This is a genomic window from Mucilaginibacter sp. (genome assembly GCF_039921305.1).
GTDB lineage: Bacteria > Bacteroidota > Bacteroidia > Sphingobacteriales > Sphingobacteriaceae > Mucilaginibacter.
On record NZ_JBDSCA010000010.1, the window covers coordinates 1 to 57,499 of the forward strand.

Below are 57,499 nucleotides of genomic sequence, written 5' to 3' on the forward strand. Positions count from 1 at the left end.
CAGAGCCATCTTAGGCTGGGAGCCCAAAGTTGGCCGCGCCGAAGGTTTGAAGATCACTTACGAATACTTCAAATCCCTTCCCGATAAGGAAATTCAACATAAAGACTTTACTTACTTTAATAAATAAGTAACCTCATTAAGCAATACAAAAGGCTGCCTCAAATTTTGAAGCAGCCTTTTGTAGTTATAAAGGTATCCCCTAAAGGTTGATTAATATCCAATAGTAAACCGTTGCTTAATAAACTTCGGCTCTTCCAGTTCATCAATTAAAGCCACCGCGTAATCATCATAAGTGATCCGACTATTACCATCAGCATCAAATACCGGATTATCCTTACCGATGCGGAACTTGCCAGTTTTTGCGCCCGGTTCAATAATTATTGCGGGGCTAAAGAATGTCCAATCAAGCTCAGTTTCGTTACGGTAAACGTTTAGCGAGTCGCGTTGTTTAAGAGCTGCGGCTTTCCATTGTTCCGGAAACTCTGGTGTATCAACCAACTGTACGCCAGGTGCAACTTCAAGGCTGCCAGCGCCGCCAACGTTGATTAAACGTTTGATGCCCGCCTTTTTAGTAGCATCAATAATTGATTGCGCCACCTGGCTAAACAAAGGGAAGGTTGCCGGGTTGCTCCAGTCAATACCGAATGAGCTGATCACAGCATCTTGTCCTTTAAGGATCTCTGCCAATTCATCTGTATTCAAGGCATCACCTTTAACAAACGTAAGGTTAGGGTGGGTAAAGGCTAACTTTTCAGGATTACGGGCTATGCCGGTCACTACATGGCCACGGTTTAAAGCCTCTTCTACAATGCGCGAACCTATATTTCCGTTCGCGCCAATAATTGCTACTTTCATTTTCTTGTTATTTTAGTTTGTGATGTTTATTGAATTGTAATATATATTGTTACAGTTATGTGTAAAAAAAATTAATCGAACTGGTTTAAAAATTGAGATAAGGTAGTGGCCCGCAATTGCTCAACCATGGCACGCTCAGCATCATCATAAAGGTTAGTCAAATGATTATCCATTTGGCGGCCGATAGGGCATTTAGGATTTGGCGTATTTTTAGCCTGCCCAAGCAATGGTGATTGCCTCACCGCCTCATACACATCCGACAATCGGATATCCTTTGCAGCTTTGCTTAAATAAGCCCCGCCGTTTTTACCTTCCCTGCTATTAATCAGGTTATGCTTACGCAGATTGATCAGTTCTTTACGTACTAAAACCGGGTTAATATTAATACTGCCCGCCAAATAGTCCGATGTCAATACCTCCCCTTTGGCCGAAGCCAAAAGTGTCAATATATGTACCGATATAGAAAAGCGACTGTTATTCATTACTGTAATATTTATTATTACAGTGCAAATGTAATAATGTTTTTTGGGAATACAAGAAATGTGAAAATAAAATTGTTTACTTTATGGAATTGGATACTTTTAAGAATCTTATTAAATATGAAAAGAGTGTTGTTCGTGCCAATATTTTTATTGTTGTGTTCAATTTCAGGATGTAAGTCGGAACAAAAAATAAAGTTTGAGAGAATAATATTTCATACATCGATTTGTTTTGGTACTTGCCCTGTATATCATCTTGAGGTTAATGATCATAAAAGAGTTAAATTATATGCCGAAACTGTTTTTAAAACAGACACCGATTTGTATGATGAAGATCATTCTAAAATGGGATATTTTATTGGAACGGTAAATAATACAACGTTTACTAAACTTTTAAACAATATTGAACAAATGGGGCTTGATAGTATTAAGTTTAATAATGCAAGCTGTTGTGATGGTTCATTAATTACAATTATCGTTTATTACAACGGAAAGCGTAAGTATTTGAGATCTATGTTTCCACCAGAAAAGGCAAATAAACTGATATCGACTTTGTATGAAATATGTGGTACTAATTTGAAACGAAGTGGAACACAATTTAATATTGAATCTGAAAAAAAATAAAAAACTGTACTACATCACCCCTTTCTTCATATACTCCGCAATCACCGCCTCATTCCCATCGCCACTACTTTCAAAAGCTTTAATAATATTACGACGCTCGGTTTCACTCCGGTTCTGGCTCAACTTATTTTTAGCTTCCAGCGATGTTACCTTGATCTCAAATGCCACAATACCGTTCAGCATCCTAAATTTAAACTCATCAGATAAACCATTCCACTGCTCAAGGTAAGCCGCGTCATAGTAAAGGATGCTCTTTTCCATTAATGCTAATTGTTCAGTCTGTTCACTTAAAATAGTAGCCCTACCATAGGCATGCACGGCAATATAATTCCAGGTAGGCACGCTTTGTTCCTTTTCGTAATGTTTTGGTGAGATGTAAGCATGTGGCTCGGTAAAGATCACCAGGATGTTATTATCTAATTCCTTAGCCTGTGGATTGGCTTTCGCGAAATGGGATAGAATATAAACCTCACCATCGCGCTCCTCTATCACAAAAGGGATATGTGTAGCCATCGGTAAATTATCTGACGATGTAATAATAGTTCCAAAGCTGTATTTCTGCATAAAAGCAATTATCTCAGCCTGATTGGTATTCACAAAATGTTTAGGAATGTACATGAGATTCGGTTTAGGTAATTATAAAAACATGTCATTGCTGTGAGGAACGAAGCAATCGCTACGGAGAAAGATGGCTATGCAAGTTCACCATATATCGTATGCGATTGTTTTAAAGAAGGCGAGAAGAAAGATCACATCTTCCATCTTACCTGATCCATCTTCCATCAAACTAAAGCCCTTCCAGCATACTCTTCAGCACCGCCTGCGCGGCCCACACACGGTTTCCCGCTTCATGTAATACTATCGAATTCGGCCCGTCCAATATTTCCGACGAAAGCTCCAGGTCCCGTCTCACAGGTAAGCAATGCATTACTTTGGCATCATTGGTTTCCGCTAACTTAGCTTGAGTCAGCATCCAATCCTCATGTCCGCTCACCACCTTGCCATAAGGCTCGTATGCCGACCAGTTTTTTACATAGATAAAATCCGCATCCTGTAATGCCTCAGCTTGGTTATGCGTAATGGTAGCGCCTTGTGTAAAATCCTCACACAAGTTATATCCTTCCGGATGGGCTATCACAAAATCAACATCAGCCTTGCACATCCACTCGGCAAAAGAGTTTGGTACAGCCTGTGGCAAAGCCTTCACATGTGGTGCCCAGGTTAATACAACCTTAGGCCATGGGCGGGTTTTCAATTCGGTAATGGTAACCAAATCGGCCAAACTTTGCAGCGGGTGCCGCGTAGCCGATTCCAGACTTACCACCGGTATGCCGCAAAACTCAACAAACTTGTTAAATATCTCTTCGCTGTAATCAAGTTCACGATCTTTCAACCCCGGGAAAGAGCGTACACCTAAAATATCCAGGTACTCGCCCATTACACCCGCCGCTTCGCGTATATGCTCAACAGTGGTGCCATTCATTATCACACCATCATTCATTTCAAGCGCCCAGCCTTCTTTGTCAATGTTCATCACCATTACATTCATACCCAAATTCAAGGCAGCTTTTTGAGTGCTGAGGCGGGTACGCAAGCTTGGGTTCAAAAATATCAGGCCCAGGGTTTTGTTCTTACCCAAATTCTGATTAGCATACGGGTTTTGTTTCAAAGCCAGAGCATCGGCAACCAGTTGGTTAATATCAGTAACGTCGTTTACAGAAGAGAATAATTTCATTGTTAGATTATTATTATTTAATCTTGTCATTTCGAAAGAGCCTGCCTGCCGGCAGGCAGGGTACGAGGAGAAATCTTCTGCATCATTCCCATCGGACGGACATGAACCATTCAGAAGATTTCTCCTACCGTCGAAATGACAGTTAGTATATGTATTAGTGGCTAACCACCGTGCTCGCTTTCAAAACCGTATTAAACGCTTCTAAAAATCTATCAGCGTGCGCTTTAGATAAGTTTAAAGCAGGCAACAAACGGATCACGTTCGGTTTAGCCTCACCGGTAAATATCTTGTGCTTAAACAGCAATTCTTTTTTTACATGAGATAACTCCTCTGGAAGATCAATACCGATCATCAACCCACGACCACGCACTTCCTTAACTTCCGGAAACTTGTTTAACTCACTGATCAGGTATGCACCAACTTCGGCAGCGTTCTGCATCAGTTTATCCTGCTCAATCACTTCCAAAACGGCCAAAGCAGCCGCGCAAGCCAAATGGTTACCGCCAAAAGTAGTACCAAGCATAAAGTAAGCAGGTTTAATTTTTGGCGCGATAGAAATGGCCCCTATCGGGAAACCATTGCCCATACCCTTAGCCATGCTGTAGATATCGGCGTCAACGCCCGCAAAATCATGCGAGTAAAACTTACCTGTACGGCCATAACCGCATTGTACGCTATCCGCAATAAATACGGTGTTATTCTCATCGCACAGCGTGCGTATCTTTCTCAAAAAACTTTCGGTAGCAACCTGTATACCACCAACACCCTGAATACCTTCAATAATTACCGATGATATCTGATCTTTATTGTCCGCGAAAGCCTGCTCCAAAGCAGCCTCATCGCACCACGGCAAAAATATAACGTTGTCTGTTTCGTTTATCGGCGCAACTATCTTCGGGTTATCGGTAACAGCCACAGCCAGCGAAGTACGGCCATGAAACGCCTTACGGAAAGCGATCACCTTCTTGCGTCCGTTATAAAACGAAGCCAGTTTCAAAGCGTTCTCGTTAGCCTCTGCACCCGAATTGATCAAAAATAACTGGTAATCTTCCTTACCGGATACATGGCCCAGCTTGGTAGCCAGTTCCTGCTGCAATGGGATCTCGATAGAGTTTGAATAAAAACCCAACTGATGCAACTGATTTTCCAATCGCTCCACATAGTGCGGGTGCGTATGACCGATAGAGATCACCGCATGCCCACCATACAGATCCAGATATTCAGTACCATTGGCATCCCAAACCAGGCTGCCCTGTCCCTTAACAATGTTGATGTTGTTAATTGGATAAACGTCGAATAGTTTCATATTCCGAGTATTATAATGTTTTACTACTTGTCATTGCGAGGAACGAAGCAATCGCACGTAGGCAAGTTCGTCTTGCAAAGTCCGCGATTGCCACGCTAACGCTCGCAATGACATATTTATATATTAAAAAGCTACTGCTTTTAAACGTAAGCCCGCATCTTCAGCAAGGCCAAATAACAAATTCATGTTCTGCACAGCTTGTCCGGAAGCACCTTTTAAAAGGTTATCCATTATAGAAATAATGAAAATCTTATTCCCATGCTTCTTAACCTGCACAAAGCACTTGTTAGTATTCACAATCTGTTTCAGATCAATATTCCTATTTGTCACATGCGTAAACGGATGCCCGGCATAGTATTCTGTATAAAGTTTTGTCGCCTCTTCTTCGGTCAAATCACATTCGGTATATATCGATGCGATAATACCTCTTGTAAAATCACCACGGTAAGGCACAAAGTTCAAGGCACCAACTTCTGTTGACGGTTGTAATTGCTTTAACGATTCGCCTATCTCATTCAAATGCTGATGATCAAAAACCTTATAAACCGACAGGTTATCATTCCTCCACGTAAAGTGCGAAGTAGGGGATAAGCTCTGCCCGGCACCGGTAGAACCCGTTGTAGCCGTAATATGCACTTCGTTGGTCAATAAACCTTTTGATGCAAGCGGCAATAAACCCAATTGCAAACAAGTAGCAAAGCAGCCTGGGTTAGCAATGTTTTTAGCTGTTTTGATGCTTTCGCGATTTAACTCCGGTAAACCATAAACAAACGTTCTAAAGGTAGGCTCCGGATCAGCAGTAATATGTTGATTTTGGAACTTTGAATTTTTACCCAATCTAAAATCCTGACTCAAATCAATGATCTTCACATGAGCCGCTATGGGGTTAGCTTCTAAAAACTTCCTGGCATCGCCATGGCCAACACATAAAAACAACACATCGATCTCGTTCGATAATTCACCACTGAATTTCAGTTCAGTATCACCAAACAAATCGGTATGTACCTCGTAAATATAATTACCGGCATTGCTGTTGCTATGCACAAAGGCAATATCAACATTAGGGTGATTAATCAGTATACGCAATAATTCGCCACCTGTGTAACCAGCCCCACCAACTACGCCTACCTTTACAAGGGGGGAAATAGTAAGATTTTTTTCGATGTTTTGCTCCATATCTATATTATTATTCCCTTTTCGGGGATTTAGGAGTTAACCCTGTCATTTATAGTAGAAGGCGTCGAGTATAAAATAAACTCCAGATCGGTATTGATCTTATTGCTGATAAAATGCTTCTGACCAGCTTTTATCTCAATCCCTTCATTCGGCTTTAAAGTAAACTCCTTGCCATCAATATTAAACGTAGCCCTTCCCGTCAAAATAAAAAAGAACTGGTTGGCTACCTCATGGTAATGCAGCTTTTCGCGCGTATCAGGTGGCATCAGCTCTTGTTTTATCGATAACGCCTCCGTTTCTACAAACGTCCAGCCGTAGCAACCATCACCCCAGGTGTACTGGTTTATACAGTTAGATTTTGAAACAGCACCTATAAATTTCGGCACCGGAGAATCATTATTTTGTTCGTTATCCATATTTTATTTTTATTCCCCCTTTAGGGGGATTAAGGGGGCTAATCGTTAGTTTTATTAACCTTATGATAGATCATCACCTGGTTGCCAAATATTTTAGAAAAGCCCTTCACATCATCACCACTCCACGAATTATTCATCTCGCCATAAGTCCCAAACTTATTCGACATTAAATCATGATCAGATTCGATACCGATGATCTGGAACCTGTATGCGTTCAGTTCAACAAAGACCTTGCCGCTAACCTGTGTTTGCGTATCATTTAAAAACGCCTCGATGTTGCGCATAATCGGGTCGTGAAACTGACCTTCGTGCAACCAGTTACCATAGAAAGTTGATAACTGATCTTTCCATGATAGCTGCCATTTAGTTAACGTATGTTTCTCTAAAGTATGGTGCGCTTTAATAATGATGATAGGCGCAGCAGCTTCAAAACCAACCCGGCCCTTTATACCAATAATGGTATCACCTACGTGTATATCACGGCCAATGCCATAAGGCTGCGCAATAGCTTGTAAAGCCTGGATAGCTTTGGTAGGATGCTCGTATTGCGTACCATCAATAGCTTTTAATTCGCCTTTTTCAAAAGTCAATTCCAGTTTCCTTGGCTCGGTTTGCGATACTTGCGTAGGCCACGCATCCTCTGGCAAGCCCTGGTTTGATGTTAAAGTTTCTTTACCACCAACCGATGTTCCCCAGATACCTTTATTGATAGAATATTTAGCTTTCTCAAAGTTCATCTCCACACCATGTTTCTTCAGGTAGGTAATCTCTTCTTCGCGGCTTAATTTCAAATCACGGATCGGAGTTAAGATCTGCACCTCCGGAACAAGAATGTTGAAGATCATATCAAACCTAACCTGATCGTTACCGGCGCCGGTGCTGCCGTGGGCAACGTACTCAGCGTTAATTTCTTTGGCATAGTTGGCAATAGCGGTAGCCTGGCTAACACGTTCGGCGCTTACCGATAACGGGTAAGTATTGTTTTTTAACACGTTACCGTAGATGAGGTAGCGGATACAGGTATCATAAAAGTTAATGGTTTCGTCAACCACATGGTGCGATGTTACACCCATTTCGTAAGCGCGTTTTTCAACAGCCTTCAGTTCTTCATCGCTAAAACCACCGGTATTTACAATTACCGAATGCACCTCCATATCAAGGTCGCGGGTTAAATAGATACAGCAAAATGAGGTATCTAAACCCCCGCTGTACGCCAATACTACTTTTTTCTTCATCGTGTTAAATTGTCATTAGTCAGTAGTGAATAATCAACTACTATTTATATGTTATGGTAAGCAGCTATAAAACCACTCACCGCTCTCTATTCACTGCTCACCTTAATGATCGTGGCCTATTTTTTTTAATGCATTCTCTATCCGCTCAAGCAAATTGGCCTTGTGCGTTATCTTCTTTACTTTCTCTTCGTATTCCTTTTGTTTTTCGGCAGGGTCAAACAACATGGCGGTACACATGCAGTTTTTGCGGTCCTTACTCATCAAAATATCGTAGTTAACACAGCTTTTACAACCGGCCCAAAAGTTTTCGTCTTGCGAAAGTTCCGAGTAGGTAACGGGCTCATAACCCAGATCGCTGTTTATCTTCATTACAGCCAGCCCCGTTGTTAAACCAAATATTTTTGCTTTTGGATATTTTACTCTCGATAATTCAAAAACTCTTTCTTTAATGGCCTTAGCCAAACCAACTTTCCTGAATGCCGGATTTACGATTAAGCCCGAGTTAGCTACAAAATCGCCATGGCTCCAGGTTTCAATATAGCAAAAGCCGGCCCAGGTGCCATCTTTGTATAAAGCTATCACAGCTTTACCTTCCAGCATCTTATCGGCTACATACTCCGGTGAGCGTTTAGCTATACCCGTACCGCGTGCCTTTGCCGATTCGGCCATCTCATCACATATCTGCTGCGCATATTCAACATGCTGTCCGGTAGCAACCTGAATATCAAAATCTTGTATGGTCATTATTTAAAAATGGAATATTAGTTGGAAAAATTAAATGGCTTTTGCAGGCCATAATTAAAACAAGTAATCAGAAAAAGGTTGAACTTTCTTTTCCTATTGGGAGAGGTTGACTGACTATCAATCAAAGTCTGGTAATATAAAGCCTTCGTCGGGAGGTCGACAATACAAAAACATCCGAAACCAAAGCACGGGTCACCAAAGCATAAACTGCTTTTGGCGATATCGTATTTAAGGTTTGCATACTCATTTTTTACCGTTTTTGTGTGCTTTAAATTTTAGTGCAAAATAGGCTATAATTTTTTGATTATGCAATACCGAATTTTAAAAATGATATTCAGTTTACCACAGTATAATATTGCGATTGGATGCAGGTATTACATCCGTCGCCAAATAAAAAAGCGGATACTGTAGATAGGGTAGAACGCAGAATCAAATAACGGCCTCTATTAAGTAGCTTTTCCCGTTAAGGCTAAACCCGTCGCCTGCTTTTTTACCTTTTATTAATGCCCCAATTGGCGAAGCTATAGATACAGCGAAGTATGCCTGCCCGTCTACCGTTAATGTTCCGGCGCTTATGGCTAAAAAGAATTTGCCGTTTGTGGTAATTACCAGGCTGCCGCTTTCGGCTATGGCTGAGTTGCCGTTAATGTTAATGCGGTTTAGGGCCACCATTAATTTACTGGCTTCGGTTAGTTGGGCAATGTTGCGGTTGGTATCCTGCTGCATCATTTCGCGGCTGGTTTCGTATTTATCTCCGGCGCTGCTCTTGGTATCGTCGTTTGATGCTTGCTGGGCCGATTGGATGGCCTGTTGAGAATTATCGATCCTGTTTTGCACGTAAGCAATGCATAGCTGCAACAGGGTGTTTTTTATTACGCTCATAGTTTTAGCGAAGGTGAATAAATACCTTCAAAATTAAAGCTTAATAATCAATATAATCACTTGATGCATTGCGCGCGGTGGTTACCTTCAATATCACCCAATTATCTGATGAGTAAACAGGGTACAGCCTAATGTCGTTTTTATTTTCCATAATAGCTTTGTACTTGTAGTTAAGCTGGGTAAAGCCCCCAACCGGGTTATCAAAGCTGGTTATCAAAACGTAATCAACATATTTATTGGGGTTTTCTATGGCGCTTAAAAATGAGGATTGATAAGGTAAAGTAAGCGCATGGATATCTTTAACAAAAGAGACTACCGGGTACGCGTTTGCATCGTCAACCAGTACCTGCGAATTATGGGGCAGGTGATTGATGTAGCTTGCTACATCTTTATACTCGTCGTATGAGTCTTCGCTGATGTTGCTGCGGGTAATGGTTGTTACAAAGTTTTTTTCGCTTTCGATGAAGGAGTTTTTCAGGAAGTAATAACCGGTGTAGATCTGTATCACCATCAACATGGATATTAAAGCTTTAAAGCCGATCCGCCGCGAAATGATGTGGCCCTTGAAAACCACCGTCAGGAACGACATGGCCAAAAAGATAAGGTAGTATTCGATGGAGAGAAAGCTGTTATCGTATTTGATCTTGAAAAACTCCAATAACCCGAAAGGAATTAAAATAGTGATTAAGTGTTGTGTGTTCGATCTGAAAAAATAAGCCCCTAATAAAATAAGCGGACAAAAGACAAGTACCCGCACCGACGTTAAAAAACTAACCTCGGGAATGGTGTAATTATCTATAACAGGTGTTATAGAGCTTTCCAATTTATCAACCAGAACATCCCATGTAGCGTAAGGGTTATCGTTAAAATAGTTAAAATCGTTGGCGTGAGTTTGGTTCAATATCTTATAACAAAAGATAGATATGATGGGCAATATGAAAATGATCACATACATGGCAAATGTTTTATTCATCAGTTTACGCCTTAACGATGGGTTGTTAAAACTCATGAACAAACGAAAAACGGATTGCTTTTCGCTCAGGTTAAGGCTCTGTATAGCGATGGAAATTATGAGCGGTATAAAGAATAAGGTGATCCAGATAAAGCGGTAATCGCAAAATACCAAAATTACCAGTATGATACTGGCAATGGAGATATGGAAAGTAGTATTGGAATAATAGAACCTGAAAATGTTATAGAAAAAGAGGAAGAAAAATATGAGTGAGAGGTATATCCCTTTGCCCGAACATGCTGTAAAAAGTATCCCCGGATGGAATACGAACATAATGATGAGCATTAGTACAAAGAAATTCTCGTTAGTTGTTTTAATTACACAAATACCAATAACCAGGAACAATATGGCAGTACCGATACATGATGCGATGATAGGTGCAAGGGCGCTACTAACCCCCAGCGATTTAAGCCCGTAAAAGGGCAACATCCCATAAAATGGAAATATGGGCGATGTTAAACCAATAACCTTTAAGCGATTTCCAGCACCATCAAAAATAATGCTGGCCTTTTCTACATAGAATAACGACTCGTGATTGTGATAGCCCGCGTGCGCCATGTTGATACCTATAATAAGGTAGTACACGGCAAGCGCTATGGTTATCAGTATTAAATATAGTAGTCTGCGTTTCTTCATTGATCAGATAGCGATCCTAAGTGTTTTATGGTTTGGATGATTTATTTGGTTGTAGCGTTATTAACCTTGCTTAAACCATGGTTTGTTTTTTCCCAATAAAAAGGTTTTACAATGAGCTGGTAAAGCCCCTTATATGCCGATATAGAATGCAGCAACCAATAAATAGGGTTGGCCAGGGCGAATAATATCAGCTCATAATAACGGCGTTTAAATACGGCCATCATGTTGATGTAAACCATTAATACGTTACCTACTATGAGGTTAAAAATGGATATGAACAACACCCAGTCGGGAAAAAGGGCTTTGATGAAAGCAAAATCGAACACTACGTAAAAAACAAATACCGATAGTAATACCGGGTAAAGTAAAAAGGTAACCGGGGTTGCTCCAATAAAAAAGTTGAAGCCTAAAAAGCCTTTCAATCCAATTTTTTTGTAAAGCTTGTAAGGGTTACGCATGTGGACCAGGTACGATTGCATGTAGCCTTTTATCCAGCGTGAGCGTTGGCGTATCCAGTTAAAAGGTTCGTTATTGGCTTCTTCGTAAGTGGTGGAGTTGATGATGGATACTTTGTAGCCTTTAGCATAAGCGCGTACACCTAAATCGGCATCCTCGGTAACGTTAAACGGGTCCCAGCCACCTAATTCAATAAGTTTATCCAGTTTAAAGTGGTTGCTTGTTCCACCCAGTGGGATAGGGATATCCAGCGTATCCAAACCTGGCAGCATATAATCAAACCAGTACGAATACTCCAGGGTAAACATACGGGTCAAAAAGTTCTCGTTCCGGTTAAAGTAATTTAACGCGCATTGAATACAGATATAATGCGCGGGCAGTTTATTAAATAAAACAATTACTTTTTTTAACTGATCGGTATCGGGGATATCCTCGGCATCGTAAATAGTGAGGTACTTACCGCGCGAAAAGTGCAAACCATAATTACATGCCTTCGGTTTGGTTTTAGGCATATGGAAGGGTACTACCACCACGTCAAATATGGCAGGGAAGTTCAGATCGCGTACCGCGTTGAGGGTTTTATCGTCATCCTCTTCTATCAGTAGTTTAATATCCAGTTTTTCGCGTGGGTAATCTAAACTTTGCAGGTTCCAGATCAATTTTTTGATCAGCTTATCCTCTTTATACACTGGTAAATGGATGGTGTAAATAGGCATATCATCATCATCAACCTCTTTTACCTCTTCTTTAGTTACGGCCTGGTGCAATTCAAAACGTGATCCCGTTAAGGCTAAAAACAGCTTAAACACAATACTGATCAAAAAGAAAGTGCTAACAATAACGTTAAGCGTAATGGCTGTAATGGTAAACCTTACAAACAACAAAGCTACGGTAAGCCCAATTATACCAAATATAAAATACATCTGGTTATTGGAAAAGGTAATAACCGCCGAAGCGTCGGGGTCACTTTTCATCAACTCAAACACGGCCGATTTTACGTAGGGTTCGCCCAGTAGCTTATGGCTCATCCAGCAAATATCCAGATCGGATGCCAGGATGATCTCGGGTTCCAGCCCGTAGGTATCGTAAACGAAATTGATAAAATCCTGGTCGGTAGGGTCGGCCATTAGGGTCACTACCTTGTTGTCTTCTATCCGGATAGGTAGCGCGAAAACGTTGCTGATGTGTTTAAGATCGAGCCGTTTTAATACTTCACTATCAATAGGCTCATGCCTTACCTCACGGTTAAAGGTGTACCCATGGTGCATTAACGAAGCTTCGTAATTTTTGCGGGATATGTAACCAAAGGTTAGCATGATCTTGATGATCGAGATCCCGGAGCGGTCGGAAAAATCGCGGATAGCTACCAGATCCTGCTCCGTGATGAAGCCGTCCTGGATAAGGATATCGTGAACCGGAATACTTTCATCAATGAAGTTTGACATGTTTGATCGGATAGAATGATATGATGTTTTATCGGTAAAGCAAAGCGATAGTTATTAATGCTATCGCTTTGCTTATTATCTTACCAGTTTAATCGTTAAATGACTCCTGCGATTTTTGCACCCTCGATCGTACGTAAAGGAAGGATATCAAAATGAGCACGAGTATCACGAGGAGTATATACAAGTTATAAGCCTCCCAAAATTGCGCGAAGGAACCTTTGGCATCGGTGTACTCCAGATTATCACTGTCTTTACTGATGTTGAACAGGTATTTGTTAAACTCATCAGAGATACAAATATTACTTGAGAGCGTAGATAGCTGATCGGTAATGGATTTGGCTGCCGACAGGAAAGCCTGATCTAACTTATGCCCCGTACCGGTGATAATTAGCGTGCCGTTGTTACCACGGCCGTAAAATATCTGCGCCAAACCGTTGGATACTGTATCATTCAACTCGTAAACAACCTTGTTATTTTCATTATTGTAGAGCCTGAATGAACGCTCGAAATGGATTGGTGCATCCGGAAATTCTTTCATTATCGGATCATCCTTTTCCAACAGGGCAATAATGTTGTTCTTTTTTAAGATGGATTTATCCAACTGATCTGAGAAAACAAAATCGGGGAAATTATCGGCATGCAGGTTATTGTTTAGTTCGTAAATGATCTCGCCAATAGTAGCTGCTGTAGCGGCGGCGGTTTTACGGCTTAGTACAATAGTTGTTTTACCGGTATTAAAAGCTTCCGGGTATTGGTAAAAGCTTAAGTTATTGGCAATAAACGGAATTTTTGTTTGCAGGTATGATTTGGCTACGTTGATCTCGGCAAAGTAGTTGGTAAAGCTGTTCTCGCAGTTACCGTTACCAGGATAGAGCCTGAACTCGGTTTCGAGCGTGTTGAATTTTTGCAGCTCGTAGCGGTTAATAATAGCGCTGGCGTTAAGCTTGCCCGATGGATCGAGCTTTTCGCTGCTGATCAGGATCCCGTTGAGGTAGATGTTGAAGAAACCACGGTCGTTAACGTTAAGATTGGCGTAGTTACCAACTATCTTAATTTCAATTTCTTTCGGGGTAAAGGCAAAATCACTATTCTTAAAGCTGTAGGTGTTTTTTAACGAACCGATACCTTGCAGAAAGGAGGTTAAACCACCCATATCCTTCAGCGTTAAGCGCGATTTACTTTCGTCGATGGTTTTAACGCCTGTGTTTTCGGCTTTGTTGATGATCAAAAAGTCGCCAAAGCTTGAGTTAATTACGTTACTGTTGGCCAGTGTTGTAATGGCGTTGTTGTAGCCTTCGTCGCTGTAACCGGTAACAAATAGTACCTCCATTGGTACTGGTTGTATGGATACTACTTTTTCGAAGGTGATATCATTATTCTTTTTAAATACCTCGCGCATACCAGTATCGGGGCGCATTACCACATCTTTACGCAGGTATAATAATCCTTGCCCTTCCTGTGGCTTAACCTTTAGCAGTTGCTTCCTGTCTTCGGGTATGCTGCCCATATTACCAACAACAACATAGTTGGTTAAACTATCCGGAACATGGTTAGAAGGGTAAACTTTGATCTGTTTGATCTGCGTTCTTTTTAAACGGGCATAAACCCATCCAACAGCTTTTAAATCTATCAGGCTTGGGTTTGCCGGGTAAATAATAGCCCTTTTTGTATCAAAACAGTTTGATATGTTAACGTTGTTGAAAAAATTAGTGGTGGTTTTTAATAAGGATAAATAAGAAGTTCCCTTTATTTTAACCCACATTGATGGATTGTCAACATCCTTACACTTATCATCGGTAACGTTAAGCAAGGTTCTGATCTGAACTTTTAAGTATTTTTTATCTTCGGTTAAGCTGGCCCTATCCAGTTTAATGGTGTACCTGATAATTGAATCGGGGGCAAGGTGGGTGCTGTATACCGGCTTATCATTGATCATGATGTTGAGGTACGAGTGTGCCCTTAACAATACCTGCGATGGCTCGATAAACATCACCAGCTTACTGCCTTCTATCTGCACGCTTGGATCTATCCTGATAAAATATGCCGATGAGCCGCTTACGCCGCTAATCACATCATCATCATAACCTAACGATTTAAATGTAACTATACTTTGCGCGGATGTAACACCGGCAAGTAGCATCAGGAATAAAAAGAAACTTAAAACTTTGTTCATGTTGTATGTAATGGTAGGTTGTTAGCTAATTACGTTAAATTCTACTCTAAAATAATTTCCGTTCTCGTCGCTGCGGTAACTTAATTCGCCGCCCATATCCTGGGTCATTAGTTTAGCTATTGATAAGCCTAATCCTAAACGGCTTTCAAATGTTTTTGAGGCATCGTTAAGGGTGCGGAGTTTGTTGAACATGGAATCCAGTTCTTCCTGGCCAATGGCTATACCACGGTCAATAATTTCGAATACAAATTTTTGATGTTGCAGGGTGGTAATCACCTTGATCTTGTTATTGGTTTGCGAAAACTTAATAGCGTTTGACAGCAGATTTTGGAATACCTGCCCGGTAAATACTTTATCTAAACGAACATTTAAGGGTAGTTTCAGAATGTTATCCACGATCTGGATATTCTTCATCTGAGCAGTTTCGATCAAGCCGCGAACCACGTGGTTTACTTCGGTATTGATATCAAAGATTTCCAGATTATACTTGATCTCGGGCGATTCAATTTCTTTTACATCCATCAGCTTGCTCAGCATGTAGCTCATTTTATCGGCAGATTGGGCAATATAATCAACAAACTCACGCTGATCTGAGCTTAAGCGGTAATCTTCTTCCTTGATCATGTTGTTACTCATGATGATAGAACCAATGAGGTTTTTCAAATCGTGACCGGCAATATTGATGAAGCTGTTCTTCTGCTCGTCCATTTTACGCAGGCGCTCGTACTGCTCATCAATGATGTTGTTTTTTTGTGTGATATCGCGATACTGGTTCTTTAACTGATCGTTTGATTTTTCGATCAGGATTTGCGAGCGGGCATCGCGCTCCAATACTTTATAGCGCGCATTAGGGATTAAACATGATATAACCGAGATGATGATAAAGAACTGGCCACCATTGGTCACAAAAATATCCAGGCTATATTCGTTAAGTGAGCCAAAAAAGGCTCCCAACAAAATAAGCGATATGATAGCCTGTACTACCGAGTTTAAGGGCTCCCAAAATACCTGTACGTTAAAAAATAGGATAATTGCGGCGTAGGTTAAAAAATATATGTTTAACTGCGCTATATTTACAAGCGTACATAGTATGGAGCAAATTACCGATATGGCTATAAAGGCGATGTGCAGTAATATGCGGTAGTTGTAATTATTGCGCTGAAAAAGATTATATAGCATGTATATTGCCATTACAACAATAATACGGGCTATAAAAAACTGGATCCAAAGGCCGGGTAAATAAATAAAATCAAGGATACTGAATAGGGGAAAAATAAAAATGACTGTCCAAACTATATTATTGGTTAAATACCATGCCTTTTTAGTGATTTCTTTGGATAACTCGTCTTTATCAATCTGGACAAACATTAGAGATATTATTTTTAGTTATTAACTATAATAGTATTGTTGTGCTTAAAAATACAAAAATAACGATGAACTATAGAACAATTCACAGATATAATTGTACAACGCTTTTGCTGCTGCTAGTTGTTAGCCTTGCGGCGTTTTCGCAGACGCATGTTGCAAAAACCAAACCAACAGTAAAAAACAAGGCTAAACAAGCTGCGATATCGAACGTTAAAACGATGTTTAACCGGGCCGAAAGTTTGAATTATGGCATGAACCTATCGTGGTTGGAGCAAACCTGGAACAAGAACATTTTACATGATAGCAGTATAACAGATGACGATTTTGTTCTGCTTAAAAAGCTGGGGTTTAAAAGCATCAGGCTGCCAGTTGCTTTTACCCATTTTGAGAAGAACGATATACCGCTGGATAGTGTTTTGTCCCGCATTAGCGGCATATTGGCAACCTGTAAAAGGTATGGCTTTAACCTGATACTGGATTACCATTATGGCAACCTGACCAACGATAACTACCTCACAGAGACGCCCCATATTATTGAACTATGGCAAAAGGTAGCCCAGGCTTATATCGGCGAAAGCCCAACCCAGCTGTTTTTTGAAATATACAATGAGCCTACCGTAAATGATGAAATATGGAAAGACGCGGCTTATAATATTGTACAAGGCATACGCAAAATTGATAAGAAAAGAACGCTTTTGGTAGGGGCATCAAACTATAACAGTATTTACGAATTGAGCCGTTTTGTGCGGCTTGCCGATGAGAACATTATATATTCTTTCCACTTTTACGAACCTTTCTTTTTTACGCACCAGGGAGCGGCCTGGGTGGGCGATCAGGTATCAACAACCGGGGTAAGTTTTCCTTATAATGAGGAAAGATTTCCACCTTTAAACCCAAAAGCAAAAGGAACCTGGGGCGAAACTAATTATGACAAGTATAAAAACGACGGTAACGAAGGCAGTTTAATGGATAAGCTAAAGGGCTACGTAAAACCCTGGAGCGATAAATACCGTGTACCGGTTATTTGTACCGAATATGGCGCCTATAACAAAGCCGACGAGTATAGCCGCTGCCGTTACATAAAAGCGATGCGCAACACGCTTAAAATTTTAAATATCCCCGGAATGATATGGGAATATAATAGTGGTTTTTCTATTTTTGATGGCAAACCGGGTGTTGATCACCTGTCTGACTGTATGCGGGATGCGATTGGATACACTAATTTAAAACCATTATGAATAGCACATGTTGTGTTTTATGATTAACTTTGCTTATTAATATAATACGATGGATTTTTTTGTAGAGCAGCGTAGAGAAGTAATGCGTCATGTTGAGCCATATATGCTCGAGAAGATGTTTGACTTTTTAAAACCAATTGATGATATATGGCAACCTTCTGATTTTTTGCCAGACTCCACAAAGGATTCTTTTTTTGCGGATATTAAAGAATTACGCCAAAATGCAAGCGGCTTATCATACGATCTGTTAGCGGTGTTAATTGGCGATACCATTACCGAAGAGGCTTTGCCTACCTACGAATCGTGGTTGATGATGGTTGATGCCGTATCAATGGACGAAGAAGGTGGTTGGATGAAATGGACACGCCACTGGACAGGAGAAGAAAACCGCCATGGCGATCTGCTGAACAAATATCTTTACCTGAGCGGCCGTGTTGATATGCGCAAAATGGAAATATCAACCCAATACCTCATTGCCGATGGTTTTGATATTGGTACCGGTACGGATCCTTACCGTAACTTTATTTACACATCCTTCCAGGAATTGGCTACCAATGTGAGCCACCGCCGTGTTGCCAGTTTGGCTAAAAGGGATGGTGATACCTTGTTGTCAAAAATGTGCGGCGTTATTGCGGCCGATGAGGCCCGCCATGCTAAAGCATACAAACACTTTATATCCAAAATATTTGAAGTTGACGCCAACGAAGCTATGCTGGCTTTTGAGGATATGATGCGTAAAAAGATTGTAATGCCAGCTCACTTTTTACGTGAACTGGGTACCAAAATAGGCCAAACCTTTGGCCACTTTACTGATGCCGCCCAACGCCTTGGTGTTTACACCGCGGTAGATTATGTGGATATTTTAAAAGAACTGATTGTAGACTGGCAAATTGATAGCATTACCGACCTTAACGAAAGCGGTGAAAAAGCCCGTGACTACATTATGAAACTACCTGAACGCCTGCTACGCGTTGCCGAGCGGATGAAGAACCCTGGGCTTGAATATAAATTTAGCTGGATAGCGGTTTAAATGATTTATAAAAAGCCTGATGCGAAAGTATCAGGCTTTTCTGTTAGGAAACTATCCTATTTAAAACCTGCGCAAATATTTCATATCGATCAGCTCGCCGTAAGGGATGCCGGCTGGTTTATCTAAACTAAACCATGGCGAACCGCTACCTTGCAGTATCTGGATATTTTGGGCTGGCATGTAACTTTGGGCCAGCATAAATATTTTTTTATGATCGGCATTTTCGGCCATATCCACTATGATGAAGCAATGTCCCGGCGAACCGCCATGAATAAATATATCGCCTATTTTTAGATCTGTAGCTGAGTTTACCTTTTTGAGTTCTTTTTCTAAGGATAAAGTTCCGGCATAGGTAAATACCAGGTCCATGTAATTGAGAAAACTCTGGTAGCCGTTATCTTGTTTGCCGGTAAGTGTCCAACGGTTATTTTGGTACCGGTAACCGCGGGCATAAAGTTCAAACTGGCACTTAAAGCCACTAACAAAATTAAAGCTTATAGCGCTGTAGTTTTGTGTGTGATATAAATACTCTCCGCGCAGGCGCATAACAGCATCGGCGCATTGCTGCAGATCCCGTTTGCCAATGCTTATATCAACAACGGCGGCAGTATAAGCATCAGTTGCTGCAATTTTACCCTGGTAAGTTAGGGTATGAGTTCCGGCAGGTTTTAATGGGAGGTTTTGCAGGTAATCGGCAAACGTTCCTGATTCGGTTTTTACGCGCCGATAACCTTCGGGCGCTTTAAATCTGTTGAAAACATTCTCTGTCTTCGGACTAATTAACCCCAGTAACAGGAATAGCAGTATTTTCATTTGCTTTGGGTTTTAACCAATTGGGTATAACAATTATAAGCAACCGGCAGGTTATTTACTAATTGATACGTAGAAAAATGCAAATGGGTTGGGGAACGTTTTTTAAAAGCGTTAAAACCGGTGCGCCCCATTTCGGCAATTTTATCTCCTTTTTTAACCACATCGCCGGGCGAAACAAATAACTCACGGTTGTGAGCGTAATAAGTTAACAGGTTTTGTTTGGGATGATAGAGCCAGATGTAGCGGCCGCCACGCAGATCGCTTGCCTGGTTCCATTCGTTACAGCAGGCTATCACTACGCCATCGGCAACAGCCAGGATATTGACGTGCTGGTGAGTTTTATCATCAAGGCAATCCTGGTTCCGGTCGATGATAAAGATATCGTGGGCGGGGTGGGCGGCATGTTTGTTCCCATCAAAATAGCTGTAGCCTTTATCGCTGTAACCGTTGCCTTTGTAGCCGCCTATGGCCTTGTAATTGTAGCCCTGTATGGGGAAGATCCAATCGGGGTTGTCTTGTATTTGGATGCTATTGGCTTTAAGTTCGGTAATGAGTTTCTGAAATTGAACCCTCGCTTCCGTTTTTTTGATCTTCAGATCGCGAACGGCGGTATTAAACTGATCAAAACGGATGCAGATCTCTTTTAGCTTATCCTGCGCTTGTAACCCATTAGCAAGGAAAATAAAAGTGATCATATAGATAAGCTTTTTTATCATCGGGGAAGCGTTTTCATTAAGGCGGTGGTTAATTCTATGCCCAATCCATCTCCTGTTGAGGCATTGTTGGTTAACACCACAACCACCAGGCTGCGGTTTAAGTTTACGCATAGCGCGGTACGATAGCCACCGGTGCCGCCAGTGTGCTGCAGTACGGCATCGTGTTCGTTTTGGATATAGTGCCAGCCTAAACCAATCGTATATGCGGCATCTTGAAAGGTAGACTGATGGATCAATTTAAGCTCTTTAGAAAGCGGATTGCTGAACTGCGGCAACTGTAATTTGCCATAACGCAGCATATCTACAGCAGACGATTTAATAGCACCGGCTGCTTTAGTAGCTTGCTGCCTCCATGGTGCAACCGGATTGATAGCTCCATCGTAACCCTGGGCAAGGTGTTTTACATCCTCTTCGGTTAGGCGTACTTTGGTTTCGGGCAGTTGTAAGGGCTGGGTTATGTATAATTTAACCAGTTCTTCGTAAGGTTTGTGGTACACCTTTTCTAATATCACACCTAATAAACCAACGGCAAGGTTGCTATACTCGTAGCTTGAGCCCGGCGCCCTGATGGCTTTAAAGTTTTTGAGGAAGGCAAACAAATGCTTTTCATCGTAATGTTCGTAAGGCTGATTCAGATCGGTTACCGTGGCATCAATATTATCAGGCATGCGGGGCAGGCCCGAAGTGTGATTAGATAGTTGTGTAAGTGTGAGGTCTTTCAAACCGGCATTGGCAGCTACCGAATCGGGCAGGTATTTGGTGACCGGGTCGTCCAGTTTCACCAAGCCGTCAATTGTAGCTTTGGCCAGGAGTGTGGCGGTAAACGTTTTGGTTATTGAACCAATTTCATACAAAGTATGTACATCGGGCAGTTTGTGGTTGCCTTTTACCGTTTCGCCGTAGTTGTAATAATGATCGGCGCCTTTATAATACACCGCGGCGCTCAGGCCTATATTGCCCTTGGTTTGGATGTACCCGGTTAACCATTTATTCACTATGCTATCCAGTTTAGAACGGAGCGGGTTATCGCTAGCTACTTTCTCAATCTTTTTAGCATCTTCATAGTAAGGCTGTATGGCCCAGGTACTAAATTTGTCTGTTTTATCAATACCAACCAGGTATTGCAATTGCCCCATCCGGTATTTATTGACACCATTTCTGCTGTACAGAAAAACCGGCTTAGGTATCGGTAGCATTGGATAAAGCTGCTTTTCTATCACATTATGCCAGGTGGCGGAATCTAAATCGCTTTTAAAGCTTTGCGCGGCAAACCGGTACATTTGATCAGCTTGTTTGGTGTTCAGGTAATCCAGCACCTTCATGGCAACCTCGTCGGTTTTCTTTTCAACATCCGTCATGGGGGCGCTTTTGGCTTCTTCCCGGTAGGGTACAAAAGAAAGGTTTTCTATTTTGCCAAAGCTATCCAAACTGATATTGAAGGTTAGCATAATGGTACCATCAACCTTGTAATTGCTTACATTGTTATAGCTGCTGATAAAGGTGCAGTTTTTTAACGGGAGCAGGGTGATAAGCTGCTTTTCGACAATCTGTTTCCATTGTGACTGTGTTATTTGCTGTCTAAAAACTTGCCCCGTTAAGGCATAAATGCTATCGGCCTGGTGCGCATTAAACAGGCGGATAGCTTTGTGGGCTATCGCGTCTGTTTTAATTTCTTGCGGGTTGGTTTGTGCATGGGTATAAATTACGGCAAAAGTAAGAGCCACGGTGGTTAATACCCTGCTAATGCTTTTAATATACCCGTACATCAGGCCTTCTTTTTGAAGTTCTTTTTATTGCGGTTATTTCTGTTACCACCACCAGCACCACCGGGGCGTGAGGGTCTGTCGTTATAGGTGCCAACCGGGCGGAAAACCGGCGGTTCGCCTAATTCGGCGGGCAACTCCATTACCTTAATTTCTCTGCCTATCATGGTTTCAATATTGAGGTGCTTGCGCTGATCGCGTTCGTTAACAAAGGTGATAGCGGTACCTGTTGTGGCGGCGCGCGCGGTACGGCCAATGCGGTGAATATAATCTTCCGGATCGCCGGGAACATCGTAGTTGATCACCAGGTCAATACCTTCCACATCAATGCCCCGCGAAAGTACATCGGTACCTATTAATACTTGTAGTTTGCGGTTCTTGAATTGGAGGAGTATCTCTTCGCGCTCGGCTTGTTTCAGGTCGGAGTGAAAGGCTTCTACCTTAACCTTGAGTTTGCCCAGGGTTTTGTAAACTTCTTTAACCTTATCTTTTGTACCCGCGAAGATGATCACGCTGGTATAAGCGGCATCTTTTAGCAACATCTCCGTAAGGGCGGTTTTTTGGGTGTCGAAAACTTTATATATCTGCTGATCGATACCAACTGCCGGTTGTGATATGGCGATGTTAACCTGTTGCGGATCGGTGAGTATCGATGCTGCCAATTTACGGATACGACCCGGCATGGTTGCCGAGAATAACAGCGTTTGGCGTTTTTTTGGCAAAAAGCTAATGATGCGCATAATATCATCCATAAAACCCATGTCGAGCATGCGGTCGGCTTCGTCTAATATCAGGTGTTGCAGATCATCTAATTTAACAACGCCCGATGCTAAGTGAGCCAATAACCTGCCCGGTGTAGCGATCAGGATATTGGCATGGTGCACTATCGCCTTGCGTTGCTGCTCGTAAACGGCACCATCGCCGCCACCAAATACGGCTACCGATGTTACACCGGTAAAGTAGGCGAGGCCCTGTATCTGCTGATCTATTTGCTGGGCCAGTTCGCGCGTAGGCGCTAAAATGAGCGTGTTGATCTTCGGTTTGGTTTTGCGGCTGATGTGATCTAACACCGGTAATAAATATGCTGCTGTTTTGCCTGTACCGGTTTGGGCGCAGGCAATCAAATCATGCCCTTCTAATATTATTGGAATTGCCATACCCTGGATGGGTGTAGGCGTGGTGTATCCCATACTTTGGATACCTTCGAATAATGTCTCGTTAAAATTAAAATCCTGGAATGTCAATGTTGTAATTTGTAAATGTGCAAGATACGGATTTTTCATCAGATGTGAATATTTGAGGATATATGCTTAAAATTGCATGACATGGAAACAGTAACCGAAAAACAGATAGAAGAGAAAATTTACGACCTGCAAGCTGTATCGGCCAAAGCCAGACAATGGCAGGCCAATGGCGCTCAAGTGGTTTTTACCAACGGCTGTTTCGATCTGCTGCACCTGGGGCATATTACTTACCTTGCAGAAGCTGCTTCGCTGGGTAATAAGTTGGTTGTTGCCATCAACTCCGATGCTTCGGTTAAACGTTTAAAAGGCACTAACCGCCCTATTAACAACGAAATTAGCCGTGGTGTAATGCTGGCTTGTTTCTTTTTTATTGATGCCATTGTGGTTTTTGATGAAGACACCCCCCTCGAAACCATTAACAGCATTATGCCCGATATTTTAGTGAAGGGCGGCGATTACACCATCCCCCAGATTGTGGGAGCTACCGAGGTTATGGCGAATGGCGGTAAGGTTGAGGTATTGCAATTTGTACCGGGCTATTCATCAACCAATATTATCAATAGGATCAGAAACGGGGCTGAGGCGGGCTAATGATTTAGCATAGTTCCCGCTCAATCGGCGCGGGGCCTTGTTCTTTTGTCTTGATACAAAAGAACCAAAAAATCAAGTCAGCAAAAATGCTTCTTTCGCTCGTAGCCTTTCACGCACAGTGTACAGAACTCACGGGCTGATGCCTTTTCCCCAAAGTGCAACACAGGCCCGCGCTATGAAAAGTCAAAATGCCCCTCCCGCCGCACGATCTTACACGTTCTTCCCGCTTTGGCCGAAGCTCCTTTGCTGACGGGGTAGAAAAACAATCGCGGTTTTAACTATACTTTGAAAGGGTATCGCATAAGGCCAATTCTTTTCTACTCCACAACAATCCCATACTTAAACAACAATCCCGCCAACCCCTGCTGCGAAAACTTAGCCTTGCGGATCTGGTTCTGCTCCGGATCAATACTAAAATTGTAGGATGTGGTAAAATTGGCTCCTGTTAAAATCGTTCGGCCAAATTCTGCCGCTTGCAAATCGCAGTTTTGGAAGATGACTTCGCTCAGGTCGGCTTCGGTGAGGTCGGTGCTTTTCATGGAACAGTTCACAAATTTGGCCTTCTTGTTTTTCTTTTTGTGGAAGGAAGCATAGTCCAATATGCAATCTTCAAAGTTGGCGCTGAACAAAAAATCCTTACAGTTACTCAAATTTACGCCCGATAGTTTACATCCCTTAAAGGTTACATTCTTTAAGCCCGTATCCGAAAACTTAGCCAGACTGAAATTGCAGGTTTCAAAAGAGGTATCGATAAAATCCGTTGCCGAAAAATTGAGTTCCGATAGATCACAACCTTTGAATGTGCAATTTTCAAACACAGCTTCCTGGTGTGCTTTGTGTGGGAAGCTTGTTTTATCGAAAACCTGATCGGCGTAAAATAAAGCGGGCATATATGATTGTTTTATGAACGCAAATTACACAAATTGAATAGCACCGGCAGACTCTGTTTAAAACTATTGTAGCGTTTTAGATTTGGTTTTTGAGGATATACCGATCGGTGAAGATGCATGTTTGATCTGCATAGTTCCCGCTCAATTGCCGCGGGCTGTTACTTTTGGGCCCAAAAGTAACCAAAAGGCTTGTCAGCAAAAGGCTTGTCAGCAAAAATGCTTCTTTCGCTCGTAGCCTTTCACGCACAGTGTACAGAACTCACGGGCTGATGCCTTTTCCCCAAAGTGCAACACCGGCCCGCGCTATGAAAAGTCAAAATGCCCTTCCTGCCGCACTGCCCTACATGTTCTTCCCACTTTGACCGAAGCTTATTTGCTGACGGGAAAGAAAAGAATCGAAATTTAGTGTTCGGCATTCAAGCCGAAAGTCCGTCCCTATCTTAGATCAGGACGGACTCGCATTTATATATATATATGTTGAGGTGGTTATTGCCTTCTTTAAAGATCAACGCGGTTATCGTTGTGGTAGTTCATTCTGCTTTCCCAGCGGTCGTGTCCCCAGTGGTTTTTGCCAGCTAACATTCGAATACCGATCACGATGAGGATTAAGGGCCAGAAGTAGTAGATAGACATGCTAACCACGTGGCCAAGTAAAAATATACCACCGATGGCGATCATTACATACGAGCCGGTGTTCCTCCAGTTGTGTTTGATGCCGCTCAATATGCCTATCACGATCAATATCATTGGCCAGCTAAACAACCAACTTGGGAAAAAGAAAAAATCTAACTGGCGAAGTAAATAGATACCGCCTAATAAAACCAAAAATAATCCGGCGAAGGCCCTGTTATTTTGTCGTTTGCTGCTGATGTTGCTATCGTTGTACATGGTGTTTGTTGTTTGATTATGATGTAAAAGTACAGCGATATTGCACGCGCATCCAGTGCTATTAGGCGGGGTAATGAAAGTACTCGGTAAAGGCAGGAGAATTGTCGGTGAAAAGATGAAGAGCTTTTTTAACCGGAAGATATCTAACCCACTCATCGGTATTTATCGGTATTTTTCAAATCCACATCTTCCCTGTCTGCCGACAGGCAGGCATCTTCCCTATTACATCTTCCATCCCCTATGCCGCCTGCCCAACATCAATCCCTCTCTTACTCATCGCCCTCAAAGCCCTAAACTGCCTGTAAACATCTGCCAATTCAAATCCCCGCATCTCACAACCACATTCAGCCAGTTCGTTCTGCAACCACGATGCCAACTCCAGGCGGATATCCACCCCGCTAAAACTAATCCCATTCACCACAGCTGGCTTAACCTGCTCATAAGTGCTTAACTTATTCAGCATTTCGGCAGGCGAATCCTGCATGTCAAAAACAAAAACTTCAGCCATTGGCCCGTAAGGTATAGGGCCTTCGTACAAAGTATTTCCCTGTTCATCACAAAAGGCAATAGCTTCCTCAAACGGCAATTCCGGCTCATCAACAGTAAGGTCCTCAAAACGGTCATCGGCACAAATCGATTTCCTGTCAACGTAAACATACTCCGTTTTCGGCTCTTTTACTTCTGGCAGGTAAAGCTGCAACAGCTTGGCAATCTTCTCAATCGCTGCAAGCTTATTATGCATCTTATAAACAACAGAACCATCCGCGTTCACCTTCACATACCACAAAGCACTTTTTTCGTCCTCACTCAAAGCATACATCGGCTTGGCGCAACCATCAGCGTCAAAATAACTACCCATATTACCCAAAGCAATTTTGGTTAGCTCATCCAAAAGCAACTCCCGGTTGTGCTGCGCCTTTTCACCCGAAGTTTGTATCCGCTGCTCCAAAAACTGTTTAATTTTCGGCAATCGCATCAGCGATCCATTCAAAGCAGTAGTACTGCTATAACCGGCCCGTAAAGCTGCAGCCGTGGCATTCATATCTACCAAATATTCATCACAAAATAACTGCTGTTTCGCAGTCAAAAAATCTACCTGGTTAGTGTTCATAATATATAATTGAGATTAAAATTTAAAAAAGGAAGGGCCAGAAACAACCAAAATGAATTACCATATGCACAACGCAAGCATTACCGTATTCTCCAAGTTTTTTCAGTTTTAAATCATGTCAGCAGGCAGCTTCGGCCAAAAGTGGAGAGAACGTGTAAGCCTGTGCGGCAGGGAAGGGCTTCCTGTTTGTGCATAGCGCGGGCCTGTGAAGCCTAAGCCGCACAAGCATTCAGCCCGTGTAGTTCTCTTCGCTTGTGCGTGAAACGCATGTGCGAAAAGAAGCCTCTTGCTGATAGCCTTTTTGGGTTACTTTTTGTGGCGACAAAAAGTGACATAGCCACTGCGGCATTGAGCAGACGATGATTTAAACTAACAACTGCTTATTCTCCTAACGGAAAATCCGCAATGCAAAATTACCAACAAGTATTAACCAAACCGGTATCACACTTTTGATAGTAACTACAAAAATACCGAGAGTATTCTGCTAAACCAGTTCCCCAATATCGGCACTATCTGTTCAAATCAATTACAAAAATAAACAACCAATCCCATCAAACCGGTGCACGTGTTTCTGCACTATTAAAATTCCATGCACTAAAATCATTTCCTAACCATTATGTCATTTCGACGATAGGAGAAATCTTCTGCTCTTGCTTGGTATAACGTAGGCAATTCTATAGTATACTCTCGTTAGTCCGGATTTACAATCCCGGACTGAACTACACGGGGATTTGTAATCCCCCGAAACCACACCACAAAAAAGCCCGTCCAAACAGAACGGGGGCTTCAATAGTCTAATTGCTGCGCTAGTCCGAAACCTCAAACATTGCATATAGGTTTGGTGTTCCGTATAGCTCCATTTTTAATTTGGGAAAATAATAGCCCATGCCTCTATTGGCCGTCCAGTCCGTGTACACCTTTATAATGTTATGTGCATATTTTACTTTTTCAGCAATACGCTCAAGTTGTTTATATCGGCTAGTATTATATCGACGATCAAAGTTTTCTTTATGAGTAAAAGTGATCGTGTTTAAACACATCATAATATTAATATGGTCTGTGTCTGAAATTTTGTTCAGCTGTTTTGTTTGAAGAAAATGAATAGCTCTATCAACCCTATTATTGAAGTTATCCTGTGTGATTTTTTTACGTAAGTCAACATCTACTTTGCCTTTTTGAGCGAATGTATTACTACATATGAATAAGAAAGCCGCAATCGCAAATGTAATTGTACTAAGATTTATTCTTCCCACCATAATTTGATAAGTATTGACAAGCTTAAACTACATAATAATTACCATATTGTTAACACCACAAAAAAAGCCCCGTCCAAACGAACGAGGCCTTCAATAATATAAGGAATCAGCTAATTACTTACCTAATTTCTTTTTTAAATTTTCGTCAATAGCTTCTAAAAACTCTTCGGTGTACAGGTAATCAGTACCGTGTTCAACCTTAGGTTTAATGGTGATGGCCAAATCTTTGGTCATTTTACCACTTTCAACAGTTTCTATACAAACTTGTTCCAAAGCTTTACAGAAGTCGATCAGCTCCTGGTTGCCATCTAAAATACCGCGGAACTCTAAACCACGTGTCCACGCGAAGATTGAGGCGATAGGGTTGGTAGATGTTGGGCGACCGGCCTGGTGCTCGCGGTAATGGCGGGTCACAGTTCCGTGTGCAGCTTCAGCTTCCATAACGGTACCATCTGGTGTAACCAATGTAGACGTCATTAAACCCAATGAACCAAACCCTTGAGCTACAGTGTCGCTTTGAACATCACCATCGTAGTTTTTACAAGCCCAAACAAAGTTACCGTTCCATTTTAGGGCAGATGCAACCATGTCGTCAATTAAGCGGTGCTCGTAAGTGATACCGGCTGCTTTAAACTTGGCTATGTAATCAGCTTGATAGATCTCTTCAAAAATATCTTTGAAACGACCATCATATTTTTTCAGGATGGTATTTTTGGTAGATAAGTATAAAGGCCAGCCCTTCATTAAAGCCTGGTTAAAGCAAGCGTGAGCAAAACCACGGATAGATTCGTCGGTATTGTACATCGCCAAAGCAACGCCATCGCTCTTAAAGTTAAATACTTCGAATGATTGCTCAGCGCTGCCATCTTCTGGTGTAAATTTGATAGTCAGTTTACCTTTTCCTTTGGTAACGAAATCTGTAGCACGGTATTGATCACCAAAAGCATGACGGCCTATACAGATAGGAGCGGTCCAGTTTGGCACCAAACGCGGTACATTGTTCATCAAAATTGGCTCACGGAAAACCGTACCATCTAAAATATTACGGATGGTTCCGTTTGGTGATTTCCACATTTGTTTCAAACCAAACTCCTTAACACGCTCTTCATCAGGCGTAATGGTAGCGCATTTAATACCTACACCATATTGTTTAATGGCATTGGCCGAATCAATAGTTACCTGGTCGTTAGTTTCATCGCGGTATTCAATACCCAGATCGTAGTATTTGATATCCAGATCCAAATACGGGATGATCAGTTTGTCTTTGATAAATTTCCAGATGATACGCGTCATTTCGTCGCCATCAAGCTCCACTACCGGGTTAGCTACTTTAATTTTTGACATATACAGGCTTGTTTTCTATTGCTTAAATTTTGAACGCCAAACTTACATAAAAATAATTTTGCCTCGCAACACTATCTAAACTGTAATTGTATTTTTTATATGGTTTTAGTCAACAATTGGCAAGCTTTTTACGTTGTATACATATATTAAACTATAAACCGATGAGTATAGATAAATTTAAACCAGGCATCGACGACGAGAACCTGGAAAATGACGAAAATACGAAAAACGAAACCAGCAGCCAGGATGAGCCGCAAAACCTGAGCTACAACGGCGATTTGGATAGCTTTGAACTGGACGTAAAAAGCGACGACCCTGAATATGATCATCCGGATCCATATAACACCGGCGTAAAGGATGGCGGCGACGCGATCTCGACCTACGATGAATCAAACCCTATGGCTACAGATGAATACATCCCCAACGAAAGTTTAGAAAAGGATGTTGATAATTTGGGCATGCATATAGATACTACCGGCGAAAGCATCGCCGTTGATGATGTAGACAGGGTACTATCGCACACCCCGGAAGATGACCGGGACGATCTGGACGAAGAAGGTTACCCCAAGAATGATACCCCGATGAAGTAGATAAATAAATAATATCGAGTAATGAACATCGAGTTACTTCAAAATTCGGCGTTCTTTATTCGGTGTTCGATATTCAAAGAGGGCTTATTCTATCTCCAAATTAAATCTGCGCTTCAACTCAGCCAGTTCTGGGTTTTTGGTTGCCATGTGCGCGTATTTATCCTGTGCCGAATACAGGCGCTTGGTAGCCTGTATCTCATCAACCCGGGTTTGTATATCCAGGTCAAAGTTTTTGAGTGAGGTACGTAAAAAGTTCAATATAAAAGGCTTCTCATCCCTAAAGGCCATCTCTTGTACCTTGGTGCCAGCAATTACCTCAAAAATATAAGGTTTAAGCATCACCGGCGCGTTGGTAGTAAATATACTGAGCAGGTTTTTTTTACCTTGTTCTTTAATTTTGGCGGCATATAGGTGCCAGTATTTCAAAAAATCGTCGGTAGTAAAGGGTTCTTTATCCGTACCTTTTAAATAAGGGTCTTCTTCCTCATCGGCATCCGTACCTACGCTTCCAATTGGAGCTTTAAGCGATGGTGTTGATAGCGAGCGTACAGGCATCGCAATTGCCGGCCGCTCAGCAGTAGGCTGTTCTACCTTATCAGCCTGAACAACAGGTTTAGCAGTAAGCGATGGCGTTGAGGGCGTTTGCGATAACGAAGGCGTTAAACCTGGCGTTGCCTGTAACGATGGTGTTTGCGAAACCGGTGCCACAACAGGCTTTGGCTGTTCAATCGGAACGGCTTGCTGGGTAGGCGCGGATGGTTCAGGTGCTGCTAATTCAGGTTTTTTTTTTACCTGCCCTTCGGGCTGGTTTGTATTAATGGTTGAGTTAGCAAGGTTAAGCGCGGCCATAATATGGCACATTTTGAGTAGCGCGAGTTCCACTTGCAAGCGCTGGTTTTTACTCAGCTTGTAATTCAGATCGCAAATATTAGCGATGTTCATGGCCGATAGCAGGAACGATACCGTTGATCCCTGCGATTGGCTGATGTACTTTTTACGGATACCCTCGCTAACTTCTAAAAGTTTAAGCGTTTCGGTATCCTTACCAACCAGCAGGTTACGGAAGTGTTCGGTTAAACCGGAGATAAAATGGCTGCCATCAAAACCCTTGGCTAATATTTCATCAAATAGGAGGAGTGTTTTGGCGGTATCCTGCTCAAGCAAACTTTGGGTTACGTTAAAGTAATAATCGTAGTCCAGTATGTTCAGGTTATCAATTACGGAGCGGTAGGTAACGTTGCTGCCCGAAAAGTTAACGATCTGATCAAACATCGACAAGGCATCGCGTAAACCACCATCCGCCTTTTGGGCAATGATGTGCAAACCGTCGGTTTCGTATTTGATGTTTTCCTTATTGGCGATAGATTCCAGGTGCCCGGCCATATCCTCCACACGGATGCGGTTAAAATCGAAGATCTGACACCTTGATAGTATAGTAGGCAGTATCTTATGTTTCTCGGTAGTCGCTAGTATAAATATAGCGTAGGATGGCGGTTCTTCCAGCGTTTTCAAAAAGGCGTTAAAAGCCGCCTGCGATAACATGTGAACCTCATCTATAATATAGATCTTGTATTTGCCGGCTTGTGGTGGTATGCGAACCTGCTCTATCAAACTGCGGATATCCTCGACAGAGTTATTGGATGCCGCATCCAACTCATGAAAATTAAAAGAGTTACCACGCTGAAAAGCAACGCAACTTTCGCACTCGCCGCAAGCTTCGGCATTAGCCTGTAAATTGGTACAGTTTATAGTTTTGGCCAGGATGCGTGCGCAGGTTGTTTTACCCACACCACGCGGCCCGCAGAATAAAAATGCCTGCGCCAGTTGATTATTGCGGATGGCGTTTTTTAACGTGTTTGTTATATGTTGCTGGCCCACAACGGTATCAAAGGTAACCGGGCGGTATTTTCGGGCCGAAACAATAAAATTATCCATCGCAACTAAATTATAAATATTGCGGGGTATGTGCAAGTGCTGTTAATAATTGGATTTTGATCGATTTTGAGAAGAAATTGTAAAAGCCCACGTAAGCCTGTAAATCTTACTTAAATAAGTAATGTTCCAAAATTTAACTAAGGCGATGGTATTTTTCATTTTTAATTCGTCACAGGTAATTTGTTTAAGTAATAGTAGATGTTTAAACCTGTAAAATACGTATTACTACGGATATGAAAATTGATTTTCTCCACCTATATTTGACATGAACAAAGAGTAACCAGTTAAAATTAATTAAGGGGAAAATCAATTAATAACCTGTCTTTGTTTATTAGGTGTGTTTAAAAGTGGTAGGGCTCTTAACCCTATCACTTTTTTTGCTATATGGGCTTATATGGCCTAAAATGGTTTTCTATCCTGTTTTATTTGTCAGGTAAAACCATTATTACCCATATTGAGCCACGCTCTGTTTAAACATTGTTTTAACAAAACAGGTAACTTTACTTTCATGGTTGGCCAGCCATTCACTTAAAAAATTTGAGTAATGGCAACTGTAGATTTTTACATTTGGAAACGTCCATCAAAGGATGGCAAGTTTCCTATTTCGGTACGTATTACGATTAACCGAAAACCATCTTACATCATGACGGGGCAAAAACTTGAAAGCCTTGATCAATGGGATGCGAAAAAACAAAGGGTAAAAGAAAAAACTCACCCCAACGCAACCCGTTTGAATAACTTTCTACGCACCGAATTGGCCAAAGCCAATGATAAAGCGTTGGAAATGGAAACCAAAGGACAAGTCAGCGCAAAGGCCGTAAAGGCCGCTGTTCGGCCTGTGGAAGAAAAACCAATTTATTTTGTCGACATCGCTAATCAATATTTGGAAGAGCAATTTGCGCTCGGTAATTATGATGTCCATAAAACGGATAGAGCGCGGCTAATAAGGTTTTATCAATTCACTAAGGACGGCAAAGTTCCCTTCATCGATATTACGGTGGAATTTTTGCGGGCATATATTATCTTTTTGCGCCGGGAAAAACGTTTTAAAGGGAGTGAGAACGGTAAGGTTAAGCCGTTGAGTGAACGCACCATTATGAATCACTTGTTAATCATTCGCACAATATACAACCGGGCGATCACGGCAAAAGTGACAACCAAAAATAACTATCCCTTCGGAAGTGATGGGATAGTTATAAAATTCGGTAAATCATCAAAAATTGGTTTAGACGTAAATGAAATAATAGCATTGGAGCAAATCGATTTATCCAAATTGCTGCCAATTTACAATGATGCTCGAAACGCATGGTTAATTGAATACTACTTTGCAGGGATGAGGGTTACTGATTGCCTATTGTTGAAATGGACAGACTTTCAAAATGAAAGGCTTTATTACCAGATGTCAAAGAATGGAGAACATGGTTCGCTTAAAACCCCGGCAAAAGCCCTATTAATCCTGCAACAATACCGGGGTGGGGGAAATGATCTTACTGATAATAAGCATGGTCTTGTATTTCCATTTCTGAAACATTTAGAGAACCTTAATGATCGGTTAGAATTGCGCCGACAAATAAGCTTTGTTGTTACCCGGCTCGATAGAACTATGGGCAAGATTATGAAGATGATAAATAGTACAAAAAATGCATCACAGCATAAAGCAAGGCATTCTTTTGCGCAACGAGCAGAAGAAAAAGAGATACACCCGAAAGTATTACAAAAAATGTATCGGCATGAATCCATCGAAACAACAATGAAATATCAATCTAATTTCTCATTTGAAAAAATGGATAATGCCATAGATGCCGTTGTAGGCTTCTGATGCAATGTTATTGAAGACTTATAAATCAACTAATTGTGCTGATTTATAAGTCTTACGATATTTTCCCTAAAAACAAAAACGTGCCGAAGGACGTAAGCCACAAAAACGGGTTGGGGAAATGGAAATTGATTTTGATTAAGTAGAATTTTTTAATTAGCGTTATTATTATTAAGACAAGGTTTATAATAATTTTACGCGATGAATATTTATGAAATATTATTATATTGCATGTAATAATAAACTAAAGAAACAATGACATTAGACGATAAATTCAATACAATTTCCACAATAATATTAACAAATTATCAAGGGCGGTCAAGTCAAGGAACTGGTTTCTTTTTTCATGAACAAGAAAAAAAAGACCCCTCGGTACAGGGTGGACAGTGGGTGGCTCTAACGAAATTATGGCTGATTACTAACAGACATGTATTACTTTCTAAAGATAAAGATGGCACAGAACAAGTACCAGACAGTTTTATATTCCATTTGAGAAAAATCAATGGAAGTAGAATCGAATGGTTTCCAATAGTTTTAACCAGTGAAGAAATAAGAAAAAGAGCAAAAGTCCATTCAAATTCAATCGTTGATATAGGGGCAATTGAGATATTGGACTTAATGACCGAATTAATAAAAGACTCTAATAACAACCTTATTCAATGGAGTTCTGTAACTGAAGAAAATCTTCCCGGAAAAAATAAAATTGAAGTTGAAGTATCAGACGAAGCTATTACGATTGGCTATCCAAAAGGATTTTATGATCAGCTTAATCTTTTTCCAATCGTAAAATCTGGGATTATCGCTTCAAGATGGAATGCGCATTTCAATGGCAATCCTTATTTTCTTATTGACGTTAAGCTATTTCCCGGCTAATCTGGGAGTTTAGTCATTACACGCCCTGTAAATCAAGTATTTCACGGTGGCCAGGCGTTTACATCAAAAGATAAGCAGTTCGCGTTTTTAGGTGTGTATTCAGGGGAACCATTTAGACAAAATGCGCCTATTGAATTTGAAGACATGACCATTATTAGGAAAGACGGTTTTAATATTGGTATTGTTTGGTATTCTTATTTGGTAATTGAAATTATCAATGCCGGCATAAATGTGTAGTAGTTAGAATAAATAATTACAGCATTAAATTACACCCTCAATTATTTTTAACCGCTCATTTGCCTGTAATTCGTAGTATTTAGGAATGAAACGATGATAAAGGCTACATTGCGGATCTTTACCATCAACACGATAAACCGGACATCCGCTGGTACAAACCGAACGATAGCGGCATTTTTTGCAATCATCTGATTTTGCATCTTCATGGTGTTCGCCGGATGCGATCATATCCACCAAGTCTAAATCTTCATTAAATATCGTTGGTGCCGATGAATTACCATCACCGAACTGCACATGGCAGTATTTAAATGTACCATCAACATAGATCGCCCCACCGGAAAACCCCGATGCACAAGTTTGGAAACCTAACTCATTCGGTTTAAGGTCGCAAAACTGGTAGAGTTTGGAAAACGCCCATCCGTTTGCTATCGCATCCGCCATGATGGTATAGGATGCAGATAGATATTCATCCAGTAGTGCCGCATCAATATGTGCGCCTTTCACAATAGAATAACGAAAAGGAACATCTAATGCGATCAGGTAGCGGGTCAATTCAGGCAAACCAACTAAATTTAAATTAGTTACAACGGTATTGACGGACACTGCAATCCCTGCCGTTATTAATTTCCGCAAATTGGTATCAACAATACCGAATGAGCCACAACCGGAACGAAAACTTCGCGTTGCATCATGGATGCTATCAATACCATCCAGCGATACGCCATAACTTATATTGTATTTATTTGAAAACGCAATTATCTCGTCATTCAATAAGGTAAGATTGGTTACAAAACCAACATCGAATTTGCACCCGGCATTTGCCAATGCCTGTTTTGCTTCCGGGATAAATTGCTTCCATACATTGAATTGCCCCATCGGCTCCCCGCCAGCCAGTCGCAACTTAATATGCCGGATGCCTTTTGCATTTACGGCTTCCAATAATTTATAAAGCAATTGTTGCCTTACTGCATCTGTCATTCCCTTACCAGTATTGAGCGTAGAGATATAACAATAACTGCAACCAAGGTTACAGGCATTGGTCGCATGAATCCAAAAATTAAGGGCTTTGGGTGTGGATGGTTTTACAGGAACGGTAAATCCATTAAAGCTAATGATTTGCGTTTTGCTCAACAAAGCCAAAAACTGTTCCAGTGTATCGCACGGGATATCAAGCGTTGTCGCCAATCTTTCAACAGTATCCCGCCCGTTGACCGCCTGCACAATTTGATACTGGCGGCGGTTCAACAAGCGGAATGAATTAGGATAGGAACAATTCACGGCGTAAGCATAGCCGTCATTAATTGAATTAAGTAGTAATTCAGGCGATCTTTGCGGTATCAAATTCTTCATCTTCTCCATCGGACGTATAGTTTGAGCAATCAAAATCAGGGCCGGATAAACGTCCTGTTCTTGTTTCTGTTCCGTTTGATAGATTTCCTAAAATGGTGGCATCATCAAATAGGATGTCATTTTCTGTCGTGTTCATAATTTATAGAATTTATGGTTATCAATTAAGTTGTTTATTCAATCTGTTCATCAGCGTATAAACTGTGCTTGGATGCCATCTTCCGCCCGTGCGGAAAGTCGGTACACCTTTTTTGTTCAATGCTTCTGAAACGGCACGGGTCGAAACAATGCCCCGGTTTTTCAGCCGCCGTAATACTGGGGATAGCTTATTGGCAAAATCTTCCGCCGCCTGTTTATTTGCGGCTGATAATGCTTTGCCGTTTTTGCCAAGCTCAACCCCACGCTTCTTTGCTGCACCAAGGGCCTCTCTGGTCGTTTCGCTGATCCTTTGCCGCTGTTCTTCCGCAACTGCCGCCAGAATATGGATGGTGAAACGGTTCGCATGGGGATTATCGGTTACGATAATATCCACATCCGATTTTACGATCCCTGCGATCTCTTCCACGTCCCGGCCTAAACGGTCAAGCCGCGCCACGATCAATGCCGCTCTATGTAGCCTGCACAGGTCAAGTGCTTGATATAAACCTGTGCGATGCTTGCGGGTGGATTGAACTTCTATCACATGCGTAAGCAATGTGTAGTCCTGCCCATTGCAATATTGTTCAACCGTATTTTGTTGTGCTTCAAGTCCTAAACCGCTTTTCCCCTGTTTACTGGTCGATACGCGATAATATGCGATTGCCTGCTTCATTGACGGCTCCTTGTTGTGTTCATGAGTAAACCATCGTTTATATTTGAGCAGATATTTATTAAAAATCGCTTACCTGAAAATAGAAGCGACTGAAATACAATAATTTGATTTTGAGGAATTTTAAAAAAGCGGCTTTTTTCGTTTGAGGGTAAACGATGGTTTACTTACGTACAAATTTTTCTGTGGAATTTGTATGATTTTTCTCACATGGTGGTGGTAATTGGCTCTCGCACTTTCAATACTGGCTTTGCTGGCAACATTTTATCAATTGTACTTACAACGCAGTCATGACGAAAAATCGGTCAAGCCACTGGCGCAAATTGACCTGATGGATTGTGACGGAACATTATATATCCATGTTCAAAATAACGGTGTAGGCCCTTTGATCGTTGATAAACTGATATTTATAAAAGAGCAACAAAGTTACGCGCGTATTGAGGATGGTCTGACTATTGATCCGAGAACTTATAACCATATAGAAATTACAGATACGAACAAAAAAGTTGTTATCCCCGGCGGGTTTTTGGAAGTGTTTTCTAAAACATTTGACGGAAAAGATGATAAAGCAAATATTGATCTGTTCCGGCAACAACTTTCAGGATTACACCTGAAAGTTGAGGGGCGCGATATTTATAATAATAAAATCGCGATTGAAAAAAGCCTGCATTGGTTTGCACGGCACAATTAATTAATTTCAGATTTCCGGCTGTTTATCGGGATCATGCTGTGTTTGTTGCCCCCTTGTTGCTTTTACCTGTGCAAGGAACGCCGCCCGTTGTTGCTCTTGGCTTTGTTCCCCGGTACCGGATGATTGTTGTTCCATATCCTTAAAATCAACCTTTGGTTTTTCTTGGCTGTAAGGGTGCTGGGCTTTTAATGTTTCGATATTTTTCTTTTCATGGCTTTGTTCGGTTGTCTGTTTTTGTTCCCGCTCTGCCGCCTGTTCCTGTTGGTGTTGTTTTGCATTGTCAATCATGCTTTGGAACTTTTCGCCTTGTTTGGTAAATTCCTTATCGCTGGGCTGGTTCGGATCGGGGCCTTTAAACCCGTGTTGTTTAGCGGTCGCGTAGGCGAGTTGTTTGTAACGGGTATCAATACTTTTTAAACCATCTTCATAATTCAATTGATGGTTTTTCCCGGTAGTGCGGTTGAAGTTATTGAGATATGCCGATTGCGTGGCATACTTGCCGGGATATTCTTCACGTTCCTTGTGGTATTCACGGGTTAATTTCACAAAATCGGAATAACCTTCATATTCCATCTTGTTCAAGTAATCCTGAACAAAAGGCGGGATTTTTTCTTCATCGGTCGTCATAATATTTGAATTTAATATTTTTTAATGATACAATAAGAATAAATATGGGAGATATTTAATGTATAAATATGAATCATCTTTTTGGAATACGGTAAGGGATAAAAATGGCGTATTGGAATGCTCCAAATATTTTTACGGCTGTGCTTCTTCCGACGATTTTTTATTTAACGATCCTAAAAGCCTGCCGCGCTTCGGCCAACTTGCCCGTAAAACATTGATGCATTATTTAGGTGACCATTATAATCCACATAAAGATGCAACCATCCATGAGCCATTTTTAAGATTGCTGATAAAAGGCTTTATTGAATACCGCATCGAACACAAAACCATCGGCCATGACAAAGAATATATCGACAACTTTTTAAAAAAGGCCATTGGTGACCTGTACGGCGTTCCCCTTGAATACGACCAAATCCGTATTGATAAGGGTATCTTGCCACCGTACAGGGGTGTTCTTCATGATGTCGGGCCGCAATAAATTATAACTCATATTCCATGTTGCGGCTTGGCTGTTGCTGGCGTACTTGTTGCACTTTGTGTAAAAACGCTTCCTTTTGTTCACTTTTTTCTTTTGATGGCAATTGTTCTGTGGTGCCAGTCAATTTTACGGTTGGGTTTGGCTCGTTTACGCCAAAACGCTTTTGCTGTTCTTCGCCGTTTTCGCCCCATTTGGCTTTATGGGCGGCATAGTCCTGTTTTAGAATTTCTTTCACGCCATCCGGCATTTGCTTGTAGCTGCCGAATGTGTCCACCATTTTAGCATAGCGGCGGTTTACGTCTTGTTTAGCTTCCTGTGCATCAGCGTGGAAATTCAGCCATGCGTTTTGGTGCATCTCATTCATTTGTGCCTCGGTTGGTTGTTCTGTGCTGTTTCCATTAGTTTCCTTTTTCATGATTAAAAATTTAAAGGGTGAATAAAAATTATGTTGGTTTATAAAATTGTGCGGCTTCCATAAAGCCAAGTATTTTTGCCGATGCTTTCAGTTCCTGCCGTGCGGTTGTTTCATGTGTACAGGCGATAAACTGCTCCTTGATCGTATTGCGCTGTTGCACCAGATTGTTCCTGAATGAAAACATCACCTTCAAGGCGATTACAAACGATAAAGTAATCTCACGCGTTAGTGAGCGGTTGCGCTCTCTAACATCCTTTATGTTCTGCAAAAACTTCTGCCGCGCCTGGTCTTGCGCGGTGGCATCAGGGGCAGGTGTTTTTTCAGGGCTGCTTTCGGTTGGAATGGATTGTTGATTTTGCCGTTCCTGCTTGGCAGATTGCATGACCCGAATGGCTTCTTTTTCCGGCATCAATTCCGTTTCGCCAAACCGCGCTTTTACATCACTGGTTTTGATGCCGTCAAGCTTGCGCACCAGATCGAAGCCGATACCATCTGAATCTACTACACGATACGGTCTGTCCGTACCTTTGGCGATCTTGTAACCATTGGCTTCCGCTTCCTGCATAAATTGCGCTGCCGTATTTGTCCGCTGCCATATCTTGGTCAGTGTTTGTTTATGATGGTCGCGGTTTTTGTTCTTAACCGGGGTGCGCTTATGAACAAATTTCTTTTCCATCTGCTCGCGCGCCCGGTCGTGCGCCTCATAATTATGCTCGTAAGTCGCCATTACCCCGCGCTCATGGTTGTAACGCTCATACACAACATGGGCATGAACACGATTGCCGGGTTTCTCATGCAGCACCACCACCTTGCGCTGGTCTTGGTAGCCTAACTGATCGGTCAATAGATCAACCGATTGCTGCCATTCCTCCATCGTCATCGCCCGGTCGGTCGTATCATCCGGGTTAGGATTGATGTAGGCATGGTAAACGCTGTTTTTACTGCGGGTCAATTCGCTGTTCAGTTCCATGCTGTACAACATCGCTTTTAACTGCCGCTCATCGGCATCGCTGTTACCGTCCACATCCATAATCATAATGCGTTCGTTCTCGCCAGTTGCCAGCAAATAATCGGCAAGCTGCGGTGCGTTACTCCTTATTTTTCCTCCGATGACCATGTTTGATAACCTCCAATAATTCGTTTGTAAGACGGGTGATTTCTTGCAATGTGCGATTGATAATGCCGGGGTCGATCTTTGCCGCTTCCCCTGTTTTGATTTCAATGTTCAAAGCTCTGGCTATTTGGTTCAGGTTACTCCCTTGCTTCCCGGTCTCGGCTAATAAACGGATCAATGTATGACGGTCAATACCGGGTGATGTTTCATCTGCTCTTTTACGGATGTAATCGCTAATGCTCAATCCTTCACTTGCAGCGTTTTGTCGAATGATTTCTTTTTCGGCAGGCGTGACGCGAAAACGGAAAACCGCATCGCGTTTCACGCCGCCATTCTCTGGCGTACGTTTCATTTTGTTCCTTTTGTTTATTTCAAAAAGCGTTATATTTTTAAAGAGGGTCAAGGGAGAATCTCTCCCTTGCAAGACGGTTTTGTGGTAACAAAACCATGTCTTGCATTCTTATCTAAGCTATCACGGGCAATGCGAAAAGTCAATGATCTGCACTGTTTCAATATGTGTCATGATGGTTCATTCTGATATTTATTTAAAAAATATCACTTACTCAATCTTCCTGACCATCAAATATTTTGGATAAATATTATTTAGTATTATCTTGTGACAACCTTAAACCGTCACGATGTCGATCGATCCAATTAAAAAAGGGCTGGACGTATCCGGCGAAGAAATTAGCGAGCTATTCCGCACCGATCCGAACCCGGAGGGTTTGCCAAAAATCGGTTTGTTTCTTCTCGGTATGCTGCTTACGCCTATTACCCTTGCCGGGGCATTACTCGGCTATGGCCGGGCTTACAAACGCTTCTTAAAACCACGGGATATTTACCCGCGACTATACAGCCTGCCGCCCATCGTCCGGGTTGCGATGCTGATCGGTGCCGCCCTGATATGGCTTACCATTATTGTTGTGGTGGTGTTTTTCCTAACGGTTTCGCAAATGGTTCGTTCCGTTAACAGTGCCGCGATTATTGGGTACTTATTAGTCAACCTGATTTTCACTTTTATCGTTTACGGTGTATTCGCAAATTGGCGGCGAGGGAAGGATGCTATTGCCGTTGAGTCCGAAAAATTCGGTACGGCACGTTTTGCTCGGTATGATGAAATAAGAGAATTTGACGGGCCAAAAGGTTTTTATATTGGTGGCGGTTTTACGTTTCCCGATAAAGGCCATATCCTCACAGTCGCCGGAACGCGCGGCGGTAAAGGCACAAATTTAATCGTACCGAATTTGCTTGGCGTGGGCGGTTATGAAGGTTCGTATGTCGTAATTGACCCGAAAGCGGAGCTGGCGGCAATAACTGGCCGATACCAACGCGAAAGCGGTAAAAATGTTGTTATCCTAAATCCGTGGGATTTGTTATCGGAACATGTCGGCCAGTCCAGCACATATAATCCACTTGATATTTTATCGGATAAAAGCAGCCCGCATTTAATTGACGATGCGGATATTATCGCCGAAATGATCGTTCCTGTTGAGAAAGACGATAAAAATAAATTCTTTACCGATAATGCGCGCGGCATTTTATCAGGCTTGGTGTTGCATTTGGCAACAACCCATGAAAAAGAAAGCCGGATATTAGATAAGCTTTGGAAATGGGTACGCCTGTCGGGCGATGATTGGGATAATTTATTGGCGGATATGGCCATTAACCTTGACCCTGTTAATGGTGAAGCGGTGCGCGTTGCAGCCAATGCCATCTTACAATTGATGCAGGCAGGCGAAAAAACCTTTGGCAGCATCATGGCAACATTGATCCAGTGTACCGATTTTTTGAAAAGCCCATCATTGCAAAAATCGCTAAAATCCGGTTTTGATCCGGCGGTATTAAGCGAGGGAAATACTATTGTGTATGTGGTGATCCCAGTGGATAAACTGCAATCACATTCGCGCTGGCTCCGGTTGGTCGTGACCACCTGTATGCGCTCTGTGGTAAGGAAACCTAAAAACAAGGTTTGCTTCCTGCTTGATGAATTTGCGGCCCTCGGATACCTTCCCGAAATAGAAAATGCGTTATCAACCTATGCGGGCTTTAACTTGACCGTTTGGCCGATATTGCAATCGTTAATTCAGTTAAAGGGCATTTATGGCGATAAGTGGGAAGTTTTTGTCGGCAATACCGCTGTAAAGCAGTATTTTTCAATCAACGATAATTTTACGGCGGATTATATTAGTAGTGCTATAGGGCAAACGTCCCATGTTACCGGGATCGGCTCATGGATGGGCCTAAAAGACCCAAAAGCCAATGCCCGGCCATTGGTTTCGCCGGACGAAGTGCGGCGCGGATCGGGTGATAATATGTTTGTGTTTATTGGCGCGAAGCCGCCGACTTTGCTCGCCAAGTTACCTTATTATAAGATGAGAGAATTGATAGGGAATGATGAAAAGGCAAGATTTGATGATAACCCCTATTTATAAGAAGCCTTTTTTTGCAATGCCTGCATTCATAATTCAACTACAATACTTAATTATAAATAAAATTCCTGATTTCCATCGCTGTCCTTATAGTCAAAGCAGTTATCATGTCGTCTATCTGTGTCTACGATATATGCATCATTTGTTTTACGTGATTTGATTGATCGCTTGTCATTGAAATATTCGTGCGACTGATCATATTGATAATCAGAATTGGTGTCATTTAAAAAAGGATCCATAAAAATGTTTTTATAAGAATGTTCTAATGTAAGCCGCCATGCGCAACGCCTTATACGATATGCGGCTGAGGCTTTTTGTTACTAACAAAAAAAATATTACTTGGCCTTTGTTCGATATCACTATCATCCATATTCTTAAATTTTTGAATGCCTTTTTTAATCCTTTAAGAGGTAACGGTTCTCCCCGAAAAACTTTTTGACTATCTTCAATGAATTTTTGAAATGGGGTTTCATGATATTGTTTCACCTGTGACCAAACTTTATTAGGAATTGGGAAAGAAATAAATTTCCCAATATCTTTCATGTGTGCTACTTTTCGGCGCTTATTACCAAGTATCCCGCGAGCTATCCCATAATACATATTCTTTACATTATGTATGACGAAATTCGTGTATATATATTCTAATTCTTCAATTTCATTTGGATCGGCTGTAGCATCTTTTATTCGGTTTAACTTTAATTCTCCGATCTTCTGCCACGTCTCTCTATGTGAAAGGGTTATCTGAAGCTCGTAATTTGCCTTAGCAACTTTATTAGAAGACTTTAAAGAAAGTAGAGCTATAAGGATTGCTGTAAAAGATAACACACTACCAAAAAGCGGTATAATTATATCCTTAGCAATTTCGTACAAATCATGGTTGGGATTCATCGGAAATTGAGTTAATAAATTGAATATTTAAAAGTGATAAGTATTCGTTCAATGATTTACTCATGGTCTTCAAACTATTCGATAATTGAATGTATGGCGCGATTTCATCAACTTGATCTGAGTAATACGCTCCCCCTGTCATTATTCCACCAGGGTTATCAAATTTGAAAAGATGCTTTTCGTCGAACAATACAAAATCACTGAATAGATGTCGTAGTTTTTCATCAATCTTTGGAAGGTCACTATCTTCAATAACTTCGATATTCACTCCTATTGATTGCGAAGTCATGTAACTGCTAAGCTCAATCAAAAGATATTTTGACAATGGAAAAGGGATATAACGAATTCGATTGAAATGCACACCATCGTTAAATATTCGACTATGGAATTTCTCTTTTGAAGAATAAATGCTTTTTTGAACTTTGCAAATTAATTCGTTCGTTTTTCTTGCGTCTACTGTTGACCAATCCGATATATCGAATTCTTCATAAACTGGAAGTACTTCAAGCTTGAAAAACTCGTCTCTACAAGTCTCCCAAAGCTTAAAATATTTCTCTTTGTAATCTGGACGGTTTAGATATTGCATGTCAATTGCTCCACAGTTTTAATAATAACCTCCCTTGGTAATATAACAAGTAGTTCATCGTCTGCGATGCAGGCGAATGACTGTAAATCTTCATTTCCAGTTGGCTTTTTACCAATAACCATAAAATTACCATCCTCAGCTTCGATAATTGCTGGGCAATCATTATCTGAACATCCCGGATTTTCACCTACAAATTTTGCTAATAGTCGTTTTGCTTTCATATCTTTATTGTTTTATGATGTAAATTTCAATTAAAAATTTATCCCAAAAACGGGTGAATTATAACTACCGTATCGCAATGAGAATTAATCCTTATTTATTTTTGCTTTTAAAGCGAATGATCGAATTTGAAGCAGAAGAAACCCTACGAACTGTTTCAACAAGAGAGAGCGTTTATAAATTTGTAGTTAGCACTGATAAAAACTACTATTCGAATAGTAATGTTGTAACAGCTAAAACATTAGCAGACTATATAAGAAGGTACGTATGGTCAAAAGATGACTTTGATTTCCCGGTACATATCTTGGACAAGATGTCACAAATACCGTCTAAGTTAGGTGTTTACAATTGCTGGGCGGATTTTCTTGTAAGTCATAGTACCAGTCCTGCTGCCAAAAATGGCTTGCTATATTTAGCAAGACCATTTTCATCCTACTCAAAGGATATTCAGCAGGAAATCATTTCATCAGTAGAAATGCGACTATCGAAAATGTATGATAGATACAAGGCAAATATTATAAGAACAAAAAATAAGGCTCCAATTGATATAGATGAAGACGATAATAAAACCATCAGATTTGCCACAGTAGCGGACATCAAATTAATTGCGGACTTGGCTAAACGCGTTTACCCATGTCCAATAAATGATTTTGAAGTTAAAAGTCCGTGGCATGAAAAAAACAACTATATTTTTGTTGTCTGTTTGGACGAATTTGGTGAACTACTGGCTAATATAAATCTTTTGCCACTTAGCGAGAGCTTTTATAACAACCTTAAATCTGGAATAGTTTATGAAGACAAAATATCGTCAGATGATATTTACACACCAACTGATAAAAAAAACGTCAAACATCTATATATCGAAGGATTTGCTTGTATTTCCACTGATGTTCAACGGGAGTTTCGCAGACGTTTTGAGAACATAATATCTAAATTAGCTGATATCAAAAATAAAGATTTAGTTATTTGTGCGATTGGGGGCTCCAAAGAAGGTGATCTCTTAATGAAGAAATATAAATTTACACAAACAGGTTGGGCAATAGACCCCAAAAGTAATATTCGATACCCATTTTTGGAAACTAACTGGTCAACTCTCAAAAAAACGATTATGGCGCAAATAATCAAATCGGAAATTATTAAGGAGTAACCAATAGAAGTGAGTAGCAACACTGAAAGCAATGCCCCGATTTTAGGCTCCGGTATAGTGTGGATCGGTTGAGACCGTTGAACGGTCAGGTTAACGCTGTTCATCGGTGAATAGGCAGATTGACGAACTACTGGGGATTTGGGCTTTTGGAGACAGGTCAGAGGGGGGGATGACGATAAAATTTATTGAATTAACCTCGAAGTTCATGCTACGCTTTTATAGTCTGCTGAAAAGCAGATTTAGGGTAATTGTTAGGGTAAAGGACAAGCTTTAAAATAAAGCTTTTTTGTTTTACAAAGATTTAAAAAGATGTATTCAACCCCGGTCGGGGCTACCAAATTTTAATTCACAAGATGCCATAAGGCATCAAATATTTGTTTTGAAACAAATAAATAGTGGGTTGACATTTAGGAATATATCCCTATACTTCATAATATATCACGCAAAAGCGGGTAAAAAATGGGGTAAAAAATCAGCGTAAGCATCCCCGACAGTTTCCAGTCTGTAACATTCTGTACTGAAAGGAGAGCGTTATGCTCCTTAATGATTCGTCCTGTAAAAATGCGAGGGCAAAACTTAAAACCTATAAACTTAACGATGGCGAGGGACTATGGCTGTTCATACAACCGAATGGTAAAAAATATTGGAAGTTAAAATATAACTGCAACAATAAGGAGAACACACTTTCCTTTGGTGCTTATCCTGAAGTTTCTTTACGAGATGCAAGGGACAAGCGTGATAAAGCTAAAACTGATTTAAAAAATGGCGATGATCCATCAATTTTGCGAAAAGAGGCAAAGCAATTAGCATTATATAACAGTTCTCAAACCTTTGAAGCGATATCAAGAGAATGGCATGATCGTTATATTAATAATTGGTCACCGAAGCAAGCTGCGCGGATTTTACGAAGATTAGAAAATGAGTTGTTTGATAATTTAGGACGTTACCCTATCAACAAGTTGCCTCGTAAAATACTTTTGGTTTGTTTGCAAAAGGCGGCAGAAAGATCGCCGGAACTTGGAAAAAGATTGCTTGGCTATTGTAAACAAATTTTTGAATTCGCCGGGCTAACAGATCGGCTTGATAAAGATTTGACGTTGGGCGTTAAAGCGGCATTACCTAAATATATTTCAGGTCATTTCGCTTGTATTGAATTAGAACAACTTCCAGATTTTATAAAAGCCATCTATTCCCCGCCTCCTACACAACATAAATTAGCTAATCAGGCAGCAAGATTAGCTATGTTGTTTGGTTGCCGAACGATGGAAATGCTAAAATCAGAACGGTCAAAATTCAATCTTGATGCAGCTACTTGGATTATTATATCTGACAATGTGAAAAAATCAGCCGAACAAAGAAGAATAAAGAGAGATCATCTTGTTCCGTTATCTAAGCAAGCTATCACGATAATTTTAGAACTTGATAGGGAATATGGTGAAAACAGAAAATATCTTCTACCAAGCCCTGTAAAAGAAAATCAGCCAGTTTGTAAGAACATTATACTCGGAGAACTTGACCGATTAGGGTACAAATCAGTAATGACGACTCACGGTTTTAGATCGTTATTTATGAGCGTTAGTACTGAAAAGCTCAAATACAGAATGCGTATAGTAGATCGTCAATTGGGGCATGTACCCAAAGGCGAAGTGCTACGCACATATGATAGAGCCAAATATTTAGATGATCGTATAAAACTCATGCAGGATTATGCAGATTATCTTGATAGTCTATTTAAACCACAACAAACAGAAAGGAACAATCATGGAAATTCATCAAGGTGCAGCCCAACCATTTCGAATTACTACAGCAATAGTACTTCGGCAGTTAAATTTGAGTCTTTCAACACTCAACAGGCGTATCAAATCCGGGACGTTTCCTAAGCCACACAAAGATGATGGCGGTCGCCTCAATTACTGGAATGTAGATGAAATAAAAGAATATCTAAGAAGTCGCAATAAAGATTTCTAACTATAAATAAACATGGCCCTGATTTTTGCGGGGCCATGTTTATACATGGGCATCATTCCAAGTAGTACAGTTTGGTTTTAAGTCTTTCTGAAAATTTGCAGGTTGAGCTTCCAAGAGAAACTTCATACTCCCGATAGTTCCTAATCTGCATGGTTTCAGATTAGGCATCACAAAATAATTACTATGTTATTGCAAAACTTCCACTGACCAAATTTATATGAGGATTAAAAAATTTGGTTTTTAAATAATAAATAATCATATTTATTACCTAATATCATTGCTTTCGTTCCCCACATGAGGCAATACCGTTTCACTTTATCTACATCAGCACAATGAAAGCTATTCAAGCCCGGTATCTGTTTTTTATTATTTCCTGTGGGTTGTTTTTTTATAGCTCTTTAGACGTATCTGCTCAATTGATCTTAAACCAACCTAACACAACTGGAACATATACTGCACCGCATACAATAACATTAGATGTAGGATTTTCCTCAGATAATTTTAGTGGCAGCATTGTTAGCAGTCCTATTTGTACTCCATTAAATGCAGCTCCAAGTTCCAATCAAAACTATATTGTCACTTATGTTCCCCGCCAGCCATTCAATGATGCATCGTCTTTAGCGGGCAAGAACACATGTGAGGTGATGGAAACAATTCAATATTTTGATGGATTAGGAAGACCAATGCAAACTGTGCAGGTTAAGGCAAGTCCAAATCTAAGAGATATCGTTACACCAATTGCCTACGACCAATTTGGCCGAGAAACAACTAAATATAATATTTACACGGCACTACCTGGCGTAAGTGATGGAAGCTACAAAACTAATGCAATCGCAGATCAGAGTTCATTTTATAACAATCCAATTGGTTGGAATGCACCAGGTATTAAAAATACTAACTTTCCGTTTTCACAAACACAATTCGAAGCATCTCCGCTAAATCGTCCTTTGGAACTGGGAGCAACAGGGGACAGTTGGCAATTGTCAGCAAATACAACTGCTACAAATCCCGGGCACACAGTGAAATTAGATTACCATACCAACGATGCAACATCGCTAACAAGCGGTAGTGGTCGTTGGGCCAAATTGTATAGTGTTAATTTAGATGCGAATGGGAAACCTTCGTTGGTAGATAGGGGTAGTTATAATGTAAATACACTTGTGGTAACAGTCTACAGTAATGAAAATTGGTTAGCCACTGACGGTAAAGCGGGTACAACAGAGGAATATAAAGATAATGAAGGACATACCGTATTAAAACGCGCCTATAATCTAACTTTTACCGGGCTGGAAACACTATCTACATATTACGTTTATGATGATTTCGGCGATTTGTCTTTTGTGCTACCACCTAAAGCCGAGCCGGATAATGGCGGCATAACCCAAACAGTATTAGAAAATCTTTGCTTTCAATATAGATATGATGAAAGGCGACGAATAGTTGAATCTAAAATACCGTCAAAAGGAGTGGAATATAAGGTTTACAATGTCCTAGATAAAATGATTGCCAGCCAAGATTCAATGCAACGTGTACAAAATAAATGGACTTTTATTAAATATGATGCATTAGGTAGGGCCCTCATTACAGGTACATGGAACAATGGGGGAACTTCCATTAGTAGAACCAACTTACAAAGCCAGATTAATTCTCAATCCATACAATGGGAACGTAGAGATAATGCCAATTCATCCGGTAAATATTATACCGCTGCCTCATTCCCCGTTAATAATATTGTCGATTATTTATCGGTAACATATTTTGATGATTATAATATCCCAAGTTTGCCGTCAACATATGATAAGCATGTGTCATATAGTCAAATGACAAGAGGCTTAACAACGGCAAGTTTGTCAAATGTATTGGGAACCTCTGATATGCTTTGGACTGTTCAATATTATGATGACAAGGGCAGAACAATAAATGCAATTGTACAACATTATTTGAACGGTTCCGCAAATACGGCCAACTACGATGAGGTGAATAGTACTTATGATTTCACCAATAATTTAATCACAAAAACAAGAAATCATCATGCTGCAACTAATCTAGATTTAGCCATTGTCGATAGCTTGGTTTACGATCATATGGGTAGGAAAACGCAATCCTGGAATCAGATTGCGGGAGGAACAAAGGTGCTTTTATCTAAATTGGACTATAATGAAGTGGGGCAGTTAACAGCAAAACATCTACATAGTACTGATAGTGGAAATTCATTCTTGCAGGATATAAGCTACCAATATAACGAACGTGGTTGGATGACTAAAGACAGTTCCGGTTTGTTTGTAATTAAATTAAAATATGATGATGGCACAACACCTCTCTACAACGGTAACATTGCAAATCAATATTGGGGGACAGGTAGCAATTTAAATAAAAGCTATACTTATTCATATGATAACTTAAATCGCTTGGTAAGCGGGGTGTCGAATGAAAGCTATACAGAGCAAGCTATAGATTACGACAAAGTTGGAAACATACAACATTTAACCCGTATAGATCCACGTACTTCGTCTACAGCCAATTATACCTATAATTATAATGGAAATCAATTAACCAGTGTTACTGGCCTGACCGGCACCAATACATATTTATATGATGGTAATGGTAACACAGTTTTTGATGCGCACAACAACGTTTCTATTGCTTATAATATACTCAATCTGCCGCAATTTGTTACTGGCGGGAAAACCGTTACTTATACTTATGAGGCTGATGGCCAGAAACTACGGCGTGTAAGTGCGAGCAGCACCTTTGGAAGTGAAGATTACATTAAAGGTATCCAATATTATAATTCAGCTATTGAATTTGTAACAAATGAGGAAGGCATAGCCAGACGTAATCCAGTGACAGGCGCCTACAGATACGAATATACGCTAACTGATCACTTGGGAAACAATCGTATATGCTTTGATGATAGTAGTAATGTTGCAAGGGTTATTCAAAGAGATGATTATTACCCTTTTGGTGTAAATTATAACCGATACACTTTTGGACAAAAAAATAATTATTTATACAATAAAAAAGAATATCAAGATGAGTTGGGTACGTCCGACTATGGCGCAAGATATTATGATGCGACAATAGGAAGATGGGGAACTGTCGATCCTTTAGCAGAAAAATATTATACGGATGGTGCTTACAACTACGTTAGTAACAATCCAGTATCAAGGATTGATCCAGATGGTCGAGATTGGAGAAATGATGATGATAAGGCTTATGCAGAAAAAGTAAAATCAGATGCGAAGGATGTCAATAAAGGTTTGGAAGGGAAAGCAAAACGAATACAGAGCAGGATAGATAAGGCCAATTCAGGCGACAAAAAATTCAAAGACGATAAGGCAAAATCAGCGTATATTGCGAGTGAAACTAAGGATTTAAACGAAACAAAAGCGTCTATCGAAATTAACAACTCAACGATTAATAAAATAGATGAAATGACGAAATCAACCGATTTTACCTACGGGTTCAATATGACTCCCGGTAATTCGGTTGGTGGAACGACCAAGGAAACTCAAACGGTTAATGGCAAAGAAAAGACAATTTACATGATGAGCATTAACGGTGAAGCAAATGGTGTTCATGAAATGACCCATGCTTATGCTGCGACTATAGCCGATGACTATAGGTTTAGTAGTAGTGGAAATATTTTATGGGGGTATGGAGCGGCTGCGTACCAGAACAATGCTGACGGAGAGATTGAAGCATATAAGGCTCAGTTCGCATTTGACTCGACTGGATTTCCTGCATCAACCTTACTTGGCAAAAGCCAATCAGCAGGTTCGCTAAATGATATAAATACTTCCTATGTAGGAGGTATAAAAAATCCGAATGATAATAAGGCTTTATACCCTAATGTATTATTAAAGGCGGTGATAATGCGTTTATTTGGAAATGGAGGACAATAACTAAATGAAATACTACCTGTATATTCCACTATTAATGTTATTAGGGCTGCTAAGTTGTGGCCCTCAAAGAATAACACAAGGTAAATACATTGGAAGGATTGGTGATAATATAAAGTTTATTAACGATTCCTTGTATTCTTTCAATATTAATACTGATGCGGGCATGACTGCATATTCTAAAGGGACATATATTACTAAGCATGGATATGTTTTTTTAAGAAGTGATTTCAATGCCGACCTCAAAAAAATTTGTATATCGGTTAAATCGGAGAGAGGAAAAGGTCAATCAATAATTACAAACAGAGAAAAATCAAAAGATAAAGAGGTCGTGTATGAGATACTTATCAATCACAATAAATGGTATCCGCTCTATCAGCCTTTAAAGGTTGATAGAAGAATTACGAGTTTTAGGTTGAGGGCATATCTACAACCAGGAATAGTTTACGGAACAGTACCACTAATTGATACCTTATCCTCGGAAGAATTTATCGTTAAAACCGACATTCCTACCAGTTTTGAAATTACCTCCAATATTGATTCAAGAGATTTTTTTAGGATAAAACAAATAGACACACTTAAGATTGTAAATAAACAAAAAATCAAATGGATCAAAAATAACTCAAAACTTGATTTAAAACTATAATCTTGCGTGATGTCTTTGTATTATAGTTTGGGAATTTATCGGTTTGTTTAAATACTGCAAGACAAATTTAAAGTTACTAGTAGAATTGATTTTATAATATTTAGATAAATATTATGCGTTTTATTCGAATTTTTTATTCAACATTATAATTTCTTCTTGAATATTTGGAGGCAATTCGGCAAGAATTGTTTTTCTAAAATCTTCAACAATAGTTCCCTTATCTGTCAAGTAAAGGAAAAAATAATTTTGATAGCTGGTAAAGAAATAATAATCCCTAACTCTCGTAACATGTGCCGTTGAAAAAAATGATCGCACTTCTTTCATGTTCAAATTGAGATATTCCGTTGCGATATGAGATAGGGTATCTCCTTTAATAATATAATGAACGCAATAATTGGCGGACTTCTGAAATTCCGGTATTAACACATTTTCTTTGTATAATATCACTTCGCTTACACATCCGTTCGCATGCTTGATTTGCGCTCGGGTTTTTGTAAGCCAATCTTTTGCGTTATAATGTGTTTGAACCTCGTTACCGACTATTGTTTGAATTTCTGTTGCTTTTTGACCAATATAAACTTTTAAACGTTCAATTGATTGTCCGCTGGCTATTTCTTGGCTAAGTAGAAACAACATTAAAAGTAAACAGTGCCGTTTAGACATGGTATCTGTAAGTTATCTTTCAGGTTCGCGTGATTGTTCGCGGCCTTTTTGCGAAACTTCCCGGATGCGTTCAAGTTCGTGTTGCCTCGCCCCGGCAACCATGCCTTTGAAACGGTCGCCATCAGCTTTAGCCGATAACATTTGCTGCGCAACTTCGGGCATCCCTTGTTTCAGCTTATACATTTGATTAAAGCCCCTGATATATTCCGGCGATGGGTCTTGTTCTTCTTCCATAATCAAAAAGTTTCGTAAGTAAAGTCTTCAATATAATCGCGGATGCTGTCGGCATCATAAAGGATGAGTTTTTTCTCCGGTTGGCTGTAACGAATTTTTCCTTCATCGCGAAACTTCTGCAATGTGGTTTTGCTGGTAATGCGTAACATCCTCATGGCCTCCTCGCCGGAAACCCATTTGTCGCCTTGTGATTGCTTAGGTTTTTTACTGTCTATATAAGCTTCAAGCTTATCAATCATTGCAAAGAAGGCGCGATCTTCAAAGCAGATAACTTCCATACAGCAAGGTATGTATTTTTAAGATTAGTAACAAAAAATGTGGGATATTTTAGGATATGACGGCGATATTTCTTATCTTTAAGTAATAAATCATTGCACGATGCGATGATAAGGCTGGATGCCCATTGTGGTTTGAGTGCCTTGTTTAAACATTGTTTTAACAGAAAAATACAGCCTGCGAAAATTCCATCAAAAGCTGTTAATAGGGTAGTAGTTATAAAATTTCGATTTACTACCATAGGGCTCTTAACCCTATCACTTTTTTTGTTTATAAAGGTTTTGAATTATAGGTATTTATATCTACATTTGCATCCCGCTTTAAAAGGCGGTAAAACATTAAAAAACAAAGTTTAAATGCAACAGTACGAAACCGTGATCATTCTTACCCCGTTGTTGTCAGTTGAAACTGCTAAAGAGGTTACAGCCAAATTTAGCAAGTTATTAACAGACAATGGAGCCGAAATTGTCCAAGAGGACAATTGGGGTTTGAGAAAACTAGCGTACCCTATCGAAAAAAAGACAACAGGGTACTACCACCTAACTGAATACAAGGCTCCGGGTGATTTAATTAACAAACTGGAAGTTGAATTGAGAAGGGATGAGCGTGTTATGCGTTTCCTCACTATCGCGCTTGACAAACATGCAACTGCTTACAACGACAAAAAACGTAGCGGTGCATTCCAGAAAAAACCTAAAACCGAGGAGGCAGCTAAGTAATGGCAAAAGATCAAATCCAATACGTTACCGCTCCAAAAGTGGAGGATAACCGTAAAAAATACTGCCGTTTCAAAAAGAACGGAATCAAGTATATCGACTACAAAGACGCTAACTTTTTATTGAAGTTTATTAACGATCAGGGTAAGTTATTACCACGCCGTTTAACAGGTACTTCTTTAAAATTCCAGCGCAAGGTGGCACAAGCCGTTAAACGCGCCCGCCACATTGGTTTATTACCTTATGTTACTGATTCGTTAAAATAATAGGGGGATAAGAAAATGGAAGTTATTTTAAAACAAGATATCAAAAACCTCGGCGAAAAAGACGATGTAGTAAGTGTAAAGGCTGGTTATGGCCGTAATTTCCTGATTCCTCAGGGATTTGCACAATTGGCTACCGTATCTGCACGCAAGGTATTAGCTGAGAACTTGAAACAAGCTCAGTTTAAACAAGAGAAAATACGCAAAGATGCCGACGCTATCGCGGCCCGTTTAGAAGGTGTTACACTTTCTATCGGCGCTAAAGCTGGCGAAACCGGTAAAATTTTCGGATCGATCAACACTATTCAAATTGCTGATGCATTGAAGAAAGAAGGATTTGAAGTTGACCGTCGCCGTATCACATTTGATGCTGAACCTAAATTTGTTGGTGATTACACCGCAAACTTAAACTTACACAAAGAAGTGAAAGTTAAGGTTCCGTTCACTGTAGTTGCTGAATAATATTATTCTCAAATACAAATTATTTAAAGGTATTTAGCTTAGGCTAAATACCTTTTTTTATTTTTGGTCAATGGCTAAAGCAAAATTAAAACGAGGCGGTGTTATGCGTCTCATTCTCCGCATACTTAAACTAACGGTTATCCTTTTTGTAGGGATAAGCCTGTTCATGGTGATCCTGTATCGCTTTGTAAACCCACCCGTAACCTGGCTGATGATAACCCGTGGCTTCGAGCGCAAAAGTGATGGAAAGGATTGGAAGATAGACAAAAAGTGGATTAACTTTGACGACATTGCCGACCCTATGAAACGCGCCGCCGTTGCCGCCGAAGACGCTACCTTTTTAGAGAATCACGGCTTTGATTTTAAAGCCATAGAAAAAGCCATCGATAATAACAATAAAAAAAACAGCCACAAACTGGTAGGTGGCAGTACCATAACCCAGCAAACCGCCAAAAATGTATTCCTATGGCCGGGCCGCTCCTACATCCGCAAAGGTTTTGAAGCTTGGTTTACTTTGCTCATCAATATTTTTTGGAGCAAGCAACGCGTGCTGGAGGTCTACCTGAACGAGATTGAAATGGGCGACGGTATTTACGGTGTAGAAGCCGCCTCGCAAGCTTACTTCCACATCTCGGCAGCTAACTTAAACAAAAGCCAGGCCGCCCTCATTGCAGCCTGCTGGCCCAATCCCATCAAATGGACACCCGATAATCCGGATAATCATATTATGCATAAGAAGTATCTGATCATTAAGAATATGCGCAGAATGGGGCCTTTGGATTTTTAGCCCCCTAACCTCCTTAAAGCGGATAAGAATAAAATTCCGTACTTTGTTGGTGTGCCACCGGCAAAACCGCTAAACTAAAATATATGAAATTGGAGTTGAGTATTATACCTGTTGATTTGTATGAGCAATATGTTCATCAGGTAAACAGCGACTTGCAATTTTTATTTAACGGGTTAACCGATGCGGAATTATCCACACATACTTTCAGCTTCTATACTTCAGTAGCTTCGGTTTTTTCGAGCAAGATAGAAGGTGAGGAGATGGAGCTTGATTCGTACATCAAGCATAAAAAATTCGGAGTTGAATTTTTAGCCGATTACACTAAAAAGATAGATGATCTGTACGATGCTTACACTTTCGCTAAAGCAAATATTTTAAACCAAAGCAACGTAGAGCAAGTGCATCAGTTATTAACCAGGCATATTTTGGCTAAGCATCAGCGGGGTAAATCACGTACACAAAACATGTATGTAACAACTCCCGATGGTAAAATGGAATATGTAGCAGCAGCGCCCACCTCCGTAACAGCCGAAATGAATAAGTTATACGCTGATATCGATTTGTTACTTGCAAGCGAACTAAGCATTCAACAAGTGTTCTTCTTCGCAAGCCTGATCCATTTGGTTTTTGTCAAGATCCATCCTTTTAATGATGGCAATGGTCGTACAGCACGGTTATTAGAAAAATGGTTTCTGGCACAAAAACTGGGAGCTAAATCATGGTTTATCCAATCCGAAAAAAAATATTACCAGCAGTATCAATCTTACTATAATAATTTAAGAGCATTAGGCTTAGAGTACCCGGAATTAAACTACAATAATGCGCTTTCATTTTTATTAATGTTACCATCGTCATTAAGTTTGTCTTAAGATCTATCCCCGAATCCCTACTGGTATTTCCAATTCCTGCTCTTCCCCTCACTAATCCACTCCATAGCCTGCTGTATTCGTTTTAAACGGGTAGCATCCGTTTTAGCTTCGGCAAACCAGGCTAAATATTCGTTTTGTTTTGATGGACTGAATTTGTTGAAATACCCTTCGGCAACCGGGTTCGCGTCAAGCAAATTGATAAACTCTTCGGGCACTTCTATTTCCTTTTTTTGTGCTGATGGTTTGTCCTTTATTTTCATGGTACCTTTTTCACCACTTTCGTTGAGTTTAATGGCTTCGCGGATGTATTCGATCAGGATCTCGTCCGAAGGCAAATCGGAAAGGCTGGTGAGGCGGCCTATACTCCCGGCAGACGATTCTTCGCCTTTATTGAGTACATTGTATGGGTCGGTAAGTAAGGTTGCCCTCCAGAAACCAAAAGCGGCATGCTGTTTAAAAGCGGCCATCTGGCAAACCGGGCCTTTGTAGTCAAAAAACGGCATGCTCCATTTCATAGTCTCAACAATACCCGGCTGTGCCGTATGCACCAATTGGCGCAGGTGGCTCAAAATAGGTTTAGCAAAATCGGCGGCTTTGGCAATGAAGGCATCAACGCGTGGGTCAAGGTTTTCCATATACTAATTTAAAAAAAATGCGATTTAAATGTAGCATTTTTTTCAATTGCTTCGTATTAACTATAAATCAAATATTTATGAAAGCTGTTTACCGAACCATTTTTTTAGCCACTGTTATTTTGGCGGTTGCATGCCATAAGGATAATGTTACCGAAACATCCATCACAGGCAAATGGAAACTGACCGAAGTTTTGGCCGATCCTGGTGATGGCTCGGGAAAGTTTAACCCCGTTGCACCAAAGGCTGATTATGATTATGTGAAATTTGAATTGAATGGAAAACTGGAAGGCACCGTATTGTCGGATTATGTAAGATATTCTATAAAGGATAGTGTGATCACCGTATTTAAAACAGATAATACTTTGCAAAACTATCAATACAAAATTCACGATGGTGTGATGGATATGTCCCCGGCCGGGCCACTGTTTTGTATCGAAGGTTGTGCAAACCGC

General features: G+C 40.7%; 58 protein-coding genes and 1 pseudogene (1 of these 59 cut by a window edge). 21 read left to right on the plus strand and 38 right to left on the minus strand.

Translation table 11 applies throughout. The features are described from left to right. Positions 1 to 127, plus strand: a pseudogene (locus ABIN91_RS01365) (SDR family NAD-dependent epimerase/dehydratase); the annotation flags it as partial. A gap of 83 nt (positions 128 to 210) precedes the next feature. Here the strand turns inward: ABIN91_RS01365 and ABIN91_RS01370 are convergent. Both ABIN91_RS01370 and ABIN91_RS01375 read right to left on the minus strand, forming a co-directional pair. Then, complete coding sequence (locus tag ABIN91_RS01370; protein ID WP_348047652.1) at positions 211 to 855, minus strand: NAD(P)-dependent oxidoreductase; 645 nt, start codon at positions 853 to 855, stop codon at positions 211 to 213. Between the two features lie 71 nt (positions 856 to 926). Continuing rightward, positions 927 to 1,337: an Rrf2 family transcriptional regulator gene (locus tag ABIN91_RS01375; protein ID WP_348047654.1), complete on the minus strand. Its 411-nt coding sequence runs from the start codon at positions 1,335 to 1,337 to the stop codon at positions 927 to 929. Positions 1,338 to 1,454: 117 nt separating this feature from the next. On the opposite strand from ABIN91_RS01375, the gene ABIN91_RS01380 reads away from it, so the two are divergent. Then, a complete protein-coding gene (locus ABIN91_RS01380; RefSeq protein WP_348047656.1) occupies positions 1,455 to 1,958 on the plus strand; it encodes a DUF6438 domain-containing protein in 504 nt (167 codons plus the stop codon). Positions 1,959 to 1,967: 9 nt separating this feature from the next. Here ABIN91_RS01380 and ABIN91_RS01385 read toward each other — a convergent pair whose 3' ends face one another. From ABIN91_RS01385 to ABIN91_RS01440, 12 genes are all read right to left on the minus strand, one after another. Further along, a complete protein-coding gene (locus tag ABIN91_RS01385; RefSeq protein WP_348047657.1) occupies positions 1,968 to 2,576 on the minus strand; it encodes an FMN-binding negative transcriptional regulator in 609 nt (202 codons plus the stop codon). Between the two features lie 169 nt (positions 2,577 to 2,745). Then, positions 2,746 to 3,693, minus strand: a complete 948-nt coding sequence (locus ABIN91_RS01390) for an acetylornithine carbamoyltransferase (protein WP_348047659.1) — start codon at positions 3,691 to 3,693, stop codon at positions 2,746 to 2,748. A 154-nt stretch (positions 3,694 to 3,847) separates the two neighbouring features. Next, positions 3,848 to 4,999 carry an aminotransferase class III-fold pyridoxal phosphate-dependent enzyme gene (locus ABIN91_RS01395; RefSeq protein ID WP_348047661.1) on the minus strand — a complete coding sequence of 384 codons (1,152 nt, stop codon included), beginning with the start codon at positions 4,997 to 4,999 and terminating at the stop codon, positions 3,848 to 3,850. Positions 5,000 to 5,122: 123 nt separating this feature from the next. After that, positions 5,123 to 6,175: an N-acetyl-gamma-glutamyl-phosphate reductase gene (argC, locus tag ABIN91_RS01400; RefSeq protein ID WP_348047663.1), complete on the minus strand. Its 1,053-nt coding sequence runs from the start codon at positions 6,173 to 6,175 to the stop codon at positions 5,123 to 5,125. A 29-nt stretch (positions 6,176 to 6,204) separates the two neighbouring features. Then, positions 6,205 to 6,591 carry a cupin domain-containing protein gene (locus tag ABIN91_RS01405; protein WP_348047665.1) on the minus strand — a complete coding sequence of 129 codons (387 nt, stop codon included), beginning with the start codon at positions 6,589 to 6,591 and terminating at the stop codon, positions 6,205 to 6,207. 38 nt (positions 6,592 to 6,629) lie between these two features. Beyond that, positions 6,630 to 7,826 (minus strand): argininosuccinate synthase, encoded by a 1,197-nt coding sequence (gene argG / locus ABIN91_RS01410; protein ID WP_348047667.1) that lies wholly within the window; start codon positions 7,824 to 7,826, stop codon positions 6,630 to 6,632. 102 nt (positions 7,827 to 7,928) lie between these two features. Further along, entirely contained in the window at positions 7,929 to 8,570 is a 642-nt protein-coding gene (locus tag ABIN91_RS01415) for a GNAT family N-acetyltransferase (protein ID WP_348047669.1), read from the minus strand. A 429-nt stretch (positions 8,571 to 8,999) separates the two neighbouring features. Beyond that, positions 9,000 to 9,452, minus strand: a complete 453-nt coding sequence (locus ABIN91_RS01420; protein ID WP_348047671.1) for a 3-oxoacyl-ACP synthase — start codon at positions 9,450 to 9,452, stop codon at positions 9,000 to 9,002. A gap of 40 nt (positions 9,453 to 9,492) precedes the next feature. Further along, the gene (locus ABIN91_RS01425; RefSeq protein ID WP_348047673.1) at positions 9,493 to 11,100 is read right to left on the minus strand and encodes a hypothetical protein; all 1,608 of its coding nucleotides are present in this window, start codon (positions 11,098 to 11,100) and stop codon (positions 9,493 to 9,495) included. 41 nt (positions 11,101 to 11,141) lie between these two features. Further along, positions 11,142 to 13,001, minus strand: coding sequence for a glycosyltransferase family 2 protein (locus ABIN91_RS01430; RefSeq protein ID WP_348047675.1), 1,860 nt, complete (start codon positions 12,999 to 13,001; stop codon positions 11,142 to 11,144). 88 nt (positions 13,002 to 13,089) lie between these two features. Then, positions 13,090 to 15,174, minus strand: a complete 2,085-nt coding sequence (locus tag ABIN91_RS01435; RefSeq protein WP_348047677.1) for a cellulose biosynthesis cyclic di-GMP-binding regulatory protein BcsB — start codon at positions 15,172 to 15,174, stop codon at positions 13,090 to 13,092. A 21-nt stretch (positions 15,175 to 15,195) separates the two neighbouring features. After that, the gene (locus tag ABIN91_RS01440) at positions 15,196 to 16,542 is read right to left on the minus strand and encodes a HAMP domain-containing sensor histidine kinase (RefSeq protein WP_348047679.1); all 1,347 of its coding nucleotides are present in this window, start codon (positions 16,540 to 16,542) and stop codon (positions 15,196 to 15,198) included. A gap of 65 nt (positions 16,543 to 16,607) precedes the next feature. Between ABIN91_RS01440 and ABIN91_RS01445 the strand changes: the two genes are divergently transcribed. Next, complete coding sequence (locus tag ABIN91_RS01445) at positions 16,608 to 17,780, plus strand: cellulase family glycosylhydrolase (RefSeq protein ID WP_348047681.1); 1,173 nt, start codon at positions 16,608 to 16,610, stop codon at positions 17,778 to 17,780. Between the two features lie 49 nt (positions 17,781 to 17,829). Continuing rightward, positions 17,830 to 18,810, plus strand: coding sequence for an acyl-ACP desaturase (locus ABIN91_RS01450; RefSeq protein ID WP_348047683.1), 981 nt, complete (start codon positions 17,830 to 17,832; stop codon positions 18,808 to 18,810). Between the two features lie 60 nt (positions 18,811 to 18,870). On the opposite strand, the gene ABIN91_RS01455 is transcribed toward ABIN91_RS01450, so the two are convergent. Genes ABIN91_RS01455 through ABIN91_RS01470 form a run of 4 tightly spaced genes read right to left on the minus strand, consistent with a single transcriptional unit; the run spans position 18,871 to position 23,346 of the window. Beyond that, a complete protein-coding gene (locus tag ABIN91_RS01455) occupies positions 18,871 to 19,623 on the minus strand; it encodes a DUF4846 domain-containing protein (protein ID WP_348047685.1) in 753 nt (250 codons plus the stop codon). Beyond that, a complete protein-coding gene (locus tag ABIN91_RS01460) occupies positions 19,620 to 20,318 on the minus strand; it encodes a M23 family metallopeptidase (protein WP_348047687.1) in 699 nt (232 codons plus the stop codon). Before ABIN91_RS01460 ends, ABIN91_RS01455 begins: the two co-directional genes overlap by 4 nt. 17 nt (positions 20,319 to 20,335) lie before the next feature. Beyond that, positions 20,336 to 22,105, minus strand: coding sequence for a serine hydrolase domain-containing protein (locus ABIN91_RS01465; protein ID WP_348047689.1), 1,770 nt, complete (start codon positions 22,103 to 22,105; stop codon positions 20,336 to 20,338). Beyond that, complete coding sequence (locus ABIN91_RS01470; RefSeq protein WP_348047787.1) at positions 22,105 to 23,346, minus strand: DEAD/DEAH box helicase; 1,242 nt, start codon at positions 23,344 to 23,346, stop codon at positions 22,105 to 22,107. Before ABIN91_RS01470 ends, ABIN91_RS01465 begins: the two co-directional genes overlap by 1 nt. Before the next feature lie 81 nt (positions 23,347 to 23,427). On the opposite strand from ABIN91_RS01470, the gene rfaE2 reads away from it, so the two are divergent. Beyond that, complete coding sequence (gene rfaE2, locus ABIN91_RS01475; RefSeq protein WP_348047691.1) at positions 23,428 to 23,937, plus strand: D-glycero-beta-D-manno-heptose 1-phosphate adenylyltransferase; 510 nt, start codon at positions 23,428 to 23,430, stop codon at positions 23,935 to 23,937. Between the two features lie 317 nt (positions 23,938 to 24,254). Here the strand turns inward: rfaE2 and ABIN91_RS01480 are convergent, their stop codons facing one another. The 5 genes from ABIN91_RS01480 to ABIN91_RS01500 all read right to left on the minus strand — a co-directional run bounded on the left by ABIN91_RS01480 (position 24,255) and on the right by ABIN91_RS01500 (position 29,426). Then, the gene (locus ABIN91_RS01480; protein ID WP_348047693.1) at positions 24,255 to 24,827 is read right to left on the minus strand and encodes a pentapeptide repeat-containing protein; all 573 of its coding nucleotides are present in this window, start codon (positions 24,825 to 24,827) and stop codon (positions 24,255 to 24,257) included. Positions 24,828 to 25,325: 498 nt separating this feature from the next. Then, on the minus strand, positions 25,326 to 25,715 hold the full coding sequence (locus tag ABIN91_RS01485; protein WP_348047695.1) for a DUF5668 domain-containing protein: 390 nt from the start codon (positions 25,713 to 25,715) through the stop codon (positions 25,326 to 25,328). Positions 25,716 to 25,953: 238 nt separating this feature from the next. After that, complete coding sequence (locus ABIN91_RS01490) at positions 25,954 to 26,826, minus strand: terminase small subunit (protein WP_348047697.1); 873 nt, start codon at positions 26,824 to 26,826, stop codon at positions 25,954 to 25,956. Between the two features lie 806 nt (positions 26,827 to 27,632). Further along, entirely contained in the window at positions 27,633 to 28,082 is a 450-nt protein-coding gene (locus ABIN91_RS01495) for a hypothetical protein (protein ID WP_348047699.1), read from the minus strand. Positions 28,083 to 28,196: 114 nt separating this feature from the next. Beyond that, a complete protein-coding gene (locus tag ABIN91_RS01500) occupies positions 28,197 to 29,426 on the minus strand; it encodes an NADP-dependent isocitrate dehydrogenase (RefSeq protein WP_348047701.1) in 1,230 nt (409 codons plus the stop codon). A gap of 161 nt (positions 29,427 to 29,587) precedes the next feature. Here ABIN91_RS01500 and ABIN91_RS01505 point away from each other — a divergent pair, with 161 nt between their 5' ends. After that, on the plus strand, positions 29,588 to 30,016 hold the full coding sequence (locus ABIN91_RS01505) for a hypothetical protein (protein ID WP_348047703.1): 429 nt from the start codon (positions 29,588 to 29,590) through the stop codon (positions 30,014 to 30,016). 84 nt (positions 30,017 to 30,100) lie between these two features. On the opposite strand, the gene ABIN91_RS01510 is transcribed toward ABIN91_RS01505, so the two are convergent. Next, positions 30,101 to 31,951, minus strand: a complete 1,851-nt coding sequence (locus tag ABIN91_RS01510; protein WP_348047705.1) for a DNA polymerase III subunit gamma/tau — start codon at positions 31,949 to 31,951, stop codon at positions 30,101 to 30,103. A 544-nt stretch (positions 31,952 to 32,495) separates the two neighbouring features. On the opposite strand from ABIN91_RS01510, the gene ABIN91_RS01515 reads away from it, so the two are divergent. Both ABIN91_RS01515 and ABIN91_RS01520 read left to right on the plus strand, forming a co-directional pair. After that, positions 32,496 to 33,770 (plus strand): site-specific integrase, encoded by a 1,275-nt coding sequence (locus ABIN91_RS01515; protein WP_348047707.1) that lies wholly within the window; start codon positions 32,496 to 32,498, stop codon positions 33,768 to 33,770. A gap of 252 nt (positions 33,771 to 34,022) precedes the next feature. Beyond that, entirely contained in the window at positions 34,023 to 34,640 is a 618-nt protein-coding gene (locus ABIN91_RS01520; protein WP_348047709.1) for a hypothetical protein, read from the plus strand. Positions 34,641 to 34,901: 261 nt separating this feature from the next. On the opposite strand, the gene ABIN91_RS01525 is transcribed toward ABIN91_RS01520, so the two are convergent. From ABIN91_RS01525 to ABIN91_RS01535, 3 genes are read right to left on the minus strand one after another with little or no spacing between them, the layout of a single operon-like run. After that, a complete protein-coding gene (locus ABIN91_RS01525; protein ID WP_348047711.1) occupies positions 34,902 to 36,227 on the minus strand; it encodes a radical SAM protein in 1,326 nt (441 codons plus the stop codon). Next, the gene (locus tag ABIN91_RS01530; RefSeq protein WP_348047713.1) at positions 36,196 to 36,363 is read right to left on the minus strand and encodes a hypothetical protein; all 168 of its coding nucleotides are present in this window, start codon (positions 36,361 to 36,363) and stop codon (positions 36,196 to 36,198) included. The genes ABIN91_RS01525 and ABIN91_RS01530 overlap by 32 nt, the downstream gene beginning before the upstream one ends. A 21-nt stretch (positions 36,364 to 36,384) precedes the next feature. Then, positions 36,385 to 37,035, minus strand: coding sequence for a recombinase family protein (locus ABIN91_RS01535; RefSeq protein ID WP_348047715.1), 651 nt, complete (start codon positions 37,033 to 37,035; stop codon positions 36,385 to 36,387). A 220-nt stretch (positions 37,036 to 37,255) separates the two neighbouring features. Between ABIN91_RS01535 and ABIN91_RS01540 the strand changes: the two genes are divergently transcribed. Next, the gene (locus ABIN91_RS01540) at positions 37,256 to 37,723 is read left to right on the plus strand and encodes a hypothetical protein (RefSeq protein ID WP_348047717.1); all 468 of its coding nucleotides are present in this window, start codon (positions 37,256 to 37,258) and stop codon (positions 37,721 to 37,723) included. A 6-nt stretch (positions 37,724 to 37,729) separates the two neighbouring features. On the opposite strand, the gene ABIN91_RS01545 is transcribed toward ABIN91_RS01540, so the two are convergent. Next, positions 37,730 to 38,350, minus strand: coding sequence for a hypothetical protein (locus ABIN91_RS01545; RefSeq protein WP_348047719.1), 621 nt, complete (start codon positions 38,348 to 38,350; stop codon positions 37,730 to 37,732). Between the two features lie 58 nt (positions 38,351 to 38,408). Between ABIN91_RS01545 and ABIN91_RS01550 the strand changes: the two genes are divergently transcribed. Continuing rightward, the gene (locus tag ABIN91_RS01550; protein ID WP_348047721.1) at positions 38,409 to 38,828 is read left to right on the plus strand and encodes a hypothetical protein; all 420 of its coding nucleotides are present in this window, start codon (positions 38,409 to 38,411) and stop codon (positions 38,826 to 38,828) included. A 1-nt stretch (position 38,829) separates the two neighbouring features. Here the strand turns inward: ABIN91_RS01550 and ABIN91_RS01555 are convergent, their stop codons facing one another. Genes ABIN91_RS01555 through ABIN91_RS01565 form a run of 3 tightly spaced genes read right to left on the minus strand, consistent with a single transcriptional unit; the run spans position 38,830 to position 40,709 of the window. After that, positions 38,830 to 39,243 (minus strand): hypothetical protein, encoded by a 414-nt coding sequence (locus ABIN91_RS01555; protein WP_348047723.1) that lies wholly within the window; start codon positions 39,241 to 39,243, stop codon positions 38,830 to 38,832. Between the two features lie 28 nt (positions 39,244 to 39,271). Continuing rightward, complete coding sequence (locus tag ABIN91_RS01560) at positions 39,272 to 40,360, minus strand: hypothetical protein (RefSeq protein ID WP_348047725.1); 1,089 nt, start codon at positions 40,358 to 40,360, stop codon at positions 39,272 to 39,274. Then, positions 40,332 to 40,709 (minus strand): hypothetical protein, encoded by a 378-nt coding sequence (locus tag ABIN91_RS01565; RefSeq protein ID WP_348047728.1) that lies wholly within the window; start codon positions 40,707 to 40,709, stop codon positions 40,332 to 40,334. Before ABIN91_RS01565 ends, ABIN91_RS01560 begins: the two co-directional genes overlap by 29 nt. A gap of 286 nt (positions 40,710 to 40,995) precedes the next feature. Here ABIN91_RS01565 and ABIN91_RS01570 point away from each other — a divergent pair, with 286 nt between their 5' ends. Beyond that, on the plus strand, positions 40,996 to 42,789 hold the full coding sequence (locus tag ABIN91_RS01570) for a type IV secretory system conjugative DNA transfer family protein (RefSeq protein ID WP_348047730.1): 1,794 nt from the start codon (positions 40,996 to 40,998) through the stop codon (positions 42,787 to 42,789). A 246-nt stretch (positions 42,790 to 43,035) separates the two neighbouring features. Here the strand turns inward: ABIN91_RS01570 and ABIN91_RS01575 are convergent, their stop codons facing one another. From ABIN91_RS01575 to ABIN91_RS01585, 3 genes are read right to left on the minus strand one after another with little or no spacing between them, the layout of a single operon-like run. Further along, the gene (locus ABIN91_RS01575) at positions 43,036 to 43,674 is read right to left on the minus strand and encodes a hypothetical protein (RefSeq protein WP_348047732.1); all 639 of its coding nucleotides are present in this window, start codon (positions 43,672 to 43,674) and stop codon (positions 43,036 to 43,038) included. Continuing rightward, positions 43,658 to 44,260, minus strand: a complete 603-nt coding sequence (locus ABIN91_RS01580) for a DUF6879 family protein (RefSeq protein WP_348047734.1) — start codon at positions 44,258 to 44,260, stop codon at positions 43,658 to 43,660. Before ABIN91_RS01580 ends, ABIN91_RS01575 begins: the two co-directional genes overlap by 17 nt. Then, positions 44,248 to 44,481 carry a hypothetical protein gene (locus ABIN91_RS01585; RefSeq protein ID WP_348047736.1) on the minus strand — a complete coding sequence of 78 codons (234 nt, stop codon included), beginning with the start codon at positions 44,479 to 44,481 and terminating at the stop codon, positions 44,248 to 44,250. Before ABIN91_RS01585 ends, ABIN91_RS01580 begins: the two co-directional genes overlap by 13 nt. 116 nt (positions 44,482 to 44,597) lie before the next feature. On the opposite strand from ABIN91_RS01585, the gene ABIN91_RS01590 reads away from it, so the two are divergent. The 4 genes from ABIN91_RS01590 to ABIN91_RS01605 all read left to right on the plus strand — a co-directional run bounded on the left by ABIN91_RS01590 (position 44,598) and on the right by ABIN91_RS01605 (position 52,142). Then, positions 44,598 to 45,626: a hypothetical protein gene (locus ABIN91_RS01590; RefSeq protein ID WP_348047738.1), complete on the plus strand. Its 1,029-nt coding sequence runs from the start codon at positions 44,598 to 44,600 to the stop codon at positions 45,624 to 45,626. A 533-nt stretch (positions 45,627 to 46,159) separates the two neighbouring features. Further along, positions 46,160 to 47,506: an integrase arm-type DNA-binding domain-containing protein gene (locus ABIN91_RS01595; protein WP_348047740.1), complete on the plus strand. Its 1,347-nt coding sequence runs from the start codon at positions 46,160 to 46,162 to the stop codon at positions 47,504 to 47,506. A gap of 420 nt (positions 47,507 to 47,926) precedes the next feature. Then, the gene (locus tag ABIN91_RS01600; protein ID WP_348047742.1) at positions 47,927 to 51,499 is read left to right on the plus strand and encodes a DUF6443 domain-containing protein; all 3,573 of its coding nucleotides are present in this window, start codon (positions 47,927 to 47,929) and stop codon (positions 51,497 to 51,499) included. Between the two features lie 4 nt (positions 51,500 to 51,503). Beyond that, positions 51,504 to 52,142 (plus strand): hypothetical protein, encoded by a 639-nt coding sequence (locus tag ABIN91_RS01605; RefSeq protein WP_348047744.1) that lies wholly within the window; start codon positions 51,504 to 51,506, stop codon positions 52,140 to 52,142. A gap of 120 nt (positions 52,143 to 52,262) precedes the next feature. Here the strand turns inward: ABIN91_RS01605 and ABIN91_RS01610 are convergent, their stop codons facing one another. Genes ABIN91_RS01610 through ABIN91_RS01620 form a run of 3 tightly spaced genes read right to left on the minus strand, consistent with a single transcriptional unit; the run spans position 52,263 to position 53,317 of the window. Next, positions 52,263 to 52,805, minus strand: coding sequence for a hypothetical protein (locus tag ABIN91_RS01610; RefSeq protein ID WP_348047746.1), 543 nt, complete (start codon positions 52,803 to 52,805; stop codon positions 52,263 to 52,265). Positions 52,806 to 52,817: 12 nt separating this feature from the next. Continuing rightward, positions 52,818 to 53,039 (minus strand): hypothetical protein, encoded by a 222-nt coding sequence (locus tag ABIN91_RS01615; RefSeq protein WP_348047748.1) that lies wholly within the window; start codon positions 53,037 to 53,039, stop codon positions 52,818 to 52,820. 2 nt (positions 53,040 to 53,041) lie between these two features. Further along, entirely contained in the window at positions 53,042 to 53,317 is a 276-nt protein-coding gene (locus ABIN91_RS01620; RefSeq protein ID WP_348047750.1) for a helix-turn-helix domain-containing protein, read from the minus strand. A gap of 354 nt (positions 53,318 to 53,671) precedes the next feature. Between ABIN91_RS01620 and rpsF the strand changes: the two genes are divergently transcribed. The 5 genes from rpsF to ABIN91_RS01645 all read left to right on the plus strand — a co-directional run bounded on the left by rpsF (position 53,672) and on the right by ABIN91_RS01645 (position 56,412). Further along, on the plus strand, positions 53,672 to 54,034 hold the full coding sequence (rpsF, locus tag ABIN91_RS01625; RefSeq protein WP_348047752.1) for a 30S ribosomal protein S6: 363 nt from the start codon (positions 53,672 to 53,674) through the stop codon (positions 54,032 to 54,034). Further along, a complete protein-coding gene (rpsR, locus tag ABIN91_RS01630) occupies positions 54,034 to 54,297 on the plus strand; it encodes a 30S ribosomal protein S18 (RefSeq protein ID WP_348047754.1) in 264 nt (87 codons plus the stop codon). The genes rpsF and rpsR overlap by 1 nt, the downstream gene beginning before the upstream one ends. 15 nt (positions 54,298 to 54,312) lie before the next feature. Next, on the plus strand, positions 54,313 to 54,756 hold the full coding sequence (gene rplI / locus ABIN91_RS01635) for a 50S ribosomal protein L9 (protein WP_348047756.1): 444 nt from the start codon (positions 54,313 to 54,315) through the stop codon (positions 54,754 to 54,756). Positions 54,757 to 54,859: 103 nt separating this feature from the next. Next, positions 54,860 to 55,543: a monofunctional biosynthetic peptidoglycan transglycosylase gene (gene mtgA, locus ABIN91_RS01640; RefSeq protein ID WP_348047789.1), complete on the plus strand. Its 684-nt coding sequence runs from the start codon at positions 54,860 to 54,862 to the stop codon at positions 55,541 to 55,543. Between the two features lie 83 nt (positions 55,544 to 55,626). Next, positions 55,627 to 56,412, plus strand: a complete 786-nt coding sequence (locus ABIN91_RS01645; RefSeq protein ID WP_348047758.1) for a Fic family protein — start codon at positions 55,627 to 55,629, stop codon at positions 56,410 to 56,412. A 17-nt stretch (positions 56,413 to 56,429) separates the two neighbouring features. On the opposite strand, the gene ABIN91_RS01650 is transcribed toward ABIN91_RS01645, so the two are convergent. Then, positions 56,430 to 57,047 (minus strand): YdeI/OmpD-associated family protein, encoded by a 618-nt coding sequence (locus ABIN91_RS01650; RefSeq protein WP_348047760.1) that lies wholly within the window; start codon positions 57,045 to 57,047, stop codon positions 56,430 to 56,432. 77 nt (positions 57,048 to 57,124) lie between these two features. Between ABIN91_RS01650 and ABIN91_RS01655 the strand changes: the two genes are divergently transcribed. After that, positions 57,125 to 57,499, plus strand: partial view of a hypothetical protein gene (locus tag ABIN91_RS01655; RefSeq protein ID WP_348047762.1) — the 5' portion only. Its footprint extends 21 nt past the window's final position; the window shows 375 of its 396 coding nt (coding positions 1-375); its start codon is at positions 57,125 to 57,127; the stop codon falls past the right edge of the window.

Coding starts and splice junctions, on each gene's coding strand:
- ABIN91_RS01370 (WP_348047652.1), bottom strand. CDS start 855: ATGAAAGTAGCAATTATTGGCGCGAACGGAAATATAGGTTCGCGCATT.
- ABIN91_RS01375 (WP_348047654.1), bottom strand. CDS start 1,337: ATGAATAACAGTCGCTTTTCTATATCGGTACATATATTGACACTTTTG.
- ABIN91_RS01380 (WP_348047656.1), top strand. CDS start 1,455: ATGAAAAGAGTGTTGTTCGTGCCAATATTTTTATTGTTGTGTTCAATT.
- ABIN91_RS01385 (WP_348047657.1), bottom strand. CDS start 2,576: ATGTACATTCCTAAACATTTTGTGAATACCAATCAGGCTGAGATAATT.
- ABIN91_RS01390 (WP_348047659.1), bottom strand. CDS start 3,693: ATGAAATTATTCTCTTCTGTAAACGACGTTACTGATATTAACCAACTG.
- ABIN91_RS01395 (WP_348047661.1), bottom strand. CDS start 4,999: ATGAAACTATTCGACGTTTATCCAATTAACAACATCAACATTGTTAAG.
- argC (WP_348047663.1), bottom strand. CDS start 6,175: ATGGAGCAAAACATCGAAAAAAATCTTACTATTTCCCCCCTTGTAAAG.
- ABIN91_RS01405 (WP_348047665.1), bottom strand. CDS start 6,591: ATGGATAACGAACAAAATAATGATTCTCCGGTGCCGAAATTTATAGGT.
- argG (WP_348047667.1), bottom strand. CDS start 7,826: ATGAAGAAAAAAGTAGTATTGGCGTACAGCGGGGGTTTAGATACCTCA.
- ABIN91_RS01415 (WP_348047669.1), bottom strand. CDS start 8,570: ATGACCATACAAGATTTTGATATTCAGGTTGCTACCGGACAGCATGTT.
- ABIN91_RS01420 (WP_348047671.1), bottom strand. CDS start 9,452: ATGAGCGTAATAAAAAACACCCTGTTGCAGCTATGCATTGCTTACGTG.
- ABIN91_RS01425 (WP_348047673.1), bottom strand. CDS start 11,100: ATGAAGAAACGCAGACTACTATATTTAATACTGATAACCATAGCGCTT.
- ABIN91_RS01430 (WP_348047675.1), bottom strand. CDS start 13,001: ATGTCAAACTTCATTGATGAAAGTATTCCGGTTCACGATATCCTTATC.
- ABIN91_RS01435 (WP_348047677.1), bottom strand. CDS start 15,174: ATGAACAAAGTTTTAAGTTTCTTTTTATTCCTGATGCTACTTGCCGGT.
- ABIN91_RS01440 (WP_348047679.1), bottom strand. CDS start 16,542: ATGTTTGTCCAGATTGATAAAGACGAGTTATCCAAAGAAATCACTAAA.
- ABIN91_RS01445 (WP_348047681.1), top strand. CDS start 16,608: ATGAACTATAGAACAATTCACAGATATAATTGTACAACGCTTTTGCTG.
- ABIN91_RS01450 (WP_348047683.1), top strand. CDS start 17,830: ATGGATTTTTTTGTAGAGCAGCGTAGAGAAGTAATGCGTCATGTTGAG.
- ABIN91_RS01455 (WP_348047685.1), bottom strand. CDS start 19,623: ATGAAAATACTGCTATTCCTGTTACTGGGGTTAATTAGTCCGAAGACA.
- ABIN91_RS01460 (WP_348047687.1), bottom strand. CDS start 20,318: ATGATCACTTTTATTTTCCTTGCTAATGGGTTACAAGCGCAGGATAAG.
- ABIN91_RS01465 (WP_348047689.1), bottom strand. CDS start 22,105: ATGTACGGGTATATTAAAAGCATTAGCAGGGTATTAACCACCGTGGCT.
- rfaE2 (WP_348047691.1), top strand. CDS start 23,428: ATGGAAACAGTAACCGAAAAACAGATAGAAGAGAAAATTTACGACCTG.
- ABIN91_RS01480 (WP_348047693.1), bottom strand. CDS start 24,827: ATGCCCGCTTTATTTTACGCCGATCAGGTTTTCGATAAAACAAGCTTC.
- ABIN91_RS01485 (WP_348047695.1), bottom strand. CDS start 25,715: ATGTACAACGATAGCAACATCAGCAGCAAACGACAAAATAACAGGGCC.
- ABIN91_RS01490 (WP_348047697.1), bottom strand. CDS start 26,826: ATGAACACTAACCAGGTAGATTTTTTGACTGCGAAACAGCAGTTATTT.
- ABIN91_RS01495 (WP_348047699.1), bottom strand. CDS start 28,082: ATGGTGGGAAGAATAAATCTTAGTACAATTACATTTGCGATTGCGGCT.
- ABIN91_RS01500 (WP_348047701.1), bottom strand. CDS start 29,426: ATGTCAAAAATTAAAGTAGCTAACCCGGTAGTGGAGCTTGATGGCGAC.
- ABIN91_RS01505 (WP_348047703.1), top strand. CDS start 29,588: ATGAGTATAGATAAATTTAAACCAGGCATCGACGACGAGAACCTGGAA.
- ABIN91_RS01510 (WP_348047705.1), bottom strand. CDS start 31,951: ATGGATAATTTTATTGTTTCGGCCCGAAAATACCGCCCGGTTACCTTT.
- ABIN91_RS01515 (WP_348047707.1), top strand. CDS start 32,496: ATGGCAACTGTAGATTTTTACATTTGGAAACGTCCATCAAAGGATGGC.
- ABIN91_RS01520 (WP_348047709.1), top strand. CDS start 34,023: ATGACATTAGACGATAAATTCAATACAATTTCCACAATAATATTAACA.
- ABIN91_RS01525 (WP_348047711.1), bottom strand. CDS start 36,227: ATGAAGAATTTGATACCGCAAAGATCGCCTGAATTACTACTTAATTCA.
- ABIN91_RS01530 (WP_348047713.1), bottom strand. CDS start 36,363: ATGAACACGACAGAAAATGACATCCTATTTGATGATGCCACCATTTTA.
- ABIN91_RS01535 (WP_348047715.1), bottom strand. CDS start 37,035: ATGAAGCAGGCAATCGCATATTATCGCGTATCGACCAGTAAACAGGGG.
- ABIN91_RS01545 (WP_348047719.1), bottom strand. CDS start 38,350: ATGACGACCGATGAAGAAAAAATCCCGCCTTTTGTTCAGGATTACTTG.
- ABIN91_RS01550 (WP_348047721.1), top strand. CDS start 38,409: ATGTATAAATATGAATCATCTTTTTGGAATACGGTAAGGGATAAAAAT.
- ABIN91_RS01555 (WP_348047723.1), bottom strand. CDS start 39,243: ATGAAAAAGGAAACTAATGGAAACAGCACAGAACAACCAACCGAGGCA.
- ABIN91_RS01560 (WP_348047725.1), bottom strand. CDS start 40,360: ATGGTCATCGGAGGAAAAATAAGGAGTAACGCACCGCAGCTTGCCGAT.
- ABIN91_RS01565 (WP_348047728.1), bottom strand. CDS start 40,709: ATGAAACGTACGCCAGAGAATGGCGGCGTGAAACGCGATGCGGTTTTC.
- ABIN91_RS01570 (WP_348047730.1), top strand. CDS start 40,996: ATGTCGATCGATCCAATTAAAAAAGGGCTGGACGTATCCGGCGAAGAA.
- ABIN91_RS01575 (WP_348047732.1), bottom strand. CDS start 43,674: ATGAATCCCAACCATGATTTGTACGAAATTGCTAAGGATATAATTATA.
- ABIN91_RS01580 (WP_348047734.1), bottom strand. CDS start 44,260: ATGCAATATCTAAACCGTCCAGATTACAAAGAGAAATATTTTAAGCTT.
- ABIN91_RS01585 (WP_348047736.1), bottom strand. CDS start 44,481: ATGAAAGCAAAACGACTATTAGCAAAATTTGTAGGTGAAAATCCGGGA.
- ABIN91_RS01590 (WP_348047738.1), top strand. CDS start 44,598: ATGATCGAATTTGAAGCAGAAGAAACCCTACGAACTGTTTCAACAAGA.
- ABIN91_RS01595 (WP_348047740.1), top strand. CDS start 46,160: ATGCTCCTTAATGATTCGTCCTGTAAAAATGCGAGGGCAAAACTTAAA.
- ABIN91_RS01600 (WP_348047742.1), top strand. CDS start 47,927: ATGAAAGCTATTCAAGCCCGGTATCTGTTTTTTATTATTTCCTGTGGG.
- ABIN91_RS01605 (WP_348047744.1), top strand. CDS start 51,504: ATGAAATACTACCTGTATATTCCACTATTAATGTTATTAGGGCTGCTA.
- ABIN91_RS01610 (WP_348047746.1), bottom strand. CDS start 52,805: ATGTCTAAACGGCACTGTTTACTTTTAATGTTGTTTCTACTTAGCCAA.
- ABIN91_RS01615 (WP_348047748.1), bottom strand. CDS start 53,039: ATGGAAGAAGAACAAGACCCATCGCCGGAATATATCAGGGGCTTTAAT.
- ABIN91_RS01620 (WP_348047750.1), bottom strand. CDS start 53,317: ATGGAAGTTATCTGCTTTGAAGATCGCGCCTTCTTTGCAATGATTGAT.
- rpsF (WP_348047752.1), top strand. CDS start 53,672: ATGCAACAGTACGAAACCGTGATCATTCTTACCCCGTTGTTGTCAGTT.
- rpsR (WP_348047754.1), top strand. CDS start 54,034: ATGGCAAAAGATCAAATCCAATACGTTACCGCTCCAAAAGTGGAGGAT.
- rplI (WP_348047756.1), top strand. CDS start 54,313: ATGGAAGTTATTTTAAAACAAGATATCAAAAACCTCGGCGAAAAAGAC.
- mtgA (WP_348047789.1), top strand. CDS start 54,860: ATGCGTCTCATTCTCCGCATACTTAAACTAACGGTTATCCTTTTTGTA.
- ABIN91_RS01645 (WP_348047758.1), top strand. CDS start 55,627: ATGAAATTGGAGTTGAGTATTATACCTGTTGATTTGTATGAGCAATAT.
- ABIN91_RS01650 (WP_348047760.1), bottom strand. CDS start 57,047: ATGGAAAACCTTGACCCACGCGTTGATGCCTTCATTGCCAAAGCCGCC.